Genomic DNA, 57,671 nt, shown 5'->3' with positions numbered 1-57,671 from the left:
CATGGATCCTTCGGTGCGGGTACTGCGTCAGGTCACCCTCGACGACGCCGCCGCGGCCGACGAGCTGTTCTCCATCCTGATGGGTGAGGACGTCGAGGCACGTCGCAGCTTCATCACCCGCAATGCCAAGGACGTTCGCTTCCTCGACGTGTAACCGGCGTGACGCGTAATTCCACGTCCGGTGCCAAAGGAGACTTTTAGATGACTGAAACCACCCTGCCACCCAACGGCGGAGCGGGTGACCGGATCGAGCCGGTCGACATCCAGAACGAGATGCAGAGCAGCTATATCGATTACGCGATGAGCGTGATCGTCGGCCGCGCGCTGCCCGACGTCCGCGACGGCCTCAAGCCGGTGCATCGCCGGGTGCTCTACGCGATGTACGACAACGGCTACCGTCCCGACCGCGGCTATGTGAAGTCCGCCCGCCCGGTCGCCGAGACCATGGGTAACTACCACCCACACGGTGACGCCTCGATCTACGACACCCTGGTCCGCATGGCCCAGCCGTGGTCGCTGCGCTATCCGCTGGTCGACGGCCAGGGCAACTTCGGCTCCCGCGGCAACGACGGCGCGGCCGCGATGCGGTACACCGAATGCCGCCTGACTCCGTTGGCGATGGAGCTGCTGCGTGAAATCGACCACGAGACGGTCGATTTCACGCCGAACTACGACGGCCGCTCACAGGAGCCGACGGTTCTCCCCAGCCGTGTGCCCAACCTGTTGATGAACGGCAGCAACGGCATCGCGGTCGGCATGGCGACCAATATCCCGCCGCACAACCTCAATGAGTTGGCCGAGGCGGTCTACTGGGCGCTGGAGAACTACGAGGCCGATGAGGAGGCGACTCTCGCCGCCTGCATGGAGCGGGTCAAGGGTCCGGACTTCCCGACCTACGGCCTCATCGTCGGTGGTCAGGGCATCCACGACGCCTACACCACCGGCCGTGGCTCGATCCGCATGCGCGGTGTCGTCGAGATCGAAGAGGACAACCGCGGCCGCACCACCATTGTCATTACCGAGCTGCCGTACCAGGTCAACACCGACAACTTCATCAACTCCATCGCGGAGCAGGTGAAGGACGGCAAGATCGCGGGCATCTCCGATATCCACGACGAGTCCTCCGACCGTGCCGGTATGCGGATCGTGGTCACCATCAAGCGTGATGCGGTGGCCAAGGTCGTGCTGAACAACCTCTACAAGCACACCCAGCTGCAGACCAGCTTCGGCGCCAATATGCTCTCGATCGTGGACGGCGTGCCGCGCACGCTGCGCCTGGATCAGATGATCCGGCTCTACGTCGAGCACCAGTTGGACGTCATCGTGCGGCGCACCCGCTACCTGCTGCGCAAGGCCGAGGAGCGGGCCCACATTCTGCGCGGCCTGGTCAAGGCACTCGACGCACTCGACGAGGTCATCGCGCTGATCCGGCGTTCGGCCAATACCGACACCGCGCGCACCGGCCTGATGCAGTTGCTGGATATCGACGAGATCCAGGCCACCGCCATCCTCGATATGCAGCTGCGCAGGCTGTCGGCCCTGGAACGGCAGAAGATCATCGACGATCTGGTCAAGATCGAGGCCGAGATCGCCGACCTCAAGGACATTCTCGAAAAGCCCGAGCGGCAGCGCGCGATCGTGCGCGATGAACTGGCCGAGATCGTCGAGAAGTACGGCGACGAGCGGCGCACCAAGATCGTGGCCAACGACGGCGATATGGCCGATGAGGATCTCATCGCCCGCGAGGATGTGGTCGTCACCGTCACCGAGACCGGCTACGCCAAGCGCACCAAGACCGACCTGTACCGCAGCCAGAAGCGCGGCGGTAAGGGTGTGCAGGGCGCGGGCCTCAAGCAGGACGACATCGTCAAGCACTTCTTCGTCAGCTCCACCCACGACTGGCTGCTGTTCTTCACCAATAAGGGCCGGGTGTACCGCGCAAAGGCCTACGAACTGCCCGAGGCCAGCCGGACCGCGCGTGGTCAGCATGTGGCCAACCTGCTGGCGTTCCAGCCGGATGAGAAGATCGCCCAGATCATTCAGATCAAGGGTTACGAGGACGCCCCGTATCTGGTGCTCGCCACCAGGAATGGCCTCGTGAAGAAGTCGAAGCTCTCCGATTTCGACTCCAACCGCAGCGGCGGCATCGTCGCGGTGAACCTGCGCGACGAGGACGAGCTGGTCGGCGCCGTGCTGTGCTCGGCCGACGACGATCTGCTGCTGGTGTCGGCGCAGGGGCAGTCGATCCGGTTCTCGGCCACCGACGAGGCGCTGCGTCCGATGGGCCGCGCCACCTCCGGTGTGCAGGGCATGCGGTTCAATGCCGACGATGAACTGTTGTCGCTCAATGTGGTTCGTGCCGATACCTACCTGCTCGTCGCGACCTCCGGCGGCTATGCCAAGCGGACCGCGATCGAGGAATACACCCCGCAGGGTCGGGGCGGTAAAGGCGTATTGACTATCCAATACGACACCAAGCGTGGCACCCTGGTCGGTGCGCTCATCGTCGACGACGAGGATGAGTTGTATGCGATCACGTCGGGCGGTGGCGTTATCCGGACGGCGGCGAAGCAGGTTCGTAAGGCTGGACGGCAGACCAAGGGCGTGCGATTGATGAACCTCGCCGATGGCGATACCTTGCTTGCTATCGCGCGCAATGCCGACGAACCCGATCCTGATGCGATCGTCGGCGGAGACGGCGACACCGGTTCCTCTGAGCAATAACCCCACAGCGGCGGCAACGAACGGATCTAAGGATTCCCATTGACCACTCCGAATCAGCCGAATGACGAGCGGCACCAGACGAACGGTGTAACCGAACGTATCGCACCGTCACCGATTCCGCCTCGGCCGATCCCACGGCCCGTCGCCTCGGCCGAGAACGGCCAGCCGGTTGGCACGCCGGGAGGTGCCCAGCCGCATGAAAACCGCAACCCGCCAGGCGAAGTCGCGTTCAAGGCGCCGGAACCGGGCGCTGCCGACGGGGCCGGATCGAAAAAGGATGCCGGCGATTCCGCGGGCAACGGCCAGTCTCACTTCCAAGAGGGTTGGTCGCAGTTGCCGCAGCGGGAGCCGCAGTCGAACCTGTATCGGCCCGGGCAGTCGCCAGTGACCGGTCGTCCGAATTCCACCGGCGGTGGGCTCAGCAGTGGCGGCGGCCTCGCTGGTGGCGGCGGCGGCCTCGGTGGCGGCAATGCCCGCACCACCGCGGATCTGGCGGCCAAGGCCGCGCGCAAGGAAGCGGCGATGGTGAAGTCCGTCGGCATCGACGGACCGACCCGCAGCATCGCCCGCCCGGAACTGATCAAGGACATGCCGGACCTCTCGGAGATCCGGCATCCGCTGCCGGTCGAAACTCCGGGTCCGCAGGCCACCCCGGTCTCGCCCGCGGTTCCGGTCGCCGTCGCGGCGGCCGTCGCCACGGGTGAACCATTGCGGGCGACGGTGCAGATCCGCCGGATCGACCCGTGGTCGACCCTGAAGATCTCGCTGGTGATCAGCGTGGCCATGTTCTTCGTGTGGATGCTCGCGGTCGGCCTGCTCTACATCGTGCTCGAGGGCATGGGTGTCTGGGAGCGGCTCAACAGCACCTTCACCGATATGGTCTCCTCGGACAGCGGATCGGTCGGATTGGTCGACGCCGGTTCCGTCTTCGGATACGCGGGCGTCATCGGGCTGATCAATGTGGTGCTTTTCACAGCCTTGGCGACCGTCGGCGTCTTCATCTACAACCAGTGCTGTGACCTCGTCGGTGGCATTCAGGTGACCCTGGCCGACCCCGATTAGAACGGTTGCCGAACGGTCGGTCGCTGCCCTCGCGCAGGGCGGTGACCGGCCGTTTTGGTCATCGGCGGGCAGGTAAGGTAATCTCGTGCCTCGGTTCGGTTAGCAGCTTCGGCAGGTATCCGAACGAGATGAGGGCCTATAGCTCAGGCGGTTAGAGCGCTTCGCTGATAACGAAGAGGTCGGAGGTTCAAGTCCTCCTAGGCCCACTCCCGAACATCACAGTAGGGTGGGAATCATGAAAATTCTTCTCACGGTCGGTGTCGTAGTCGCGGTTCTCATCGGAATCACCAAGCTGCGCAAGCGCGACGATGCGGACCTGTGGCACGAAGTCACCACCCGCTGATTCTGTCCTCGGACAGCAGGGATTCGGGGCCTTAGCTCAATTGGCAGAGCACTGCCTTTGCAAGGCAGGGGTTAGGGGTTCGATTCCCCTAGGCTCCACTCGATACCAGGCCCATGCTCACGGAGAGCGTGGGCCTTGTCTCGTTTCGCGTGTCTTTCGGGGGCGAAGCCCCGAACCCCACCCGGAGGGGCTTCGCCACCCGGCCCCCTTGTTCGTGGTTGCGTTGGGTTGTTGGCTCGGCGGTTGGGCTTGCCGAGCGGCGGGTGGCTCAGAGGTTGGTCGCTACACCTTCGAGAACTGTGGCTCGTCGAGGTTGTCGGGTTCCGCCCACGGGGTAGTCGCGCTTCCGTCCAGCCATCGGCGTTCCGCTCAGTTCACAGGGCGACCGAGGCGTGCTTCAACTGGGCGAGCATTGTTTCGTCGGGCCAGAACCGGGCTTCGAAGCGGATGGGGGACATGCCCGGAACTGGTGTGAGGCCGGTTATTTCGAGGGCTGCGGTGAATGGGACGGTGCAGACGGGGACGGCGTTGTTGTCGGCGTCGGTGCTCGCGAACATGATGTAGTCGGCGGCGGGGAGCAGGTAGTCGACGCCTTTGCCCCATACGGTGTAGGTGTAGGGCCAGGTGTCGGTGCCCGCGATCTTGATATCGCCGACGATGGCCATCTTCAAGCCGTAGCAGCGGAATTCGAAATCGCGCTCCAGTGCCTTGTTGAGCCAGTCGGCCTGGACGGCGTATTCCCAGAGCGCCAAGCGGTATCCGGCGCGGACGGCGGTCTGGTGCTGCTCGTGCGGGCCCGCCCGGTCGAAGGGCACCACGGTGCCGTCTTCGTCGAGGGTGTAGCCCTGGGGTGAGAGGCAGTGGCGTGCGTTGACGTACTGTTCCTCGACTTGGCGATAGATGCGCGCGAGCAGGTGTGGGATGTCGGGGACCACGATGAGGTTGTTGATATCGGGTATGAAGGCTACCGGGCGGCGGCCGCTGTATCGCTGGCTGAAACTTGCCAGCCAGCCGGGTGCGAGCAGCCACGAGGTGATGTAGCCGCTGCCCTCGTCGTCGTTCAGGCTGAGGATCGCATTGCCGCGTGGATTATGGGGCTGTGCAATGGTTTCCAGGTTTTTGCGGGCCGTCGCGAAGACCTCGTCGGCCGAGACCGGCCAGCTCGCAAGGATCGAGTTGTTGACGATGTTACGGGAGTTCGGCAGGTCGATCGCCACCAACTCGTCGACGAATGGGAAGGCCGGGCGGCTCACGAACCGCGCAGCTTCGCGGGTGGCCAACTCGGGCCTGCGGTGTAGCAGATCGTCGGTCGTCGCCTGTTTGTAGGTGGCCGAACGCAGAATCGGGCGCAATAGCGGACGAGCTTTCTCCCAGGTGGGCACATATACGTGCTCGTCGCCCCTCACCAATGCCACAAACCGGGCGATCTGCGCCGCGCGCCGCGCCCCGGAAAGGCGAATAACATCGTGGTACACATTGTCGAGTCCGATCTCGGATCCGTCGATGAACTCGATCCGGAACGCCTCGGCGTCGTACCCCGCGACCTCTTTGCCGACCTCGGCCAGATGCCGCAGCACAAGTGTCGCAAAATGATCGCGCGTCAGCTCATCGAAACTCCCCACCGGACAACCGTATCCGTCGACTCGACGGCGCGCACGGGGGTCAGCTGGTCGCTGGTGGGCCGTGGCGGTCCAGGTGCAGGTAGGTGTAGCAGGTGGTGAGTAGGCACACCACGGTGGCGGTGATGAGCATGGCCCAGCCCGCCACCAGCAGGCTCAGCAGACCGCCGAGCAGGGCACCGGAGCAGAAGGCGGCGTAGAGCAGGAAATAGCCGAGCCAGTCGGCGTAATCGCCGCCGCTGATATGGCGTTCGATGCCCTGGGCCAATTTGACGAGTGTTCCGGTGACGTAGCTGAGCGGCACCGAGACCTCGCCGTCCTTGACGAAGGAGGTGTTGAGGGCGCCGACGCCGAAGGCCACCAGCAGGATGGGAATGAGGTCGATATTGGTGGCGCTCGTCAGCCAGTAGATGATGCTGTCCAGTAGTGATGCCGCGGCCAGGCAGAGGGTGGTGAGCAGCGTCGGGCCGTGCGGATGTCCGGACCAGAAATGCCTGCGGCACAACGAGGCGACCACCACCCCGGCCAGGAACGACAGCAGCAGCAGGGCCGCGGCGACGGCCAGGTCCGGTTCGTCGTGGAAGTAGCCGAGGATGGCGCGGTCGGTATTGCCGGTCATAAAGGTGACGAAGTAGCCAGCGGTATGCATGAAGGCCGCGGCTCCGATCAGACCCGCCAATGCCGCGAGCGCCCAGGACAGCCGCGCGTTGGCGTCGAAGAGCTTCTTTCGGCGCTCTAGATCCGGTTTCGGCACTGGTCGGGCTCCTCTTGGCGGATTACGACTCAGTGATACCCGGTCCTTCTGAGAATCCGCTGACGCATCGCCGAGGTGTTCGATAAGGATTGCCGGATATTCGCGGAAAGGACGCCGAGGTTCCGGCGCGATCGAATGGCCGATTCTCGGTTAGCGTGCACGAGTGGACTCTGTGTTCGACTATCTGCTGACCGAAGTGCTCGATCCGACACCGCTCGAGACAGTTGCCGATGCCTGGATCCGGCATCGAGTGGCCGCCGGGCGATTCGATACGACGGTGGATATCGCGATTGCCGGTGGATTCGGTGCGGACCGACTGGGTTTCGCATTCCTGTCCGGATATCAGGAGGCGCTGCGCGCCCTACTGCCCGATCTCGCGGCCGATGAACTGGTCGCGGTCTCCGCGACCGAGGCGGGCGGCGCGCATCCATCCGCGATCCAGACCGCGCTGACCGAAACCGACAGCGGCTGGCGGGTGAACGGGACGAAGACCTTTACGACATTGGGGATCCTGGCGCGGCGGCTCTTGGTGATCGCCAGCGCGGGCGTGGCGACGGATGGGCGCAATCGGCTGCGCGCCGTACTCGTGGACGCCGGACAACCCGGCGTGCACGTGACGAATCTGCCCGCGATACCGTTTGCACCCGAAATCCCGCACGCCACGGTGACATTCGCCGACGCTGTGGCCCAGGTGCTGCCCGGGGACGGGTACTCGGATTACCTCAAACCATTCCGCACCATCGAGGATGTGCACGTGCTCGCGGCAACGCTCGGCTGGCTGGTGCGGGTCGGGCGCGAGTCCGGCTGGCCGCGGGCGGTGCTGCAGCGGTTGCTCGCGGCGGTGGCCTTCGTGCGGGGCCTGGATATGGCTCGTCCTACCGCGCCCGGCGGACATATCGCCCTGGGCGGGGCGTATGAATTCTTCGAGTCGGTGCTGACGGAACTGGAGCCGCTCTGGGCCCGCGCCGACCCGGTCACCCGCGAGCGGTGGGATCGCGACCGTCGGCTACTGGCAACGGCGGGAAAGGTACGGGCGCAACGGTTGACGGTGGCCTGGCAATCGGTGGGCATCGACGATATCCCAGCGGTGCCGACGGATAGCTGAGCCGGATTTCGACCTGCCCCAGAAATGGGGAGCGGGCCTCGGCGAAGGGGGGGAGTTAGCCGAGGCCCGCGTAAGGTCGGCCCGGGGGGGAGGGGCCGACGTGAATGATCCTACGCGATGATCCAGGATTGTGTGTGCGTGGGGATCGCCACTTTCCAAGATTTTTTGGGTCGGCTTACCTGCTAGGTGCGTTGCTGTCGGCCAGGTAGCCGGACCGGTCGATAGCCGGTTCGTTCGGCAAATCCGTGACTGTTGTCAAAAATGTTGTCGCGCACGGTTTTACGGAGCGATCGTGATCCAGCTACCTGCCGAACGAAATGTGAAAACCATGCCGACCGATTGCTGTCGGTCCGGAATCGCGCCGCGGTTTCGTATCCCCGGCTGTGGATTTGGCCGGATTTGCCGCGTGTCGTTCGGGAGCGGGCATGTCGTGTACGCGGACTCCGAGTACCGGCCGGGCCCGAATCGGGTAGTGCGCTACGCGCGCTGGTCGAGTACCAGGGCGCGATGATCGAAACCGGTCGCATCCCGATCCGGCACCCCCGAGCACCGCCCGGAACGGGATGCGACCGTTCTATGTCCGGCACTGCCGCTGTCGGCGGGTGATATGCCAGGTGGGCGAATAATCACAGGAAATTGTCGGTGCCCAGGGCAATACTGGCTCGAGTAACGGCCTCGAACCCCAGGAGAATCATGCCCGACGCAATAGTCGCCGAGGGTCTGGTCAAACGATACGGCCAGTTGGTCGCCCTCGATGGACTCGACCTATCGGTGCCGGAGGGTACCGTCACCGCATTGCTCGGACCCAACGGTGCGGGCAAAACAACTACCGTCCGGGTGCTCACCACCCTGCTGATTCCGGACGCGGGCCACGCGACGGTTGCGGGTATCGACGTGCTCCGCAATCCACAGGCACTGCGCTCGCGCATCGGCGCGTCGGGACAGTACGCCGCCGTCGACGAATATCTCACCGGATTCGAAAACCTGGAAATGGTGGGGCGGCTCTATCACATGGGTGTGCAGCGAAGTAAGGAGCGGGCCAGGGAATTGCTGGAGCGATTCCGGCTCAGCGACGCCGCCGACCGGCCGGTCAAGGGCTATTCCGGAGGTATGCGCCGCCGCCTCGACCTGGCCGGTGCGCTGGTGGCGAATCCGCCGGTGCTCTTCCTCGACGAGCCGACCACCGGACTCGATCCGCGTGCGCGGCTCGACCTCTGGGATGTCATCGAGGAACTCGTTGCGGGCGGCACCACCCTGCTGCTCACCACGCAGTACATGGAGGAGGCCGACCGACTGGCCGATTCCATCGCGGTGATCGACCACGGCAGGGTGATCGCCCGGGGCACCGCGGACGAGCTCAAGACCCTGGTCGGCGGCGACCGCATCGAACTCACCGTCGACCACGCCGACAATCTCGCGACCGCCCAGGAGGCGCTGCAGGGCCTGGCGGACGGGGAGATCCATCTGGAGCCGGGGCTGCGCCGGATCACCGTTCCGGTCAGCGACGGCTCGCAGGCGCTCGTCGACGCCATCGGCAGGCTGAGCGTGCACAACGTACAGATCCACGATGTCGGCCTGCGTCGTCCGTCGCTCGACGACGTCTTCCTCAGCCTCACCGGACACGAGGCCGAGGAGCTGATCAACGGTGACGGACGACGCAATGGCGGCATGGCCGCGGATCGGCTCGAAGCAACGGAAGGACGCAACCGATGACCGCGGCCACTCTGGACACCAGAACCACCATGTCACTCGGTGAACGCCTGTCCATCGTCGCCAGCGACAGCGTGACGATCGCGAAGCGGAATGTCATCAAGATCAGGCGCGTGCCCGATGTGCTGATCTTCTCGACACTGTCGCCGATCATGTTCGTGCTGCTGTTCGCCTATATCTTCGGCTCGGCGATCGAGGTGCCGGGCATGTCGGGCGGCTACCGGGAGTTCCTGATCGCGGGCATTTTCGCGCAGTCGGTGGTGTTCGGCGCGACGTTCACCGGATTGGGCCTGGCCGAGGATATGCAGAAGGGCATTATCGACCGGTTCCGCTCGCTGCCGATGGCGCCATCGGCGGTACTGGTCGGGCGCACCATTAGCGATGTGGTGATCAACGTGGTCAGCCTCGTGGTGATGTCACTGACCGGATATGTTGTCGGCTGGCGGATTCGCGGATCGTTGCTCGACGCCGTGCTCGCGTTTGTGCTGTTGCTGCTGTTCGCCTACGCGATCTCGTGGATCATGGCCGTCGTCGGACTGCTGGTCCGCGCGCCCGAGGTGTTCAACAATGCCAGCTTCATGGTGATCTTCCCGCTGACCTTTCTGGCGAATACCTTCGTTCCGCTGGAGAATCTGCCGGCGGCGCTGCGGATATTCGCCGAATGGAATCCGGTGTCCGCGGTCACCCAGGCCACCCGCGACCTGTTCGGCAATACCAGCCCGCTGGCGCCCAAATCGGATGCCTGGTCCATGCAGCATCCGGTGGTGACCACGCTGGCGTGGGTGGTGATCATCCTGCTGGTGTTCATCCCGCTTGCGCTGCGGCAGTACCAGCGCACCGTCAGCCGGTGACCGGGTCGTGCTCGGTCACCGTCCGTCAGCGACTGTTGTCCACGCCGGCGCCCGCCACGGGCGTCGGCGCGGAACCATTGCGGGAGTATCCGATTCGCGGCGGCGCCGGTGCGGGCTCCGGCGGCTGCGGGCGCTTGCTGCGTACCAGCCAGGCCACGCCACCGGCCAGCGCGACAACGACCGCGGCGATCAGTCGGTTACGAGAACGTGCGGATACAAACAGTCGCCCCAAGGTCATTCGACAACTGTTGCATATACCCGCGCGTCGCGCAGTAGTACCAGTTCACGGCCGCATCCGGCGCTCATCCGCCTCCCCGAATATTTAGGCCACACAAGTCCGGAGCCTCGAGGTCCCCGTCGAGGGCCGGCGGTCGAGTGCCTCCCTGGTTTGGGCGTGCCCGCCGAGTTACCCATGTACAAGGGAGATCAGTTGACCGGTTATGCACAGTCTCCGGGGCGCTGTCGACTCGTGACGCGCCAAGCCACCGGCGCTGCAAGACCGTGTCGGACGATGGCTAGCATGACGGGGTGACCTCACCGAATCAGACCGCCGTGGCGACGGTGCACACCAACTACGGCGATATCAAGATCTCGCTCTTCGGTAACCACGCCCCGAAGACGGTGCGGAACTTCGTCGGCCTGGCCGATGGCTCGGCGCCGTACACCACCGAGAATGCGAGTGGAGGAAACTCCGGGCCGTTCTACGACGGCGGGGTCTTCCACCGGGTGATGGACGGGTTCATGATTCAAGGCGGTGACCCGACCGGCACCGGACGTGGCGGACCGGGTTACGAATTCGGCGACGAATTCCATCCAGAGCTGCGCTTCGACCGCGGCTACCTGCTGGCGATGGCGAATGCGGGACCGGGAACCAATGGTTCGCAGTTCTTCATCACCGTCGGCCCGCAGCCACACCTGAACCGCAAGCACACCATCTTCGGGGAGGTCGTCGACCCCGATTCGCGCAAGGTCGTCGATGCCATCGCGACCACGGCCACCGATCGCAACGACCGTCCCAAGGAAGCTGTCACCATCTCCGCAATCACTATCGAATGATCCGATGAACGCTCAGCCGCCCGCACCGACGTGCGTCCGCCACCCCAATCGCCCGACGGGCCTTGCCTGCACGCGTTGCGGGCGGCCCGCTTGTCCGGACTGCCTGCGACCCGCCGCGGTGGGTCAGCACTGTGTCGACTGCATCCGTCAAGGTCAGCGTGCGGACCGCCCGGTCCGCACCGTGGCCGGTGCGCAGACCGCACGGACCCCGATTCCGTATGTCACCTATGCGCTGGTCGCGCTGAACACCATTGTTTTCGCGATCACCGCTGGCCAATCGCGCAGTCTGGTCGAGAACACCGCCCATTCCGCGCTGTACGTCGACTGGGTGCTGTACCCGCCCGCGGTGGCGCACGGCCAATATGTGCGGCTGATCGGGTCTGGGTTCCTGCACTACGGTCCGATCCACCTACTGCTCAATATGTTCGCGCTGTATGTGGTCGGCCGGAGTATCGAGCCGGTACTCGGCCGGGCGCGGTATCTGGTGGTCTATCTGGTGTCACTGCTCGGCGGTTCGGCCGCTGTCATGATTTTCGCCAGGGACAGTCTCACCGCAGGTGCGTCGTGCGCGGTGTACGGCCTGTTCGGCGCGATCACGGTGATCCTGATCCGGGTGCGGCAGAATCCGAATCAGATGTTGATCCTCATCGGCATCAATGTCTTCATCAGTTTCTCGCTACCCGGTATCTCCCTGGCCGGACACCTCGGTGGATTGGCCGCCGGTACGCTCGCCGCGCTCGGCATTCTGTTCCTGCCCGAGTGGTTACGCGCGAAATCCCAAGACAACGCACGAATGATCGGCTGGGCGGCGGTTGCCGCGGTCGCGGTCGCGGCACTTGCCGTCATCGTTGCCGCAGCGATGTCACTGCGGTAAATGCTTCACGTGAAACGTTGTCCCCGCGCGGATTCAGCGTCTGCTACTGCGCGAGGCCATGCGCGACAAGAGTTTCGAAGACTTCGTCGGGACTGGTGCCGAGATCCCAGCGGCCGAAGATGAGCAGGCGTTCGTCGCCGTGGTGCTCGACATCGATTTCGAGCATGGGATTCTTGCGGCCCAGGCGGCGGTAACCGACGACCCGCGCGCGCAGAATCTGATCGCGCCGGTATTCGGTCGGTCCGGTGAGGGTGCGAACCACCAGACGTGGCTCGGGTCCGGAGGCGATGCTCAGTCGAGGCCGCTGCCGAAATCCGAGTCCGGCCAATGCCAGCAGGCCGACCGCGGCCAACCCGATGAGCAGACGGCTCGGTCCATCCTTGGCGAGGATGGCGGCACCGGCCAGCACCACGCCGCCGATGGTGACCGCGATGAGTGCGGCCATCGGCGTCGTCCAGGTGGTGCGTGGTTCGGGCGGCAGCGGATCAGGAGAATCGGATTCGGGATCCACGCGTCACTTTCCCCAATCGTTCCTCGAGTTGTCCACATGGTTATCCACAGGTGTGCATGAATGACACGTCTGTAATCCCAGCCGGTGGGACGGTTTGCAGGTCGCTCGAACCAGCCGGGTATGGGCCGGTCAGCGCCACCGCATCGTCATGATCAGGCCGATGACCATCAACCCGAAGCCGATCAGGAAGTTCCACGCGCCCAGATCCGCCATCCAGGTGATGCGGTCATTGGCCAGGTAGTAGACGAGCAGCCAGACCAGCCCGGCCAGCATGAAGCCGAGCATGATCACGACGTACCAGACCGGGGACGGTCCTACCTTCACCTTCACCGGCGTGCGGCTGGCGGGATTGATCGTGTAGTCGGTCTTCTTACGGACCTTTGACTTGGGCATGTCGTCCTCGTGTTCGGCGTTCAGGTCGGGTACCGGCGGGCAGGATTCGGTTGAATTATGGTGCCCCGGCTCGCTCGCCGCAGTCCCCGATCCGGCGAGCGCCGAAGGGGCCGGGCGAGGGCTCAGGTCCCCTCCGGTCTGCCTCTAGGCTATCCCAACTGGTAATGGATGCGACGGCCCGCCGGGTCGCCACGTAATCTCGACAGCATGCGTGTTCTGGTCGTCGACAACTACGACAGTTTCGTGTTCAACCTGGTGCAGTACCTCGGCCAGTTGGGTGTCGAGGCCGTGGTCTGGCGCAATGACGACCCGAAGCTGGCCGACCTCGATGCCGTCGTCACCGAATACGACGGCATCCTGATCAGCCCCGGTCCCGGCACCCCGGATCGGGCTGGCGCGAGCATCGACCTCGTACACGCCTGCGCCCGACACAGCATTCCGCTGCTGGGGGTGTGCCTCGGTCATCAGGCCATCGGCGAGGCGTTCGGCGGTACGGTCACCCGCGCGCCGGAACTGCTGCACGGCAAGACCAGTTCGGTGTTCCACCTGGGCGTTGGCGTGCTCTCCGGGCTGCCCGATCCGTTCACCGCGACCCGATACCACTCGCTCACCGTCCTCGAGGACACATTGCCCGCAGATATCGAGGTGATCGGCCGCACCGAGTCCGGAATCGTCATGGCCATGCGGCACCGCACACTGCCGATCCACGGTGTGCAATTCCATCCCGAATCGGTGCTGACCCAGGGCGGGCACCGGATGCTGGCGAACTGGCTCGAGGTATGCGGCGAGCGGCCGTCGGAGGGGTTGGTGGAGCTGCTGGAGGCGGAGGTTGCGGCACTGGTGACCCAGTGACGCAAGAAATCCGGCCCTACGTCCTGTTGTCGGTTGCGGTCAGCGTCGACGGATATATCGACGATGCGACCCCGGAGCGGCTGAAGCTGTCGAATGCGGCGGATTTCGATCGGGTGGATCAGCTGCGCGCGGATTCCGACGCGATCTTGATCGGTGCCGAGACGCTCCGTCGCGACAACCCCCGACTGCTGGTCAACAGCGCGCAGCGGCGGGCGGCGCGCATTGCGGCGGGTAAGCCGGAATACCCGCTGAAGATCGCCGTCAGCGCGCGCGGTGATCTGGATCCGGAACTGCGGTTCTGGCACCACGGCGGCGGCAAGCTCGTCTACACCACCGCCGCCGGTGCGGCGAAGCTCGGCGCTCGGCTGGCCGGTCTCGCCGAGGTGGTCTCCCTTGGCGCCGAAATCCAGCTCGGTGCATTGCTCGACGATCTCGGTCGGCGCGGCATCGCCCGGCTGATGGTCGAAGGTGGCACGCGCGTCCACACGGAATTTCTCTCGCGGGACCTGGCCGACGAGTTGCAGATGGCGATCGCGCCGATCGTCATCGGACATGCCGCAGCACCCCGCTTCCTCGGTCCGGCCGCCTACCCGGCTCGCAGAATGCATTTGGCCGATGTCACGCAGATCGGTGATATCGCGCTGCTGCGCTATCTGCCGCGACAGTCCGGCAGTGCCGCGCATGACCGCTGAGTGTCCCCGACCGCGGAGGTCTTCCGATGTCTGTTGATATCCAATTCATGCGCCGGGCAATCGAACTGGCGCGGCTGTGCCCGACCAGTCCGACCGCGTTCTCGGTCGGTGCGGTCATCGTGGCCGATGGCGTCGAAATCTCGACGGGCTACTCGCGGGAGACCGATGCGAAGGTCCATGCCGAAGAGTCCGCGCTGAACAAACTCGACGCGAACGATCCTCGGCTGGCCGAAGCGACGATCTACTCCACCCTGGAACCGTGTTCACAGCGCGCCACCGCGACGCGGCTGCCGTGTACCGACCGGATCCTGCGGGCCGGTATTCCGCGAGTGGTCATCGCCTGGCGCGAACCGGCCACCTTCGTGACCAATTGCGTCGGCGTGGAGAAGCTGCGCCAGCACGGCGTCGAGGTGGTCGAACTGGCGGAGCTGGCCGAGGAGGCGATGTCGATGAATCGCCACCTGGATCTTTCGTGACGGGTGCCGAATCCGTCGGGACGCGAGCTACGGCCTGCCGTAGATCGCGGTGACGAACTCGCTGAGCTGGTTGTCGTCGAGGTGCCGTGCGAGGTCGGCCTCGCTGATCATCCCGACCAGCCGCTTGGCTTCGATCACCGGCATCCGCTTGATCCGATGACTTTCCATCTGATCGAGCACCTCGTTGACATCCGCATCGGCGTCGACCCACCGCGGGGTCGCCGCACAGAGTTCTTCGGCGCGGGTGGTCGACGGCGCCCGGCCCTGGGCGACGCATTTGACCACGATGTCGCGGTCGGTGATGATCCCGCACATCCGTTCGTTCTCATCGGCGATGACCAGTGCGCCGACGCCGCGTTCGGCCATTACCCGCGCGGCCTTGCCGACACTCTCGTCCTTGGAAATCCACTCGGCCCCTGGCTTCATGATGTCCCTGGCAGTGGTCATGGGGCTGCCTCCTGTTCCACAGTGGGGTTGGGGATGGGCAGCCCCATTCTCGCTCCGATCAGACCGTGCGGTCCGCCTCTCCGCGTATTCAGGTGCTTGACCTGGGTGCCGCTATGGCGGACCGAGGACGTAGATGGTGACCGATATCGTTCCGGTCTTCGCGATCGACGAACCCGCGGCGGGCTGCTGGCTGACCACCCGCCCGACGCTATTGGTATCGAAGGTGCCCTGGGCCGACTGGTTGATCTGTGCCGCCGAGCCGGTCCACCCGGCCTGACGCAGTTTGTCCACGGCCTGTGCCGAGGTCAGCCCGATCAGCGACGGCATGGTGACCTGGTCACCACTGGAGACCTGCACGGTCACCGCCGACCCCTTGTCGGCCGTGGTGCCGCCAGCCGGATTCGTCGCGATCACCTCGCCCTTGGGCTTCGAGGAGGGCACCTCCTGGACGGTGATCTTGAATCCGGCGCTGTCCACCAGATTCGGCTGCGCGACGCTGATGTCCTGTCCGACCACATTCGGCACCCGGATCTGTTCCGGTCCGGCGCCGAGGATCACGACCACGGCCCGGTCGACATCGACCCGGTTGCCCGCCGACGGCTCGGTGCCGATCACCTTGTCGGTTTCCTGCGCACTCGACGGTTTGCGCTGCACGGTCGGGTCCATCCGCAGGCCGTTGGCATTGAGCTGCTGCTCGGCCTGCTGCAGGGTCATGCCGTCCAATCGAGGCACCGGGACCTGAGCCGGTCCGGTGGAGACCTGCACGGTGATGGTGCTGCCCTTGTCGACCCGGGAACCGCCGAGCGGCTGGGTCGAGATGACATTGCCGGTGGCCACCTTGCCATTCGGGTTCTGCTGGATGGCCACTGTGAAGCCGCGCTTCTGCAGCGATTCCTGAGCCTGCTGCGCCGTCATGTTCGAAAGGTCGGGCACGTCAACCTGATCCGGGCGCGCACCTGGCCCGATCAATACCCAGAACAGGGCGAATGCCACGATGACCGCGGCCGCCGCGCCGAGTGCGATGTAGAGATTGCGGCGCGGATTCGCCGGTTCGGCGCGTTCCTGCTCGGCGGTGTCGTCATTGCGCTCGACGGTCCGGAAGTTGCGCGGCGGCGGTTCGTTGGAGCCGAGGATGGTGGTGCGGTCCTCGTCGGTCATCACCATCGGCGCGCTCGGCTTCTGCCCGCCGAGCACCCGGATCAGATCGGCGCGCATCTCGGCCGCGGACTGGTACCGATTGGCCGGATTCTTGCTCATCGCCTTGAGCACGACGGAGTCCAGCTCGCGCGGCACTCCGTTATGGACGTGCGAAGGCAGCCGCGGGTCCTCCCGGACGTGCTGGTAGGCAACGGCGATCGGGGAGTCACCGGTGAAAGGCGGCTCGCCGGTGAGGATTTCGAACAGCACACAGCCGACGGAATAGACATCCGAGCGGGCGTCGACGGTCTCACCGCGCGCCTGCTCGGGCGACAGATATTGCGCGGTCCCGATCACGGCCGCGGTCTGGGTCATCGGATTGGAGCTGTCGGCGATCGCCCGCGCGATGCCGAAGTCCATCACCTTCACCGCGCCGGCCCGGTTGATCATGATGTTGGCCGGCTTCATATCGCGGTGCACGATCCCGGCCTTATGGCTGAAGTCCAGTGCGGCGCAGACGTCGGCGACGACCTCCATGGCCCGGCGCGGCGGTATCGGCCCCTTACCGCGCACGATGTCGCGCAGCGTGTCACCGTCGACGTACTCCATCACGATGTACGGCAGCGGGCCGCCGTCCACCTCCGCCTCGCCGGTGTCGTAGACCGCGACGATGGCCGGATGGTTCAGTGCGGCGGCGTTCTGAGCCTCGCGCTTGAAGCGCAGATAGAACGTTGGGTCGCGGGCGAGGTCGGCGCGCAGCACCTTGATCGCCACGTCCCGGCTGAGCCGCAGATCACGCGCCTTGTGGACTTCGGACATGCCGCCGAACCCGATGATCTCACCCAGCTCGTAGCGGGAGGAGAGATTCTTCGGGGTCGTCATGGTTGTCCTTGCGGAGTAGCAGCGCCGGGGGTGGCCGAGGGTCCTCGGGCACCGGGACTATCCGGAAATGGTAAGTCGAGCGTAGGGAACCACGAGCCTCTGGTGGTGGTGGACGGAGTCGTTGTTTTCGAGGTCTTCGTCGTAGTCGGCGCCGTGGTGCTCGGAGTCGTCGTCGGCGGCTGCGTTGTCGTCGTCGGCGCTTCCGTTGTTGTCGGCGGTGGCGGTGCCGGTCTTGTCGTGGGAACGATGGTCGTCGGCGGCTCGGTTGTTGTTGTTATCGTCGTCGGCGCGATCACCGGCGGCGGCACGACCTTCGTGGTGGTGGTCGGGCGCACGGTATCCGGATTGGTATCGCCACCGAAGAGCAACCAGAGCACGAGACCGACGAGCAGTACCGCGCCGACGGCGACGGCCGCACCGACCTTCTGGCCGCTGGTGAACTTCGAAGTCTCCGGACCGGGCCCCGAGTTGGCTCGGGTGGCACCGGAACTCATCACGGTCCTCGGCGCGCCGGCGGGCGTTTGTCTGCTCGAACCGGCGCCCGCCCCACCCATCGGGGTGGCCGGGGTGTTGTACCGGACCGTCGGGCCCTCATGGTCCTGCGACGGCAGAATCACCGTCGGGCCGGGCGGCAGCACCCGGGTCGCACCGGTCGCCATCGGTGCGCCGGTGGCGACCGGCGGTGGTGGGCGACGGCCGGCACGCACGGCGGCGACCGCGTCGGCGAATTCGCCGCCGCTGGCATAGCGCAGCGTCGGATCCTTGCCCATGGTGATCTCGATGAGCTCACGCACATTGGGTGGCAGATCGGACGGCATCGGCGGCGGGGCCTCGCGCACATGTTTCATCGCGACGGTGATCGCGCCGTCACCGGTGAACGGCCGTTGTCCGGCCAGCGCCTCATACCCAACCACACCCAGTGCGTAAACATCACTGGCTGCGGTCGCATCCTCGCCGACCGCCTGCTCCGGTGCGATGTACTGGGCGGTGCCCATCACCATGCCGGTCTTGGTCACCGGGGAGGCGTCGACCGCCTTGGCGATGCCGAAGTCGGTGATCTTCACCTGACCGTGCGGGGTGACCAGGATATTGCCCGGCTTCACGTCACGGTGTACGACGCCGGCGGCATGTGCGACCTCGAGTGCGCGGCCGGTCTGCTCCAGCATGTCCAGCCCCTGGGCCACCGAGAGTCGGCCGAGCCGGTTCAGCACCGTATTGAGCGGCTCGCCCTGCACCAGTTCCATGACCAGGTAGGCGGTTTCGCCACCGCTCGGATCGAGGGTCTCACCGTAGTCGTAGATACCGGCGATGCCGGGGTGATTCAGCTGGGCCGTGGTCTTGGCCTCGCTACGGAACCGGTGCCGGAAGGTGGGGTCGGCCGAGAACTCCGACTTGAGCACCTTCACCGCGACCCGGCGGTCCAGCCGGGTGTCGAGCGCCTCCCAGACCTGGCCCATACCGCCCGTGGCGATCAGGCGTTGCAGGCGATATCGGTCGGCGATCATCGCGCCGTTGTTCAGCATCCCGGCCCCCGTATATCCACTCGCACGTTCATATCTCTCAGCGCCCTCGCAAACCGGCGTCAAGCACCGCGCGGGCGATCGGCGCGGCCACCGAGCCACCGGTAGCGGCCAGCGCCCGATCGCCACCGTTCTCCACGATCACCGCGATGGCGATCTTGGGGTTCTGTGCGGGGGCGAAGGCGATGTACCAGGCGTGTGGTGGCGTATTGCGCGGATTGCTGCCGTGCTCGGCGGTTCCGGTCTTCGAGGCAATTTGGTACCGGGTTTGGCCGTGTCCGACGGTGTTGTCCTCCGACGCGATCATCAGGTTGGTCAGCGTCGACGCTACCTGGGCGCTGACGGCTTGTCCGACTGAGACGGGTTTATTTTTCGAGAGCTCGCTCAGATCGGGTCCCTGCAGTTGGTCGACCAGGTACGGCTCCATGCGGACGCCGCCGTTCGCGATGGTCGCGGCAATGACCGCATTGTCCAGTGGGGTGAGTGCGACGTCGCGCTGGCCGATGCTGCTCTGGGCCAGTGCGGCGTTGTCCGGAATGGTGCCGACGGTGCTCTCGGCCACCGGAATCGGGATGCCGCGGTGCGCGCCGATGCCGAATGCGGCGGCCTCATCCTTCAGATTCGAGGCGCCGACCTTGAGGCCGAGTTCGACGAAGGCGGTATTGCAGGATCTGCGGAAGGCCTCGGTGAGCGTCGCGGTCGGGCCGTTGCCGCAGGTGGAGCCGTTGTAATTCTCCAGCGTCGTGGTGGTGCCGGGCAGGGTGATGTTGGGTGCGGCGGTGAATTGGTCATCCGGGGTGGCGGTGCCGTTGGCCAACGCGGCGGCGGTGACGACCACCTTGAAGGTGGAACCCGGCGGATAGGTCTGCGACACAGCACGATTCAACATGGGTTGGCGCTGGTCCGCACTCAGCTCTTCCCAAGACTTGGTGCCCTGGGCGCCATCGTGGCCGGACAGCAGGTTGGGATCGTAGCTGGGGGTGGAGACCATGGTGAGAATCTTGCCGGTACTCGGCTCGATCGCCACCACGGAGCCGGTGAAGCCCTTGGCGGTCAACTGCTCGTAGGCGACCTGCTGCATCATCGGATCCAGCGTGGTGAGCACATTGCCGCCGCGTGGATCACGACCGGAGATCATGTCGATCAGGCGGCGCCCGAACAGCGAGTTGTCCGAGCCGTTGAGCATCGTATCCTCGGCGCGCTCCAAACCCGTGCTGCCGTACTGCATCGAGTAGAAACCGGTGACCGGGGCGTACGCCTCCGGATCCGTCGGATAGGTGCGCAGGTACTTGTAGCGGTCCTCGGTCGCGACCGAACTGGCCAATACGGTGCCGCCCGCGGAGATCTGCCCGCGCTGGCGCGCGTACTCGTCGAGCAGTACGCGGGAGTTGCGTGGATCGGTGCGGTAGTCGTCGGCCTTGATCACTTGCACATAGGTGGCGTTGATCAGCAGCGCGACGATCATGAGCATCACCGCGACCGCGACCCGTCGTAGCGGTGTGTTCATTCCTGCGGCCTCGCTTCCGGTTTGCGCAGGAGTTCGGTCGACGCCTCTGCGATCGGGGCCACCGCATCCTTCTTGCGCACCGGCGCCGGGGCACGAGCCGCGTCGGACACCTTGATCAACAGGGCCAGCAGTGCGTAGTTGGCCAGCAGCGACGAACCACCGTAGGACATGAACGGGGTGGTGAGGCCGGTCAGCGGAATCAGTTTGGTGACACCGCCGACCACCACGAACAGCTGGATCGCGATGGTGAAGGCCAGCCCTGCCGCCAGCAGCTTGCCGAAACTGTCACGCACGGCCAGCGCGGTCCGCAGGCCGCGCACCACGAACACCAGGAACAGCAGCAGCACCGCGGCGAGTCCGAACAGGCCGAGTTCCTCGCCGATGGTGGTGATGATGAAGTCGGTCTTGGCGAAGGGCACCTGAGAGGGCCGCCCGCTGCCCAGGCCGGTGCCCGCAAGTCCGCCGGTGGCCAATCCGAACAGCGACTGTGAGATCTGGTAGCCGGTGTTGTTGTAATCGGCGAACGGGTGCAGCCAGGTCTGCGTGCGCACCCGCACATGGCTGAAGGCCTGGTAGGCGAAGAAGAATCCGATGGTCAGCAGCGCGCCGCCGATAACGAGCCAGCCGACCCGTTCGGTCGCGATGTAGAGCATCACCAGCACGGTGCTGAAGATCAACAGCGAAGTGCCGAGGTCCTTTTCGAAGACCAGCACCCCGATGCAGACGATCCAGACCACCAGGATCGGCCCGAGGTCGCGGGCGCGCGGGAACTCCATGCCGAGGAAATGCCGCCCGGCCGCGGTGAACAGATCGCGCTTGGCGACCAGCACCGAGGCGAAGAAGATGATCAGCAGGATCTTGGCGAATTCACCCGGCTGCACACTCAATCCGGGCAGCCGGATCCAGATCTTGGAGCCATTGGTCTCCGAATACGCGCCCGGCAGCAATGCCGGAATCGCCAGCGCGACAAGGCCGATGAGGCCTAGGGTGTAGCTGTAGCGCGCCAGCGTGCGGTAATCGCGCAGCACGACCAGGATCGTGATGAAGATGATCATCCCCAGGCCGGTCCACAGGATCTGTTGATTGGCATCGGGGGAGGGAATCGGCCAGGAGTTGTATACGGCCGTTTGCGCATCGGCGAGATCGAGCCGATGGATCAGTACCAGGCCGAGTCCGTTGAGCAGCGCCGCAATCGGAAGCAGGAGTGGATCGGCGAATGGAGCGAAGCGCCGCACTGCCAGATGTGCCACGGCGAACAGGGCGAGATAGGCGAGACCGTACTTGGCGATGTCCAAGGTGACCGATTGTTCCTGGCTCGCCTCCACCAGGAACAGTGAGATGGTGACGATCACTGTCGCACCGGCGAGCAATAAGAGTTCGGCGTTGCGTCTGGTCGACGGCGGCGGCGCGGGCGCGAATCCGCCAGGGGGACTGGGAAAGGCCCCAGCGGACGGCGGTGCCGGAGCGGACATCAGTCCGTCACCCGGCAAGGCTCCCCCGCCGTCTGGGGGTTCGACGACGCGGTCGCCGTCGGGGTCTTGACGTCGGGGATCTTGGTCTCGCTCGGCTGCTGCGGTGCGGGCGGCTGATGGTTCTCGCCGGTCGGAGCAACAGGCGTGGGCGCGGGCGCACCGGGCGCTGCGGGCGGTTCGGCGGGCGGAACGACGCCGGGCTGGGGCACCGCCTCCTTGGGCGGGCAGACGGGCAGCAGTTCCTTCTGCGCCAGGGTCTGCATCTGCTTGCGGGCGTCGTCCAGCGAACCCGGCGGCAGACCCTTGTCCACCTGATCGCGCCCGGTCTGCTTGAGATCGGACACCTCGAGCGACTTGCACTTCGCCGGCAGACCCTCACTGGGCTGCTTCAGCGTGAGCGCGCCGCTGGCGTCGACACAGCCGACCGATTCGACCTCGTGGATCGAATATCCGAGCACCGAACCCGGGAGTCCGCGCAGGATGACGACCTGGCCGCTATCCGCACCGACGTAGTAGTTGCTGCGAATCATCTTGTAGCCGACCAGCAATCCGACAGCCGCGGCCGCCACCAGGGCGACCGCCAGCAGAATCCAGCGCAGCCGGTGGGATTTACTCGGCGGCGGCGTCTCGGGCGTGGCGGCGGCGCGGCGCGGCTCCGCCCGCGGTGGACGCATCGCCGCGGCGCGACCGGCGGCGGTATTCGGCGGCGGGGTGTCCTCGTCCTGACCGGAGGCCGCACCCGCGACGATCGGGTGGCTCTGCCCGTAGTCCAGATCGATGACATCGGCGACGACCACGGTGACGTTGTCCGGGCCGCCGCTGCGCAGCGCGAGTTCGATGAGCCGGTCGGCGCATTCGTCGGTGCCGCCCTCGCGCATGGTGTTGGCGATGGTCTCATCGCTGACCACATCGGAGAGCCCATCGGAGCACAGCAGATAGCGATCGCCCGCACGGGCCTCGCGCATGATCAGCGTCGGCTCGATCTCGTTACCGGTGAGTGCGCGCATGATCAGCGAACGCTGCGGATGGGTATGCGCCTGCTCGGGGGTGATCCGGCCCTCGTCGACCAGCGACTGGACGAAGGTGTCGTCGCGGGTGATCTGGGCCAGCTCGCCGCCGCGCAGCAGATAGGCGCGGGAGTCACCGATGTGGACCAGGCCGAGTTTCTTGCCCGCGAACAGGATTGCGGTGAGCGTGGTGCCCATGCCGTCGAGTTCGGGCTCTTCCTCGACGTGATCGGCAATGGCGGCATTGCCCTCGTGGGTGGCGGTATTGAGCTTGCCGAGCAGATCGTCACCGGGCTCGTCGTCATCGAGATGGGCCAGGGCGGCGATCATCAGCTGCGATGCCACCTCGCCGGCGGCGTGGCCGCCCATACCGTCGGCTAGTGCGAGCAGCCGTGCGCCCGCATAGACGGAGTCCTCGTTGTTGCCTCGGACAAGACCGCGGTCGCTGCGCGCTGCGTAGCGGAGAACAAGTGTCACGATCGCAGCTCGATCACTGTTTTGCCGACACGGACGGGGGTACCGAGTGGAACTCGGACTGCGGTGGTGACTTTCGCACGGTCGAGGTAGGTACCGTTCGTCGAGCCGAGGTCTTCGACGTACCAGTCGTCACCGCGTGGTGAGAGCCGCGCATGTCTGGTAGATGCGTAATCATCGGTGAGTACCAGCGTTGAGTCGTCCGCACGTCCGATCAGCACCGGTTGGGTGCCGAGCGATATGCGAGTGCCGGCGAGTGAACCTTGAGTCACCACAAGAAATTTGGCGCCCTTCTGGCCTCGGCTGAAAGACGGCAGCACCGTGGAACCGCGAGCGGCCCTGGGCTGGATCCGGATGCCGGATGCCGCGTAGATGTCGCTGCGCAGGGTGCGCAACACCGCCCACACGAATAACCACAACAGCAGCAGGAACCCCGCACGGGTCAGTTGCAGGATCAGTCCCTGCACGGCGCTCCACCTCCTGTTCGACCGTGTACGTCGGTGCCCGTAGGTGCGAGTTCGCCCCCACCGGCTTGCTGGTTTCGCGAGCCCCGGTCCTGGCGACGCGCGTGTGTTGGCAGCATCATAGGGCCGTGGGTCGAGTTCGATCACGATACGGCCGCAGAATCCCTGTACGCCATGTCGTGACCTGCATCGCGAGCTTACGGGATCAGACGATACGGATCAGGATCTCGGAATGCCCGGCGCGGATAACGTCACCATCGGCAAGCTGCCAATCCTGGACGGGTGAGCCGTTGACGAGGGTGCCGTTGGTCGAACCGAGGTCCGAGAGCATCGCGGTCTGCCCGTCCCAGCGAACCTCGATGTGACGGCGCGAAACTCCGGTATCCGGCAGCCTGAAATGCGCGTCCTGACCGCGGCCGATGATGTTGCTGCCCTCGCGGAGCTGGTAGGTGCGGCCGCTGCCGTCGTCGAGCTGTAGCGTCGCGGAGTAGCCCGAACCGGCCTGTGCGCCACCGCCATACGCGGGGGCCGCATAGCCGCCGCCCTGCGCGCCGTAGCCGGGCTGTTGCGAGTAGGCCTGGCCGTAGCCGCCCTGCTCGTCCGGCGCGGCGTAGCCCGGCTCGCTGTAACCCGGTTCCGCGTAGCCCTGCTCGCCGTAGCCGGACTGCGCGTAGCCCTGCTGTCCGTAGCCCGGCTGCTGACCGTAACCGCCCTGGTCGGCGTAGCCCTGCTCGGCGTAGCCGGACTGGCCGTAGCCCTGCTGGCCGTAGCCTTGTTCGCCGTAGCCCTGCTGTCCGTAGCCCGGCTCCTGGTAGCCCTGCTGGCCGTAGTCCTGATCGGCGTAGCCACCCTGCTGCTGGCCGTAGCCGCCGTGCTCGCCATAGCCCTGCTGGCCGCCGCTGTAGCCCGGCTCCTGGTAGGCCTGCTGACCGTAGCCCTGGCCGCCCTGCTGGTAGTCGTAGCTGTTCTGGTAGTCGCCGTAACCCTGCTGCGAGTCCGGTGCCTGGTAGTCGGAGCCACCGCCATAGGGCGCGCCGCCCCGGCCGTAGTCATCGCGGTACGCACCGTTCGGCGGTCCAGGCCGCCCCGTGGGCGGCGGTGCGTACCCGCGGTTGCGTGGATCGGACTCCGCGTGCTCACGGCTTGGGTCGTAGCCTGAGTTCTGCGTCATGGGGCCAGCTCCTGGTTGCGGGTTTGCAGGTTGTTGTGGCGGGGGTTCGGGGCTGCGAGCCGGGGTGGCTCTGCGGCCGACGTCGGGATCGACCCGACCGCTCGCCCTGAACTGTCCGGTGTGCAGCGTAGGTGATGCCTCGAATGCCACGTGTACTTCGCCGTAGGTCTGCCAGCCTTGTTCGCGGATGTAGTCCTGTAGGTGTTTGGCGAATGCGCGGGTAGTGAGGTCGTGGTCGGCGTCGAGTTGTTGGTGATCAGAGGTGTTGATGGTGATCACATAGTTGTTGGGCGCCAACAGATGTCCGCCGCCCAGATCCTGGATGTTGTCGGTGGCTTCCTGCTTGAGCGCCGCCTCCACCTCCTGGGGTACGACACTGCCGCCGAACGCTCTGGCGAACACGTCACCGACGGCGCCTTGAAGGCGACGCTCGAATCGAGAAACGATGCCCATCTCGGCCTCCCTTCGGTGAGCGTCTCTACTGATTCATAACAACGACACGCGTATATGGCGTGTCGCGTATCGACCACGTTCATTGCATGATATCCACGATCGTCCACACCTGTAACTCCTGGAAAGCCTGGCGGGTTCCCGCCACCGCCCAGTCCGCGCCGCAGGGCCGCCAGCAGGTGATTTCGTGTCTCGCCGACCCCCGTGATACTGTCTCCCAGTCGCTCGGGCGAGTGGCGGAATGGCAGACGCGCTGGCTTCAGGTGCCAGTGTCCTTCGGGACGTGGGGGTTCAAGTCCCCCTTCGCCCACAGAGATGGTAGGGGCCGCAGGTCAGAGGGTTTTCCTCTGGCCTGCGGCTTTTTTCGTCGACAGGATTTGTTGACGTCTGTGGGCGTGCATAGGTGTTGATCGCGTGTCCCTAGGGATCGTTTTTCCTGTCGCCTTGAACAAGTGGTTTCCCTTCTGCGTCAGTGGTTTTGAATCCATGTCGACGAGCTGACTCAGCTCCGCTGACCTACCGGACAGACCGGCCGCTTCCCCGTCTACAGCTGCGACCGTTCGTCCCCGATCACCACCCGTTACCAGCCGCCCGATAAATACGGCGCGGACCACGGACGGCAGATTCGCTGCCCCGTGCTACGCCGGGCGGGCTGAAGTCGATAACCGTCTAGGGGAACGACGACGATCGGACTCGAGAACATGACGGATGTTGGAACCACCACCCCCATGACGTGTCACGCGACGCGGGGTGCGCTCATTGCTGGGGTGGTCGGGATGGCGCTCGTGTTGGCGGCTGTGGTGTGGGGTGTGTCGAGTGGGCGAGCACTCGAGGGCACCGCGCGTACCGACGGAACCGTGCTGCTCGCGAGCTCGGGCGATGGCCGGGGGGTCGAGTTTGTCGTCGACGGAACGCGGTATACGACAAGAACCTCGGCATACAGCGTGTTGCACAGCTACTCGACCGGTGAGCGGGTGCCCGTCGCCTATAACCCGAAGGATCCCGCCGAGGCGGAGGTGGCGGATCTGCACTCGACCTACGGCGGGCCGCTGTTCGCGGGCGGATTCGGCATCCTGGTCGCCGCCGCTTGCACCGTCGGGTACGTCAATGGGCGACGAAAGGCGAAACTGCGGGAATGGCTCGATCGGCTGAGCCCGGACAAAGAACCGGTATGACATGCGCGGGCCCGGCCCGGATCGAAGGATCCTGGCCGGGCCGGGATTGCCCGACGATCAGTTCGAGCTGTTGGCGAACATGCCGGGCTGGTAGGAGCCGCCTTGCTGGCGCACGATTACGCCGAGCCGGTTGGCCGCATTGATCTGGGCGACCAGCGCGACCATCGCGGCGATCTGATCGTCGTCGTAGTGCTTGCGCACTGCGGTCCAGGTCTCGTCGGACACACCGTGATGGGCGTCGGCGAGGCGGGTGCCCTCCTCGGCCAGCGCGAGCGCCGCCCGCTCGGCCTCGGTGAACACGGTGGACTCGCGCCAAGCCGCGACCAGGTTGATGCGCACCGTGGCTTCCCCGGCGTGTGCGAGGTCCTTGCTGTGCACGTCGGTGCACCAACCGCAGCCATTGATCTGGCTGACGCGCAGCATCATCAGATCCTGGGTGACCTTGGGCAGCGTCGACTCGAGGATTACCAGGCTGGCGATTCCGAACCGCTTGAAGAACTTGGCGCCGATCTCGTTTGCGGACAAATTGATACGGGGTTCCACGATGGTGGCCTCCTGCTTCGGGATCACTGAACGCACACAAGATGCCGACGACCCGATCCCTGTGACGCGGCGGAAATGTGACGTGCGGCACAACTTCTCGGTGTCACAGAACGACGGTGCCCGGTGTCTGGTGGGGACATAGTCGAGAGTGAAGAGGACCCCATGGCCGATGCGTCGCAGACCGCGTCCGAGTTTCGCGGCGAGAGCCGCGACGACCGCCCGGACCCCGCCACGGCGGCATTCCTCGGGCACCGCAACCTGCTCTTCACCGTCGCCTACGAGCTACTCGGCTCCGCGGCCGACGCCGAGGACGTCCTCCAGGAGACCTGGCTGCGCTGGGCGAACGTCGACCTCACCACGGTGCGAGCCCAACGCGCCTACCTGGTCCGGATCACCACCCGCCAAGCACTCATCCGGCTGCGCACGCTCGGCCGCCGCAGAGAGTCCTACATCGGCCCGTGGTTGCCCGAACCGCTGCTCACCACGCCCGACGTGGCTGAAGACATCGAACTGGCCGACAGCGTCTCCATGGCAATGCTGCTCGTACTCGAAACACTCACCCCGACCGAACGAGCGGTATTCGTACTCCGCGAAGTCTTCGACATCGCCTATGACGACATTGCCGAAGCCGTCGACAAAACCCCCGCCGCGGTCCGCCAGATCGCCCACCGCGCACGCACCCATGTTGCGGCCCGCCGACCACGCGGACCAATATCCCCGGCTCAAACCCGAAACGCCCTCGCGGCATTCCAACGGGCGATCGAAACCGGCGATCTGCAAACCCTGTTCGACATCCTCGCGCCGGATGTCGTTCTCTTGGGTGATGGTGGCGGCGTCAAACAGGCCGCACTGTCGCCGGTTATGGGGGCCGAGAGCGTGGTCGATGTGCTCGGCCGCATCGCCGCCGTCGCGTCGCTGCAGCGGGCACAGGTCAATGGCTACCCGGCGCTGATCGTCCGGATGGACGGCGAGATCGACACCGTAATCGCCGTCCGTATCGACGACGGCGTCATCACCGGGCTCTACGCCGTGCGCAACCCCCAGAAGCTGTCGCATATGTGGCACGAGACCACGCTGCGCCGCTGAGCCCGGACACCCCCGAGGCAGTCCGACACATTCGAGCAATCACCCCATCGGTCATGACCCAGGAATTACGGTGCTGTCATGGCGAACCCGGAAGAGGGCGATCACGCGACCGGTCGGCGTTCGCAGGCGCGGGTGTGGCTCGTGCCCGCCGTGATGGTTTCGCTGCTCATGGCCCTGCTGGCCACCATGTACCTGGCCTATGTGGTCGATCCGTCGAAGCATCTGCACGGCTTCCCGATCGCGCTGGTGGATCAGGACACCGGGGATGTGCTCGGCGGGCAGCCGACCAATGTGGGCAAGCAGATCAGCGATGCACTCGTCCAGCAGATTCCCAGCGACAAGATCGACCTGCGGGCACTCGGGATCAACGAGGCGCAGCACGAGTTGAATTCGGGGAATGTGTACGGGGCGATCGTCATTCCGAGCGATTTCACCAAGCGGCTGGGATCTTCGCGACCGCCAGCATGGTCCCCGGAGACATCAGCCAGCCGATCATCACCGTGTACACCAATCCACGGACCGGGTCGTTCTCACCGCAGGTCGTGCAGACCGTCGCGGGCAGCGCACTGGCTCGAGCCAATCAGACGGTCGGGGAACGGCTCACCGAGACCGTGCGGACCCAACTGCAATCCTCCGGGGGTGGGCAGGCACCCGAATTGGTCGGCCTGAGCCGGTTGATGCTGGCCAAGCCCATAGACGTGGTCGTCACGCCGTTCCATCCGCTGCCCGCGGGCACCGGCGGCGGGCTCACCGCCTTCTTCTACACCATGATGGTGCTGCTGGCCGGGTTCACCGGCGCCATGGTGATCAATGGCATGGTCGATTCCTCGCTCGGCTTCGCGCCCACCGAATTCGGCCCCTGGTACGTGCACTATCCACCGACACCGATCTCCCGGCTGCACACACTCCTGCTGAAGTGGGGCATCATCACCGGCACCGCGCCGGTGGTCGCGGCTATCTTCATGGGGGTCGCGCATTGGCTGGGGATGCCCATCGACCGGCCGCTGCTGCTGTTCCTGTACAGCACCTTCGCGATCATTGCCGTCGGCGTGACCGCACTATCGATCGTGTCCGCGCTCGGCACCGCTGGCATGCTGATCAACCTCATCCTGTTCATCGTGCTCGGCCTGCCGTCCTCCGGGGGCACCATCCCGATCGAAGCGCTGCCGAAATCCGTTGCCAGGCTTGCCGACTTCGAACCGATGCACCAGGTGTACCTCGGCATCCGCGCCATCCTGTACTTCAATGCCGACGGCGCCGCCGGACTCAGCCGCGCAAGCTGGATGACCCTGCTCGGACTGGCCATCGGACTGTCGCTGGGCGCGATCATCACCCGCTACTACGACCGCAAGGAACTACACCGCGCACCCACTGCCGCCCGATGATCCGCTTCCGCAGTTCCTGACCGGGAGGTCGCGGTTCACCGGTTGTTACGCACGACGCCGCCGGGAAAACCGGATGACACCGCATTCGGCGGTCCTTAATATCGGGCCTATGCACCGATACGTACCGATCACCCCGCCGCCCGCCGTTTGAGCGGGGTGTAGGACCGCGCACCACCTCGTAAGTGCGTGCGCCGCTCGGGCATTGGTTGTGCACCTCGCTTCCGCGACCCCAATTCTCTTCTGTCGCAGGAGCGCGAACTCTTCATGTCCACATCTGTCTCTACCGCCAGCCGGTCCGGGCTCGCCTGCCTTGTCGGCGCCGGACTCCTAGCGGGCACCGGCGGGCTGCTCGGCAGCCTCCTGCAACGCGCCACCGGCCTTTCGCCGGTCTCCATCGCCACCTGTCGGCTCACCGTCGGCGGGCTATTGCTGGTCGCGGTACTCATCGTGACCCGACGGCCTTGGCCGCGAGACGTCGTGGCCTGGCGCAGGATCGGTGTGATCGCGGTGCTTTCCGCGACTGTCCAGGCGAGCTTTTTCGGTGCCGTCGCGGCATCGTCGGTGAGTCTGGCGACCTTGATCACCATCGGGATGTCACCCGTGGTCGTCGCGCTGTTGGAACAGCTGACCGGTAGGCGCGTCCTGGATCGTCGCCGTGCCGCGACTATCGCGATCGCACTGTTCGGGTTGATCCTGTTGGTCGGCGCGCCGGCGGACCGCGCGGATGCGGGCGGGATATTCGCCGGTGCGGCAATGGCATTGGTATCCGCCTGTGCCTTCGCGACGATCACGGTGATCAGTGCCCGCCCGGTGCCCGGACTCGACGTAATGACCACAACGGGTTTCGGCCTTACCGGCGGTGCGGTGCTGCTGACACCGGCCGCGGCGATATCCGGGTTCGCATTCGTTCCGACTGCGCACAGCATCACCCTGATCGCTGCGCTCGGGTTACCCACCGCATTGGCGTACACCCTGTACTTCCGCGGGCTGTCCCGGGCCGGTGCGGGCACGGCCGCGGTATTGGCCCTGCTCGAGCCGCTTGCCGGCACGGTATTGGCCGTGGCGATACTCGGTGAACGATTGACGCCGACCGGGTTGGCAGGCGCGGCGTTCCTGACCGCGGCGCTGGTGCACGCCAGCGTTCAGCCGCAAACCGGCGCGACGGTGTAGAGCTTCGCGAAGGTCTCCGGCCCTGGCTGCTCGATCGACGAGGGCGGGGAGACCAAGCCGGCGCGCCGTCATGGGCGACAACGGAATTCACGGCATCAACGGCCCCGGATCTCGCCATGGGGACCCGGGGCATCGTGTTCGGCCCGTGACGGTACTGCCGGGCCGCCTGAGTCGGACGCCATTCGGCGCTGGGTTACCTCCGAATCCGGTAACGGATCAGGACGTCGAGCTCGTTGCGTAGTGCTGGGCGATCTCATCACTGGTGGTGAGCCATACGCCCGGATGGTTCGCCACATGATCCAGTGCCTGCTCCAGATATTTGATGCGGAAGGCCTGGCCGATGACGAAGGGATGCAGGGCCAAGGCCATGACCGCATGAGCGACCGCATCCGCGCGACGCCATCGCCGAGTACCTCGAGGCCGTCAGGGAAAACGCCACGTCCTGATCGCGGCCCGAGCGGCGTCACTGTTCCAAGGACCCGGCGAACCTGTTGACTCTCAATGAGAACCTGTTCTAACTTTTGGCATGCGCAGATATGAGGGTCGCCGGGTATTGGTCACCGGAGCGGGATCGGGCATCGGGCAGGGCATTGCCCTGCGGCTACTCGACGAGGGGGCGGCATTGGTCGCCGCCGACATCGATGCGGCCGGACTGGAGACCACCGCGGCGAAGGCAGGTGACGCGGCAGATCGGCTGCGGACCGTCGAGGTGAATGTCGCCGATATCGAATCGGTGCGCGCCGCGACGGGCGCGGCGGCCGAATTCCTCGGTGGCCTGGATGTGCTGGTCAATGCGGCGGGCATCCTGCGTCCGGCGCGCACCGAGGATATGCCGCTCGAGGTGTGGAACCAGGTGATCACGGTCAACCTCACCGGCACCTTCCTGATGACCCAGAGTGCGCTGCCCGCGCTATTGGAGTCCGGACACGGTGTCGTGGTGAACCTGTCCTCGACCGCGGCCTTCAGCGCAGCGCCCTACCTCGCGGCCTATGCGGCATCGAAGGGCGGGGTCAACTCCTTCACCCACGCCATCGCGCTGGAATACGCCAAACAGGGCCTGCGCGCGGTGAATATCGTGCCCGCGGGCATCACCAGTGGGATCACCACCAAATCGATTCGCGATCAGCCGGAGGGCTTCGATCCGCAGCTGTTCTCCCGGATGACCGGCTGGCTCAATGGCGGCGCGCTGGGCAGTCCGGAAGATATCGCGGGTGTGGTCGCGATGGTCGCCTCCGATGACGGCCGGTACATGACCGGTACCGAGATCCGCATCGATGGCGGGGCCCTGATGTAGTCGGGCCGGGCGGTGGTCAGGCGGGTCGAGCGACGAGCAGGTGATGCGGAATCGGCGGATCGGCCAGCTGCTGATGGTCGACGGTGCAGCCAGCGCGTTCCAGTGCGGCGATCACCTCGGCCACCGGCCGCAGCGTGAAACCGTATGCGGTGAACGGCATTTTCGCCATCGCGTCCGGATCGCCGATGCCGACGACCAGGCTGCCGCCGGGACCGATGACGCGCACGAGTTCCCGACAGGCGGCATCCAGGTCCGGCACGAAGTAGATGGTGTTCACGGTGATAGCGGCATCGAGTGCATTGTCGGGCAGCGGCAGTGCGGTCATCGGACCATCCGCGAGTCGCATTCGGCCCGAATCTATTTCGCTGGCGAACTCGGCCCGCGCCCGGGCCAGCATGTCCGGGGAGATCTCGAAACCGTGCACCGTGCCATTGGCGCCGACGCGCTCGAGCAGCATGGAAAGCCCTGCGCCGCCGCCGAATCCGATATCGGCGACCGTCGCACCGGAGGCGATTCCGGCCACCGCCACCGCACCCGCGATGGCGCGATGGTTACCCCGATTGAGGATGAAGGCGAAGCCCTTGCCGAGCGTCCCGTGTGGGTTGCCGAGCTGACCCGCGATCGTGGACAGGACACGGTCCCGAATACTCATGGCGGTCATCGTATCGACCGGCATCGGCGAATCGGATATGACAAGACAGACCGAATGGACCGCTGATTTCGTATGAACATGGGTAACTCGTCGGGTACGTCCAGAACTCGACTTACACACAACCGCCGGTCCGCGACGGCAGGGGCGCGGTTCTCGAGGATCAGCAAGAGGCGCGGGGAGGCGGGGGAGCAGACTGGCCCGATGCGCGCGCCGTTGGCACTGCTCGCCGCCGCGGTTCTGGCACTCGCCCCGACCGGCACCGCCGATGCGGCGGGATCCTGGGGTCCGCTGGCGCCGCCCAATCCGTATCTCGGCCCGCTCGGGACCGCGACCATGCACGGTGACGCCGGATCCTCGGATGCGACGCCCCTGGCCGGGCCCGGTACGGGCGGGATTTCGGTGGCCGCATACCCGTTGGCGTCGGCATGTCCGACCCTGCTGCAGGGTTCGGACAACCTGGTTGTCGCGCTGTGTACACCCGTCATCGGCCAGACCCCGACCATCCATCTGCTCGATCCGTCCTTCGGCGGTCCGGTCGGCGCGCCGCTTGCCTCGCTGGAGATCGCCAAGGGCAGTCTGCTCGGCGGCGTCTACGCCTACCTCGACAATGCCGACCGCCTGGTCATCGTGGACGGCAACCGCACCCTGCTCCGGGTCGGCCACGAGCGCGACGCGGCGGGCAAGTGGCGGTTGTCGATCGCCTCGTCCACCGATCTCGGCTCGGTGATTCCGGAGGGCGACAACGTGACCGGATTGGTGCCGGACTGGTCCGGCAATGTCTGGTTCGCCACCGGCAAGAGTGTCGTCGGGCTGGTGACGCCCGCGGGTGCGGCGGCCGCGACCGCACTGCCTGCGGGTGAGTTGGTGGCCAACAGCATTTCATCGGCACCGAGTGGCCGGGTCGCGGTCGCCACCACGCACGCGCTCTACGAACTGCACGCGGATGCGGCCGGACGGCCGGAGATACTGTGGCGGGCCGCCTACGATCGCGGGTCGGCACGCAAACCGGGACAGCTCAGCTGGGGCACCGGCTCCACGCCGACCTATTTTCGGGCCGAACTCCGGCGCCGAATATCTGACCATCGTCGACAATGCCGACGGACAGGTCCACGCCTTGGTCTTCCGTTCCGGCAGTGGGCAATTGGTGTGCTCGCAACCGGTGCTCACCCGTGGCGGCGCGGGTAGCGAGAATTCGCCCGTCGGTATCGGGCGGTCCATCTTCGTCGCCAGCACCTACGGCTATCCGTACCCGACCGTCCCCGAGGGCGCGGGTCCGGCCGTTCCGGCCTCCGCACCATTCGTCGGGGGTATGACCAGGGTCGATGTCGACGACACCGGCTGCGCCACGGTGTGGGACAACACCGTTCGCAGCGCGGCCGTCCCGCATCTGTCCACCGCCGACGGCTTGCTCTACACCGTGACGCGCGTCGGTCTCGACATCACCACCCCGCTCGACGGCTACGTGTTCACCGTCGTGAATCCGGATACCGGCGCGGTGCTGTCGAATCGGCCGTTGGCCGGAACCATTGTCGACGACCCGCTGCAGACCTCACCGTTGATCACCCACGACCGCAAGATTCTGCAGGGCACGGTCACCGGAATCCTGCGCATCAGCTGACGCGCGGGTCACCGGCCTTCGGCCCGGTGGCCAGACCCCGCTCGATGACCGCGAGGGTGCGCCGTATCGCCTGGTCCTTGCCCGCGTCGTCGAGGTCGTCGAGTACGCCATCGATAATGAGCGAGGCCATGCCGTGCACCGATGACCAGGCGGCGTATTCGGCGTCCGGCCGGTCGGCGGGATCGAGGAATCCGACGGCGACGAGTTCGTCGAGGACTCCGGCGAGCAGTTCGAAGGCCGGAGACGGCGTCTGCTGGTCGCCGCAGAAGGCGGTGCGGAACAGGCCCGGCTCGCGCAGTGCGAAGGTTATGTAGCCCCGGCCGACCGCGCCCAGTCGGGTGATCGGATGCGCTTGCGGCCCGAGATCGGCCATCGTCTCGGCCATTGCGCCGAACAGCGTCCGCTGGGCCTGTTCCTGCGCCGCATCGAGCAATTCCTCGTGATTGGTGAAGTGCCGATAGGCCGCGGTCGGCGTGACGCCGACGTGGCGGGCGGCGGCGCGCACGGTCACCGCCTCGGGACCGCCGGTTTCGGCGAGCTCGGCGGCGGCGTGCACCAGGGCATTGCGCAGGTCGCCGTGGTGGTACGGGCCGGTGCGGGCGGCACGCTTCGTGGCTGCTTCCGAATCTGTCATCGCATCGATGTTGACACCCGCACACATCTCATGGCAAGTTAACACCCATAAAGTTTACGCATGACAACATGCACGATCGGAGACACGATATGTTCGAAAAACTCGGCAGATTAGTCGTCGACCACGCGCGCTGGATTCTGGTCGTGGGCGCGCTCGCCCTCGTCGCGGGCGGTGTGGTCGGCGCGACCGCCTTCAGCAAGATGCAGCCCGGTGGCCAGGAGGATCCCAGTTCCCAATCCAGTGCCGCGGTAGCGCAACTGGCCGATAAGTTCGGCGCCGACACCGACTACGTCTTCCTGGTCGAGGCGAAGCAGGGGACGGTCGACGGCGATGCGGTCGCCGCCGTAGGCCGCGAACTGGCCGGGCGGCTCGCGGCCGATCAGCGGCTCATCAATGTCGTCTCGTACTGGGATACCGGATCCCCGGCCATGCGCTCATCGGATGGCACCGCCGCCGTGGTCCTGGCGGGCAATGTCGATAAGAAGACCACCGATAAGGAGAAGTCCGCCGCCGCGATCGTCGACGCCTACCGCGCCGATGGTCCGATCGCGCAGATCAAGGTCGGCGGCGGCACCGCGATCTTCCACTCGATCACCCATCAGATCGGCAAGGATCTCGGCCTCGCGGAAGCCGTTGCGGTGCCATTGATTCTGGGGCTGCTGGTGCTGGCCTTCGGCAATGTGGTCGCGGCATTGCTCACCCAGGTCGTGGGCGGAATCGCCATTCTCGGCACCTTCACCGAACTCTCGATTCTCGGTTCGGTCACCGATGTGTCGATCTATGCGGTGAATCTGACCACCGGGCTCGGGCTCGGTCTCGCGGTGGACTACGGGCTGCTGATGGTGAGCCGCTTCCGCGAGCGCCGTGCGGCCGGTGCCGAACCGGCCGATGCGGTGATCTCTGCGGTATCCACGGCCGGACGGACCATCGCCTTCAGCGCGGCCACGGTCGTCGCTGCGCTGTCGGCGTTGGTGATCTTCCCGCAGTACTTCCTGCGCTCGTTCGCCTACGGCGGCATCGGCGTTGTCGCCATCGCGGCCTCGGCGGCGGTAGTGGTCTTGCCCGCACTGCTCACCGTGCTCGGTACGCGAACCGATGCGTGGCGGGTGCCCGGCGTCCGCGGGATCCGCGGTGACGCCACCCCGTTCTGGGCCGGAGTTGCCGGATTCGCGATGCGCAGGCCGCTGCTGGCCGGTGTGCCGGTGGTGGCGGTGCTGCTGCTCGCGGCCGCGCCGCTGCTGCATGTGCAGTTCGGCACGCCCGACGATCGGGTGCTGCCGACGAGCACCGAGGTGCGTCAGGTCGGCGACGCGATGCGTACGGACTTCGGCGGCGGCGATATCAACGCGCTGTCGGTCATCACCGAGACCGGTGTCGCCGCGGGGCCGCTCGCGGACTACGCGCGCACACTGTCGCGGGTCGAGCACGTCACCCAGGTCGATTCGAGCGCAGGCACTTTCGCACACGGCGAGCTGGCGGCCAGCACACCCGCTGATGCCCGATTCGCCCGTCCGGACGCGCAGCGGCTGACGGTGCTCACCGATCTGGACCGCAACTCCTCGGCCGCCCGCGATCTGGTCGATCGGGTGCGCGCGGTGCCCGGTCCGGGTGGTGCGAGTGCCTTGGTCGGTGGTCAGGTTGCCGAACTGCGCGACAGCCTGGCATCTATTGGCGCGAAGCTGCCGATCGCGATCGGGTGGATCGTGCTCACCACCTTCGCGCTGCTGTTCCTGTTCACCGGCAGCGTCGTGCAGCCGCTGCGCGCACTGCTGTCGAATGTGCTGAGCCTGGCCGCCACACTCGGGCTGATGGTGTTCATCTTCCAGCAGGGACACCTGTCCGGAGTGATCGGTTTCACCCCGGCGCCGCTGGATGTCTCGATGTTGCTGCTGCTGTTCTGCATCACCTTCGGTCTGTCGATGGACTACGAGGTCTTCGTGATCAGCCGGATCAAGGAATTGCACGATCGCGGGGTGTCCACGAAGGAGGCTGTCATCGAGGGGCTGGCTCGGACCGGACGCTTGGTGACCACCGCCGCGGCGCTGATTTCGATCAGCTTCCTCGCCTTCACCAGCAGTGATGTTCGGTTCATCCAATTCTTCGGGCTCGGTGCGGGTTTGGCGATTCTGATCGACGCGACGCTGGTGCGCGGCGTGCTGGTCCCGGTGGCGATGCGACTGCTCGGCCGGGCGGCCTGGTACGCGCCCAAGCCATTGCAGTTGGTACACCGTCGGATCGGTCTGGCCGAAGCCTGAGTTCGGCTCGCGAGGCGGCCCCGCATGGGAAATGCGGGGCCGCCTCAATGCGTGGTGATCGCCTGCCGCAACGTCGTTTTCGCCCGATTCGGCGAGGTCGGACAGCAAGGGTGGCGGATATCACAGAACCCATTGTGGTTGCGGTCGAGGTGCTGACCGTGGCCCGATCCAGTCGTTGGGCAACCACATCTCCCCAGCTGGTTAATCATGATCTTGACCGGATGTAAGTCCATCTTGAACCGTTGCGACTGGGTATGGATCACGTTAATTACCCGATAAACAAACCTGAGGTCGCTTTTAGTTCATCCAACGGTCAGTTAACCCAATTATCGACCAAAGAATCCGCAGGTCGTGGCCGTGTTCACTGAACATTGGGTGATCTATGTTTGCTATCCAGCTAATCGTTCGAAGAATGTTTGTCGCTAACCGTAGGTTTCCTTATCGTGATCTGGTATCGCGCCCCGGAGGCCCCGCGCGAGCCCCGGTTTGGGTGATCCAGATCACTGCCAAAAGTTTGCTGGATGTATGAAAAACCATGTGCCCACATGGGTTTGCTGGGGTGCTGCTTTATACGCTTGACCTCGGCGGGGAGGGTTGCATCGGGATAACGATTGTGTAGAGTTGACGGTAACGCTGGCCGCAGCTGAGCTGGACTCGCTGCGGCCAGCGGAACTCAATTGGGGGAGTTCGAATCTCGTCCGGAACGTAGCGTTGCTACCGATTGCCCGGACCCATTTCACTCATCGTGTGCTCGGCGTTGTCTGCCAGGCTTCCGCGACATCGGCACCGGGCAAACCCAATTCGGCCGCGGCCCGGGCGTCCTGTTCTAGCGCGGCCCGGCGACCGACCACGAAGACGTAGCCGAGAAACAGTGCCTCCGCGACGAATCCGATGCCGACCTTCACCGGTACGGGTAGCGCACTCGGCGTCACGAAACCTTCGAGCAGACCGCAGACCAGCAGCACCGCGACCAGGCCCAGCGCCACCGTCGCGGTCGCCCGGCCCTGACGCGCCACCGCCGCCAACCGACTCGACCGACCCGGATCGATCAGCGTCCAGCCCAGTTTCAGTCCGACACCGCCCGCGACGAAGACCGCGGTCAGTTCCAGCGTGCCGTGCGGCAGGATGAACCCGAAGAACGCGTCGAGCCGACCGGCATCGGCCATCAGGCCGCCGGTCAAGGCCATATTCAGCGCGTTGCCGAACAGCAGATACACCGCTGGCAGGATCAGCACGCCGGTGAACAGCACCATCGCCGTCACCCACGCATTGTTGGTCCACACCTGCGCGGCGAACGCGTCGTGCGGATGTTCGGAGTAGTAGGTCTCGAATTCCCCGCCGGGTGCGGTGAGCCAGTCGTTGTCACCGGTGACGCCGAACACATTGCGGGCCGTACCGGATCCGGATATCCAGACGGCCAAGCCGGTGGACACCATGATGAAGACCGCGGCCACCGCCACCCACCACGGCCACGACCGGTACAGCGTTGCGGGAAACCGGTGCGTGAAGAACCGGCCGACCTCGTGCCACGCATCGGTGTTGGTACCGAGCACCCGGCCGCGCGCCTTGGTCAGCAGGGCACTGAGTCCGGCCATGAGTTCCGGGTCCGGACTGTGCGATTGCAGGCGGGCCAACTGCTGTGAGGTGCGCCGGTACAGCGCGACCAGTTCGTCGGCCTCGGCACCGGTCAGCTTGCGGCGCCCGGCCAGATAGTCCAGGCGATCCCACGCGCCCCGCTGTGCGTAGCTGTATGCGTCCACGTCCATCGGTTGCCTCCCATACCGCCGGTCGGAAGAATGCTATCGACATGGCTGAATTCACCACCGGCGAAGCGGTTGCACTCGAGCTGCCGATCGCGCGGATCCCGACCAGGGCCACCGCGTTCCTCCTGGACGTGCTGGTGCAGGTCGTGCTGGGCAGCATGCTGCTGTTCGGCCTCAGCCTGATACTCGCCTTCACCGCCGCCGACTCCGCGTGGTTCAGTACGGCGATGATCACCACGATCGTCGCGACGCTGGTCGGCTATCCGGTGATCTGCGAAACCCTCATGCGCGGACGAACCATCGGGAAGTTGGCGCTCGGACTGCGGGTGGTGCGCGGCGACGGCGGGCCGATCGATTTCCGCCATGCCCTGACCCGCGGTCTGGCCGGTGTGATCGTCGACTTCTGGATGTTGGGTGCGTTCGGTGCGGTCGGGGTGGTCACCTCGATGTGCTCGCCGAATGCGCGCCGGGTCGGCGATGTGCTCGCGGGCACGGTTGTCGTGCACAGCCAGCGCCGCGTGCCCTTCCCGCTGCTGGCCGTCGCGCCGCCCTGGCTCGTCGCCTGGTCCGGTCAGTTGGACCTGTCCGGTATCCAGGAAGATCTAGCACTCGCGGTGCGCCAGTATCTGTCTCGCGTCAACACCCTCAGCCCCGCCGCACAGGCGAGCCTCGGCCACACTCTGCTCGTCGCGGTCTGCGACCGGCTGCAGATTCCGGTACCGACCGGCTACCCACCGGTCCAGATCCTCGGCGCGGTCATCGCCGAACGCCAGCGCCGCACCCTCGCCCCGATCATCACCCCGATGGTGATGGCGGGCCCGCGCCCGATGCCGATCGCCCGCACGATCTAGCCGCGTCCAGACAGCTCCTGCCGTATCCAGCCCTGGGGCCGGGGTCTATCGAACGTAGCCAAATGGTGGTCGCGCCGGCGCTTGGGTTCAGGGGGTCGATGCAATAGCCCTTTGAGGGTCGAGGTGTTGCATGGTTCAGCAGGGTCCGGTGCGGTCGTTGCGGGTGGCGCGTAAAGGCGTTTTGGGATCTGGTCGGTGAGGGGGTGCCGCAGGGTGTTGCGGGTGTGCGGGCTGGCGTGTCGGAAGGGGCGGGTCTGCGGTGGTTCGCTGAGACTGGCGTCGGGCAGTCGGAGCGGGTAGTGCAGCAATCTGTCTGGACGGGTGCTGGGCGACGTCGAGTTCGTTGCTCCGACACGGTCATTCGACCAGGAGTTGAGTTAGGCTGGTGTCGGCGCAGGACCGTCGCGCTGGGGGTGACGTTGACTCGCTGGCGGTCGAGGAGCGTACTTCGTGGCTTCCTTATTCGGCGCCGCACCGTGGCTTGTGGTGATGCTGATCGTGATGGCCTTCGCATGGGCCGGGTTCGTGGCCATTGTGCTGCTGGCGACGGTGTTATCCGCACCAGAACGCGAGATAGCGATCCGGATTCGGATGATGCCCTGGCCCAGAATCGACATCGAGGCCAGGGCAGCGCGCCAACCATCGAACGATGGCGGGGTCACATAGTGCCGGACTGCTTGAGTTCGAGGTATTCATCGGCCAGGGCCTCGGGCAGGCGTTCCGGGGATGCCGCAACGACGGCTATGCCCATGCGGCGCAAAGATTCCTGGACCAGGGCGCGTTCGGCGAGTAAGGATTCGGCGGCGGCCGCGGAGTAGAGGTCGGCGAGGGTGGCGCGGTTGGTGGCGGCCGCGGCGACATCGGGGTCGGTGACCGCGACGATCAGGACGCGGTGGCGCTGGGCCAGGGTCGGCAGGACCGGGAGCAGATTCTCTTCCACCGCGGCGCCGTCGAGACTGGTGAACCAGACCACCAGGCTGCGGCGGCGGGTGCGCTGGATGGCCGCGCGGACCAGGCCGGCGCTGTCGGTGTCGACGAGTGCAGGGGTCACGCCCGCCACGGCATGCATGAGTTTCAGCTGCAGGCGGCGACCGCCGACACCACGCACTTCGGTGCGGACCTGGCGGTCGAAGGCGAGCAGGTCCACCGAATCGCCAGCGGCGGCCGCGAGTCCGCCCAGCAGCAGCGCCGCCTCGATGCTCGCGTCCAGGCGGGTGCCCGCCCCGACGCGGCCCGCACTGATACGACCGGTGTCGAGCACCATCAACATGTGCCGGTTGCGCTCCGGACGCCAGGTGCGCACCAACACGTCGGCGGCGCGGGCGGTGGCGCGCCAGTCGATGGCCCGGACGTCATCGCCAGCGACATATTCACGGAACGAATCGAATTCGGTGCCCTGGCCCCGTAGATTCGCGACATTGCGGCCCTCGAGATGTTGCAGCCGCTTCACTTTCGAGCGCAGCAGCCGTTCGCTGCGGAATTCGGGCAGTGCGCGCACCCGAGCGGGTACGGTGTGGCGGCTCTGCCATCCGGCCATGCCCAGCAGGCCGAACAGCCGCACCGTCACCGGACCGGCGACCCGGTCACCGCGGTAGGTCGGCGTCAGCGTGGTGTATACGCGGAGGCGGGTATTCGGCGGCAGATCCAACCGGTGCGCGCGGGTTTCGGCGCGGGCGCTGCCCGGCCAGTCGTCCCACAGCCGCCCGCGTACGGTGCGGGTGCCGTTGTTCACCACGGCGAGTTCCACCTCGGCGGTGCGGCCGAGCCGGATCACCGTCAGCGGCTCCCTGGTCAGCGTGAGGTCACGCGCTCGGGCCACCGTGCCCAGATCGAAAAGGACCAGGGCGGCAAGCAGACTCGTCATGAGGACGACGCCGAGCCAGGATGGCATGACGAAGCCGACGAACAGTGCGAGCACCGCCGCCGTCGCGGCGAGCCGACCGGTGACGACCACGGGCTACACCGGAACCGGAACCGACAGCAGCAGCGACGACATGACACCCTCGGTCGTCACACCGTCCAACTCCGCCTCGGGCCGCAGGTGCAGGCGGTGCCGAAGAGCCGCCACCGCAACCGATTTCACGTCGTCCGGGGTGACGTAGCCGCGACCGTTCAGCCAGGCGAAGGCGCGTGCGGCGGCCATCAACGCCGTCGCGCCTCGGGTGGACGCGCCGTGCTGTACCGCGGGGGAGTTACGGGTGGCCCGGCAGATGTCCACCGTGTAGGCGAGCACCTCGGGGCTGATGGTGACCCGGGTGATCGCCGCCCGCGCCGCGGCGATATGCGCTGGACCCGCGACCGGGCGCAGACCGGCGGCGGCCAGATCACGCGGATCGAAGCCACCCGCATGCCGCTGCAGAATGCGGAATTCGTCATCGCGACCGGGCAATTGGATATCGACCTTGAACAGGAACCGGTCCAGCTGCGCCTCCGGCAGCGGATAGGTGCCCTCCTGTTCGATCGGGTTCTGGGTGGCCACCACCACGAATGGGTCCGGCAGCGGCCGCGGCTTGCCGTCCACCGAAACCTGGCGCTCCTCCATGGATTCCAGCAGCGCCGATTGGGTCTTCGGCGGCGTGCGGTTGATCTCGTCGGCGAGCAGCAGATTGGTGAAGACCGGCCCCTGTCGGAAGGTGAATTCGGTGGTATGCGGGTCGTAGATCTGCGAACCGGTCACATCACCCGGCATCAGGTCGGGGGTGAACTGGACCCTGGCGTGTTCCAGATCGAGAGCCGTCGCGAGTGCCCGCACCAGCAGCGTCTTCGCCACGCCCGGTACACCTTCCAGCAGTACATGGCCGCGGCAGAGCAGTGCGAGCACCAGGTACATGATCGCGTTGTCGTTGCCGATCACCGCCTTGCCGATTTCGGCACGCAGCGCGGAGAATGCGGCGCCCGCCTCCTCGGCGGTGGGGATGTGGTTGGTGTCCGTGCTGGTCATCCGACCTCCGCCTCTATCCATTCGAGTTGTGTGGCAACGAGTTGCAGGGTGCTCGCATCGGGCACCGGTCCGTACAGTGCGGCGCCGATCATGGCCGGATCGGATCTGGTGCGCTCGGCGATGGTCGCGACCAGTCGATCCGCTGTGATATCGGCGCCGATGCCGAGCATCGGGCGGATGCGGCGCAGCGTCGCGGCGCGCAGCCGGGCGGCGACGTGTTCGTGGTCCTTCGACCGGCGATACAGCGCGGCCTGGCCGCCGAGCAGTTCATTCGCCGCCACCTCGACCGGCCTCGGTTCACCGACCAGCGCACCACGGCGCCGGGCCCGCCACCACACCACAAGTGCGGCGGCGATGAGGAATTGGAGTCCGCCGAAGGCCAGCGGTGCGGGCAGTCTGCCGAATATGGAGTCCTTTCCAGTGCCGAAGCCCGAATCGTCGCGGTTGTCATCCGGGTAGTGGTCGGGATGTTTCGGCGGCGGCAGATCCGGCGGCGTCGGCTTGTGCGGTGCGGGCGCGGCGCACGAATTCAACACGGCGTACAGCAGTACGACCAGCGCGACGGCGGCGAGCAGCGCCGCCCAGAATTTCGGATTGCGCAGCAGATCGGGCAGCGGCGGAAGTTGTCGACGGGTCTTGGTCTTTTCGGTGACCGTCGCCTCGGCCGGTTCCGGTGCTGGCGGTGGTGCGCTGCGGGAGTAGCGGTCGGCGGATTCGAGTCGGCGGTATTCGTCCTCGGTTGCGCGGCGGCCGCCATAGACGACCTCGTCGAAACTGTGTGCGGCCGGATGTAATTCGCTCGCGGCCTCGAGCGACAGCGCGGTTGTCGCATCGTCCGCGGTTTCCCGCGCGGTCCGCGAGCGGCGCACCTCGAGCATGCCGCGCTGTTCGAGGCCGCGCAGCAACGCGCGGAATCGCTCGCGCAGCGCGGTGTCGAAATCGCGGTGCAGCGCGGCGTTCTCGGCGGCGTCGCGGTGATCGTCCGCGGGACCCAGACGCGGCGGCGGCGGTGCTGCGGGCTCGCCCGATATGCGTTCGGTGCGGTCCGACGCCCGGCCACCACCGCTCCCCGATGCTTCGCTCATCGCTTTTCCGTCCCGGGAACCCGGATATCCAGCCCCTCGCGACGGCACCGGCGATCCACATACGAGACCACCCGCGTCGCCGACTCGACGACCTCACCAAAGGCGATGATCAATAGCGCCGCCGAGGTGAGCAGCACGATGACCTGCCAGCGATGGGTGCCGGTGAAATCCGCGAGATACCACGGAATGCCGAGCAGCGGCACGGCAATCAGGACCAGCAGCGCGCGGCAGGCGAGCCACAGCCCGGTTATCGACGACTGCGCACCCTCGACCAGCAGTTTCGAGCGCGCGACTGCCCCGGCGTGGGTAGTCCGCTCGACAAAGATGACCGGCACCGCGACGAACCGTCCGGCCCGCAGATAGCCGAGCCAGATCAACGCGAGCGGATAGGTAATGATCAGAATGCTGCCGCCGACCAGTACACCGACGCCGACCAGGGTGTACATCACCTGGAACACCAGCAGCGGACCCGCGACCGCAGCCACCCGGCCGAGCGCGGTGCGCCACTTGATCGGAGACCGGGCGACCGTCGCCAGCCCGACGGCGACCGTCATGCCGCGCAGCAGGAACCGCAGCAGCCAGGCACATGCCGCCGTGGCCAGGATCGCCGCCCATGCGGTGCCCGCATCGGAGCCGTCGGTCAGCGAGGAAATCCCGCCGGTGATCCCGACGACCACCAGCTCGGCGAGGACCAGCCCGATCGCGGTGGTACCGGCCAGCACCACGATATTCGCCTGGATCAGCGCGAACGGCTCGTCCAGGAGTTCGCGGAAGCTCAATGGGCGGATCGGCACCGTCGTTCCAGGGGACCCTGGCACCGGATCGTTCCCCGCCCCGACGGCACCGGCCGACTCGGCGGCGGGTAGCACGCGGCCGAGTCTAGCCGTCGGCGACCTGCCAGGCAGGGCGCAACCTACCGATCCTGCGTCGGGTCAACGCTCGAGCAATCGGTCCACGACCTTCCGATAGCGCGCCGGGGCGACCTGCGGCAGGCCGAGCAGAGCCCGCAAATAGACACCGTCGCCGACCAACCGGATGATGTCGGCCCGCACCGGATCGTCGATGTCCTTGTCCAGCCCGTCCGACCAGCTGTCCATCATGTCGGACAGCGCCTGCTGCACCTCATCGGTCTCCGGTCCGGAATGGGCATCGATGGTGCGCATGGCCGCGACCATCGACCGGAAGAGCGCCAGTTCCAGTGCGTCCGCGGCATTGCCCGGATTCGGGGTCTGCAGGTACCACTCGGCGACCGGCGTGCCCTTGGCGACGGCGGCGTCGAGTTGTTGTTCCGCGCGTTCGCCGAGTCGGCGCACCAGACCAGCGAGCAGGGCGTCCTTGCTCTTGAAGTGATACAGCAGCCCGCCCTTGGAGACCCCGGCGGTCGCGGCGACGTTGTCCAGGGTCACCTGGGACATCCCCTTTTCCAGCAGCAGGGTTTCGAGCGCGTCCAGGATCCGGTCGCGAGTGTTTGCCGTCACGTCCGTGACTATACCGGCTGGACGGTAAGGTTGATTCACTGTACCGTCTGGACGGTAAGAAGACCCACGACGGAAATCGAGAAGGCGATGACCACACTGAAGGACACCGGGGCCGGGCTCGCCCCGCCGCGCGCCACCATGCGTGATTGGGCGGGCCTAGCCGTACTTGCGCTCGCCCTGCTGCTGCTCGCCGTCGATGCGACCGTGCTCGACCTCGCGGTGCCCGCGATCAGCGCGGAATTGGCGCCGAGCACACCGCAGCTGCTGTGGATCATCGACGTGTACTCGTTCGTTCTGGCCGGACTGCTGGTCGTCATGGGCAATCTCGGCGACCGGATCGGACGGCGCCGACTGCTGCTGTTCGGCGCCGTCGGCTTCGGACTCGCCTCGACGCTGGCCGCTTGGTCGGTGAGTCCGGAAATGCTCATTGCCGCGCGCGTGCTGCAAGGTGTCGCGGGTGCGACCCTGATGCCCGCGACGCTGGGTCTGATCCGGTCGATGTTCCTGGATCCGCGGCAGCGCACCGTCGCCATTTCGGTCTGGGCCGCGATGGCCGGTGGTGGCGCGGCGGCGGGTCCGCTACTCGGCGGCTGGCTGCTCGAGCACTACTGGTGGGGTTCGGTATTCCTGGTGAACCTGCCGGTCATGCTGGTGCTGCTCGCGGTCGGTCCGGTGCTCATTCCGGAATCCCGCGACCCACGGCCGGGGCCCTTCGATCTGCCGAGCGCGGCGCTGTCCATGCTGGCGCTGGTGCCGGTGGTGTACGCGGTCAAGGAATCCGCGGCGCACGGAATCAATGTGCGACTGTCGGTAATCGGTGCGATCGGTGTGCTCGCCGGTGTGCTGTTCGTGCGCAGGCAGCGCGGTCTCGCACATCCGATGATCGATCTGAAGCTGTTCGCACTGCCCAGGTTCCGCACCGCGGTCCTCACCAACCTGCTCGCGGTGTTCGCGCTGGCCGGTGTGCTGTTCTCCGGCTCGCAGTACCTCCAACTGGTACTGGGCCATTCACCGATGCGGGCCGGACTGCTCCTGCTGCCCGGACTCGCGGCCAGTGTGTTCGCCGCACTGGCGGCGGCGTGGTTGGTTCGGGTGCTGCGTCCCGGTGCGGTGCTCGGCGGTGCGCTGATGCTCGCCGCGGTCGGTTCGGTGCTGTTGCTGTGGCTGAGTCCGGAGTCGGCGACCAGTACGGTGCCGTTCGTCCTCGGGTTCCTGTGCATCGGTGCGGGTGTCGGTGTGGCGCTGACGGTTTCGTCGGATCTGGTGGTCAGCTCGGCTCCGGCGGAGCGGGCCGGTGCGGCCGCCGCGGTATCGGAGACCGCCTATGAGGCCGGTATCGCACTCGGTGTCGCGGTGCTCGGCAGCGTGACCATGGCGGTTTTCCGCGGCGGACTCGATCTGTCCCAGGTGCCGGGCGACCAGATCGGCACGGCTTCGGAATCCCTCGGCGGCGCCACGGAATTCGCCCGTCAGCTACCGGAATCGGTGACGAATGGATTCCTGGACTCAGCGCACGAGGCCTTCGTCTCCGGCGTCCACGTCGCCGCGATCGGCATGGCCGTGGTGCTGCTGATCGCTGCGGTGGTCGCGTTCCGGCTGCGTACGGTTCGTGTGTAGTTCGGGCCAAATGAATCGATGCACGGGCCGTCGTCTGCGGATGTCGATATCGCCGCCATTGGTATGGCCGGTACCTGATCGCTGCGGTGATCGCATTCCGGCTATGGACGTCTCGTCGGCCTGGCGCGGTGGAGATTTCGCCCCTGTTCCGTCTTCCGGAGCGGGGGCGATGTCATATAGCAAGCCGACCGGTCTGAATCGTTTTCTCGATCTAAGGGCGCCGAGATGCCGTCTCGCGTCCTGAACCATGATGCTGACCAGCTGCTATACCATTCTCCGGTAGTGCTGTCCGGTTCAGAACAGCTGTCCGGTTCCGTGGATATGTCCAATATCGGATAACGGGTGCGGATCCGGTTATGCAGTACCGACGGGCTGATCCGGCTCCGGCAGTCTCAATCGAGTCGACGTGACGCGCTCGCACAGCGTGACGGACTCGCCAATGTCGCGTCTCGGCCAATTCGCCAGCGACGGTGGCTTCCGACGTGACCAGGCGTTGCGGATCCTTCTTGGTGAGTTCGCAGAGGCGCGCAGCCTCATCGACCGCGTTGCCGATGACGGTGAATTCGTTGCGCTGGTGCGCGCCGACATTACCGGCGCCGACGCAACCCGCGGCCACGCCGATGGCGGCGATGAAGTCGTGCGCCCGCGCGGTCAGGCGGTTTCGGAGCAGCACTCGCATCGGAACTGTTCGCGGCCTGGCCGATCCGAAGTTGTCTCGCGCCTTGGAGCGCACGGTGCGTCAACGGCCGTCCGTACAAAGTCCGGCGGGGCACATGAGCAGCAGGCGACGCAGTTCGGCCCTAAATCTGCCGTCCACCGCCGCTGCCGTGCACAGGCATCGAACCAACCGCTCAGCCCGTTCATCGGTCTGCTGGAACGGATCGGCGACCGGCCGATCAGATGAGTCCGCGTCGGACCCGTCTCGGTGGCAGGTCAGTTGGCGGGCGGGAGTTCTCGCGGGCCCCGGCGGCCGGAAAGTTCGTTGTGTTCGCGGGCCGGGAGTTCGCCGTGGCGCTCGGTTGGGGGAAGGCCGTAGCCCTGGGGTGCGGCGGTTGGGGGTAGGGCCGAGTAGCGCGGATCCGGTGCGTACTGCGGGTAGTCCGCGTCGACGACGGTGGCGGCCACGCGCTGGGCGTGCCAGGAATCGGGTGTGCCGGGCGGCAGTTGGTAGCCGGGCGCAGCGGGGTGACCCACGGCCGGTGCATGCGAATCCTGGCTGTCCACGGTCACCTTGCGGGTGCGGCGCAGGGTGAAGGTGATCTCCTCGACCTCTTCGAAGGCCTGCCGCGCGGTGCGCAGCGGGTGGGTGGCGGTGTCGATCGCATTCGCGACGAACGAGGGGACCAGCGGCCGGATCAAGCGGGCCGCGGTATCGGTGAACGGCACGGTGCCGATCAGCGGAAGTTCCAGTCCGCCGCCCTTGGGCGCGGTAGGTGCGCTCGACGCGACATGCGGCACCACCGCACCGGCTCCGCTGGTCGGCGCCAGCGCCCCCGCGCTGACGGTGGCCGGTAGGTTCGGTGTCACGATGCCCTCCTGAGACACGGGGCCTTCCTCTCGGTTGCCAGCCGTTGCGGCTGATAGTTCGCCACGACGCTGGTTTTCATCCAGGCGTTGCGGCTCGGTAATGCCGATCTCCAGTCCGCCGATGGCGGCGATGATCCGGGTGCGCTGGTGCTCCCGATCGATGGCGGCATCGGCCTCGACGGCAAGTCGGGCGGCGGTCAGCTGTTGTTCGGCACGCAGATTTTCGGCCTCGACCCGCACCTCGGCGCGCTTGACCGCGATGGCGGCATCGGCGCTGCGTTCGGCTTGGTCCTGCACGGTGCGGTAGGCCAGACGCCGATCGAACGAGGTCTCGCCGCGCCACCACCGCAGGATCAGCGGCAGCAGTGCGAGCAGGACGAAGGTGACGATGGTCAGCACCCGCAGCAGGAACGCACCCGCCGCGTCGGTCGTGTAGTCGTTCATTACCAGCCAGCGCGCGCCGAGGCCGCGATCGGCATCGGCGAAGGCGGCCGAACCGGCCGCGGCGACGGCCTTCTGGTCATCGGCGACCCGCTGATCCAACCCGGCGACCCGGCCCTGCGCCGCGGCCAGTTGCTTGCGTGCATCGTCGAGCATGTCATTGGCGGTCTGCGATTCGGGTCCGCGGCCCGGCACACCGGTGATCCTGGTCTGCGGGCATTCCGGTGTCGGGTTGTATTCGCAGCGGGCGATCACCAGTGCGTGGTCGATATCGGCCTGCGCCTTGGCAATCGTCTGGTCCAGCGCGGCTCGATCGGCCGTACTGCGCCCGAGTTCGGTGTGCGCTGCGACCACCGCGGGGGCGGAATCGACCGCACGCTGGGCCTTTTCATCCAGCAACCGGTCGATGGTGCCGCCGAAGAGCACCGTCGAGGCAAGTTCGGCGATCAACACACCGGCCAGGACCGCGACCACGATCCGTCCGGCCAGACCGCGGCGGTCCGGCCCGCTGGCGGGGCGCGCGGTCGCCAGCGAGCGGGCCAGCGCACCGGTCAGCAGTGCGACGACCAGCGCGACGAGGACGATCGCGAATAGCGGCATGGCATCGGCCGCGGCCAGTGCGAGCGTGGTGACCAGCCCGGCCACCGCCGCGAACAACAGCACGACCGCCCCGGTTACCGCGTATCCGGCCCGCTCATGCGGGTAGTCGAGTTCTGTCCCATCCTGTTCGCGCCCGAGACCTCCGCCGAGCCAGATGAACAAGCCGGTGACTGTCATGGGACCCCACATCCTCTACATCCCAGTCATGGTGGCTGCACAGCTAGCGACTGTTTGCAGGTCGCTCGAAACGATCCGCGAAACTGTCACAGATTCGTTGTCACAGCGTGACAGGCACGGCGGCGACACACCGAATGAGGCACCGGGGATGTGGTCAGGCTCACAGAAATTGGTCTGCCACCCGGACTTGGGCGCGCGCTCACCCTTAATCTGACGTAGGTGACCGGATCGGAACCGGCAGGCGGACGGGGTGTTGCGAATGTTTTTCCGAGGCTCGGCAAGGGTTTTGGTGTGTGTGGCGGCAGCGCTGCTGATGGCTGCGCCCGACAGCCGCGCGCAGACACTCGACGACGGCCCGCCCCTGGATCGCATCGTCGCGCTGGTGACCGAACGCCTCGATACCGCCGATGCCGTGGCCGCGGCCAAATGGGCGGCGGCCGCGCAGAACGGCGGCCAGCCCTCGATCGACGATCCGGTACGTGAAGCGCAGGTATATGACGCGATGGCGCGCCTCGGGGCCGAGCGCGGACTACCGGAAGCCTGGATCCGTCAGGTGTTCTTCGGGCAGATCGAGGCCAACAAGATCGTCCAGCGCGGCCTGGTCACCCGCTGGCGCTTCGATCCGGCCGCGGTGCCGAGCGCGCCGCCGGATCTGGCCGCCGTGCGCCCGGTGATCGACCGGGTCAATGTGGAGATCGTCGACCAACTCGCCCTGCGCCGCGCCGAGCTCACCGGACCGAACTGTGCCGAGCGGCTGGCACCGTCGGTTTTCGGGGTGCTGACCTCGGGACGTGCCGACGCATTGCATCAGGCCGCGCTGGTCCGGGCGGCCGCCGCACTGTGCGGCCCTTAGTTCGATGTGACGAAGGACACATGCATTTCGGCACGGATATATCCCTGATCGGAAATGTGTTGTATCCCACTCGAATTCGATTGCTGGAAATGTGCTGAATTCCACAGAAAGCAAAAGAGTCCGGACGGTCGGATCGGATCGTGCGCCTGTCACGCCCCTGTCTGAAATGTCTCATCCGGCCCGCTGACCGGTTAGCCACCGCGGATCGGGTTTGCGCCGTTGGAAGCAGGGGAAATCCACTTCGGTGCAGGTGAGCGCAGGTTCTCGGGTGCGCTGTGCGCCGCGCCGCGGTTTCCCGTCCGCCCGTTGTCGCTGGATGGCACCGGGTGTCAAGGGGATCGATACCGGCGTATTCGCTGCTTTACACTGGACAACGCGCACACGTGGAGGACCGATTGAAGAAGCCCAGCTGAAGCTGGTTATTAGCACAACCTAAGTTGGTTGGGTCCCGGACCTGACTTATCGTTTGCTCTTACGCCGAACACATAACGTTCGGCACTATCGCCTGCTCGGGCTCGGTGAATCCGGTGCCCAAGCGTAGCGGGCGAGCACCCGCGCGGAGGTAAGGAACACGTAAGCGTTCCGTTACCGACGAGCACCCATACGTCACAGCAGCGGGTGGACAACTGGAGACGTGACTGCACGAAGAAGACCATCAGCGCGGCTGGTTTCGCAACGTACAGGCGCAGTCTTGACGGAGGCAATCGACGAAAGGCCCCCTTTCCCATAGGCCGATTTCATCGATGCCGACTTTCTTGAAGGCAGAGGCATGACGCAACTTCCTGGCCACAGGTCCCCCGGACCCATCGGGCTCTATGACCCGGCGAACGAGCACGACGCCTGCGGTGTCGCATTCGTCGTCGACATGTACGGCCGCCGCAGCCGCGACATCGTCGACAAGGCTATTACGGCTCTGTTGAATCTGGAGCACCGCGGTGCCGCAGGTGCCGAACCCAATAGTGGTGACGGCGCGGGCATCCTGATCCAGGTCCCGGACCGGTTCTTCCGCGCCGTGGTCGATTTCGAGTTGCCGCCGGAGGGCTCGTACGCCACCGGTATCGCCTTCCTGCCGCAGGCCCGCCGCGAGGCGACCAAGGCCGCCTACGGCCTGGAGCGCATTGTCGAATCCGAGGGCCTCGCCGTGCTCGGCTGGCGCGACGTGCCCACCGACGAGTCCACCCTCGGTGCCCTGGCCCGTGATGCCATGCCGACCTTCCGGCAGATCTTCATCGGCTCGCCGAAGGGTTCGGCCGAACAGCTGTCGGGTATGGACCTGGAGCGCCGCGCCTACGTCGTGCGCAAGCGCGTCGAACACGAGCTCGGCAAGGCGGGTGCGGGTGAGGGCGCGGTCGGCAAGGAGTCGGTGTACTTCCCGAGCCTGTCCGGTCAGACCTTCGTCTACAAGGGCATGTTCACCACGCCGCAGCTGCGCGCGTTCTACCTGGACCTGCAGGACGACCGGGTGGAGTCCGCACTCGGCATCGTGCACTCGCGCTTCTCCACCAACACCTTCCCGTCGTGGCCGCTGGCCCATCCGTTCCGCCGGGTCGCGCACAACGGTGAGATCAATACCGTCACCGGTAACGAGAACTGGATGCGGGCCCGCGAGGCGCTGCTGCGCTCGGATGTCTTCGGCATCGACGAGGCGGGCAACAACCGCCTGCAGAAGGTCTTCCCCGTCTGTACCCCGGGGGCGAGCGATACCGCGCGCTTCGACGAGGTGCTGGAACTGCTGCATCTCGGCGGCCGCAGCTTGCCCCACGCGGTGCTGATGATGATTCCCGAGGCCTGGGAACGCAACGAGAACATGGACCCGCAGCGGCGGGCCTTCTACCGCTATCACTCGATGCTGATGGAGCCGTGGGACGGCCCCGCATCGGTGTGCTTCACCGACGGCACCGTGGTCGGCGCCGTACTCGACCGCAACGGCCTGCGGCCCAGCCGCATCTGGGTCACCGATGACGGCCTGGTCGTCATGGCCTCCGAGGTCGGTGTGCTCGATATCGATCCGGCCAAGGTGGTCAAGAAGGTCCGGCTGCAGCCGGGCCGCATGTTCCTGGTCGATACCTCACAGGGCCGCATCGTCGGCGACGAGGAGCTCAAGAGCCAGCTCGCCGCCGAGCACCCTTACCAGGAGTGGCTCGACGCCGGTGTCACCAAGCTGGCCGATCTGCCCGACCGCCCGCACGTGCACATGTCGCACGATCGCGTGCTCATCCGTCAGCAGATCTTCGGATACACCAATGAAGAGCTGAACCTGCTGATCTCGCCAATGGCCAAGACCGGCGGCGAGGCGCTCGGCTCGATGGGTACCGATACCCCGATCGCGGTCCTTTCCGCGCGCCCGCGCCTGCTCTTCGACTACTTCTCCCAGCTGTTCGCACAGGTGACCAACCCGCCGCTGGACGCGATCCGCGAGGAAGTGGTCACCAGCCTGCGCCGGGCCCTCGGCCCGGAGGCCGATCTGCTGCATCCGGGACCGGAGTCCTGCCACCAGATCACCATCCCGCAGCCGATCCTGGACAACGATGAGCTGGCCAAGCTCATCCACATCAACGACGACGGTTCGCATCCCGAGCTGCGCTCGGTGGTCGTGCACGGTCTGTACCCGGTGAAGAAGGGTGGCAAGGGCCTGCGCAAGGCGCTCGAGGCCATCAACACCCAGATCTCCGCGGCGATCGAGGGCGGCGCGCGGATCATCGTGCTGTCCGACCGCGAGTCCAATGAGAAGCTGGCGCCGATCCCGTCGCTGCTGCTGACCTCGTCGGTGCACCACCACCTGGTGCGCGAGCGCACCCGCACCATGGTCGGCCTTGTCGTCGAGGCCGGTGACGCCCGCGAGGTGCACCACATGGCCATGCTGGTCGGCTTCGGCGCGGCCGCGATCAACCCGTATATGGCCTTCGAGACCATCGAGGATCTGCTCGAACGCGGTGGGCTCCAGATGCCGGGCAGCACCGGCGATCTGGCCGCCGACTACGGCAAGGCCGTCGCGAACTACAACAAGGCCGCGAGCAAGGGCGTGCTGAAGGTGATGTCCAAGATGGGCATCTCCACCATCGCCTCCTACACCGGTGCGCAGCTGTTCCAGGTCATCGGCCTGTCACAGGAACTGGTGAACGAGTACTTCACCGGCCTGCGTTCGCATCTGGACGGCATCGGCCTCGACGAGATCGCCGCCGATGTGGCGGCCCGGCACACCGTGGCATTCCTGGAGAACCGCAACGAGCGCGCACACCGCGAGCTCGAGGTGGGCGGCGAATACCAGTGGCGGCGCGAGGGCGAATACCACCTGTTCAACCCGGACACCGTCTTCAAGCTGCAGCACGCCACCCGCAGCGGTCAGTACTCCATCTTCAAGGAGTACACCAAGATGGTCGACGACCAGTCCGAGCAGCTGGCCTCGCTGCGCGGCCTGTTCAAGTTCAAGACCGGTGAGCGCAAGCCGATTTCGATCGATGAGGTCGAGCCCGCCAGTGCCATCGTCAGGCGGTTCTCCACCGGTGCGATGAGCTACGGCTCCATCTCCGCCGAGGCGCACGAGACCCTGGCGATCGCAATGAACCGACTCGGTGGTCGCTCGAACTCCGGTGAGGGCGGCGAACATCCGGCGCGCTTCGAGGTCGAGGAGAACGGCGACTGGCGGCGTTCGGCGATCAAGCAGGTCGCCTCGGGTCGCTTCGGTGTCACCGCGCACTACCTGACCAACTGCACCGATATCCAGATCAAGATGGCGCAGGGCGCCAAGCCCGGTGAGGGCGGCCAGCTCCCGGCGCACAAGGTGTACCCGTGGGTCGCCGAGGTGCGGCACTCGACGCCGGGCGTCGGCCTGATCTCGCCGCCGCCGCACCACGACATCTATTCGATCGAGGATCTGGCGCAGCTGATCCACGATCTGAAGAATGCGAACCCGCAGGCGCGGATTCACGTGAAACTTGTTGCCGAGCCCGGTGTCGGCACCGTTGCGGCCGGTGTGTCGAAGGCACATGCGGACGTGGTGCTGATCTCCGGTCACGACGGTGGCACCGGCGCCTCGCCGCTGACCTCGCTGAAGCATGCGGGTGGTCCGTGGGAACTCGGTCTGGCCGAGACCCAGCAGACGTTGCTGCTCAACGGACTTCGCGACCGCATCGTCGTGCAGGTCGACGGCCAGATGAAGACCGGCCGCGACGTGATGATCGCCGCGCTTCTCGGTGCCGAGGAATTCGGTTTCGCCACCGCGCCGCTGGTGGTCTCGGGCTGCATCATGATGCGGGTCTGCCACCTCGACACCTGCCCCGTCGGTGTCGCGACGCAGAATCCGGTGCTGCGCGAACGCTTCACCGGCAAGCCGGAATTCGTCGAGAACTTCATGCTGTTCGTCGCCGAAGAGGTTCGGGAACTGCTGGCGGAACTGGGCTTCCGCACCCTGGACGAGGCCATCGGCCGGGTCGATATGCTCGATACCTCCAAGGCCAAGGAACATTGGAAGGCCAGCAAGCTGGACCTGTCGCCGGTCCTCGACGATGTCGAGACGGCCTTCATGCGTCAGGACCGGTACTGCACCAAGACCCAGGACCACGGCCTGGACAAGGCGCTGGACGTGCAGTTGATCGCGCAGAGCGCCGATGCGCTCGAGCGTGGCCAGGCGGTGAAGTTCGAAACCAAGATCACGAACGTGAACCGCACCGTCGGCACCATGCTCGGCCACGAGGTGACCAAGCTCTATGGTGGCGCGGGCCTGCCCGATGACACCATCGACATCACCTTCACCGGTTCCGCGGGCAACAGCTTCGGCGCCTTCGTGCCCGCCGGCATCACGCTGCGGGTGCAGGGCGACGCGAACGACTATGTGGGCAAGGGCCTCTCCGGCGGCCACCTGATCGTGCGTCCGTCGCTGAACGCACCGGCCGACTTCGTCGCGGAGCAGAACATCATCGCGGGCAACGTGATCCTGTTCGGCGCCACCAGTGGTCAGGCGTTCATCAACGGTGTGGTCGGCGAGCGGTTCGCCGTGCGCAACTCGGGCGCCACCGCGGTGGTCGAGGGCGTCGGTGACCACGGCTGCGAGTACATGACCGGTGGCCGGGTGGTCATCCTCGGTGAGACCGGCCGCAACTTCGGCGCCGGTATGTCCGGTGGTGTCGCGTTCGTCTACGACCCGAACAGCACCTTCGAGGCCAGGCTCAACCCGGAGCAGGCCGATGCCGTCGAGCAGCTCGCCGGTGACGACTTCACCTGGCTGCACGACATCGTCACCCAGCACCGCGACCAGACGGGTTCGGCTGTCGCCGAACGCATTCTGAGCGACTGGTCACAGCAGGTGAACCACTTCGTGAAGGTTATGCCGCGCGAATACAAGAAAGTTTTGCTCGCGATCTCCGAGGCCGAGAAGAACGGCACGGACGTTGACGAGGCGATCATGGAGGCGGCACGTGGCTGACCCGCAAGGATTTCTGAAGCACACCAAACGGGAACTGCCGACGCGTCGTCCGGTTCCGCTGCGCCTGATGGACTGGAAAGAGGTCTACGAGCAGCATTTCTCGCACCAGACCCTGCAGACGCAGGCCAGCCGGTGCATGGACTGCGGTATTCCGTTCTGTCATAACGGCTGTCCGCTGGGCAACCTCATCCCCGAGTGGAACGACCTGGTCTTCAAGGGCCAGTGGCGGGAGGGCATCGACCGGCTGCACGCGACCAACAACTTCCCGGAGTTCACCGGGCGGCTGTGTCCGGCGCCGTGCGAGGCGTCCTGTGTCCTCGGCATCAACCAGGATCCGGTGACGATCAAGCAGGTCGAGGTCGAGCTCATCGAGAACGCCTTCGACGAGGGCTGGGTGACCCCGGTCTACCCGACCCGCCTCACCGGTAAGAAGGTCGCCGTTGTCGGTTCCGGTCCGGCCGGTCTTGCTGCCGCACAGCAGCTGACCCGCGCCGGCCACACCGTGACCGTCTTCGAGCGCGCCGACCGCATCGGCGGTCTGCTGCGCTACGGCATCCCGGAATTCAAGATGGAGAAGCGCTTCATCGACCGCCGGCTGGCGCAGATGGAGGCCGAGGGCACCATCTTCAAGACCGGTGTGAACGTCGGTGTCGACATCACCGCCGTTGAACTGCGCGCGCGGTTCGATGCGATCGTGCTCGCCGGTGGCGCCACCCTGGCCCGCGACCTGCCGATTCCGGGCCGTGATCTGGACGGCATCCACCAGGCGATGGACTTCCTGCCCTGGGCCAACCGAGTGCAGCTCGGCGACGATGTCACCGATGAGAACGGTCTGCCGCCGATCCACGCGAAGGACAAGAAGGTCGTCATCATCGGTGGCGGTGACACCGGCGCCGACTGCCTGGGCACCTCGCACCGGCAGGGTGCGGCCAGCATCCACCAGTTCGAGATCATGCCGCGGCCGCCGGAGGAGCGTGCCTCCTCCACTCCGTGGCCGACCTACCCGCTCATGTACCGGGTCTCCTCGGCGCACGAGGAGGGCGGCGAGCGCGTGTTCTCCGTGAACACCGAGCGTTTCGTCGGCGCGGACGGCAAGGTCACCGCGCTGGAGGCGCACGAGGTCAAGATGGTCAACGGCCGTTTCGAGAAGGTCGAGGGCACCGACTTCACCCTCGAGGCCGATCTGGTGCTGCTCGCCATGGGCTTCACCGGACCCGAAAAGCCGGGCCTGCTCGAAGGTTTGGGTGTCGGCTACGACCAGCGCGGCAATGTCCAGCGCGATAAGAACTGGGCGACCAATATTCCCGGCGTCTTCGTCGCCGGTGATATGGGCCGCGGCCAGTCCCTGATCGTCTGGGCCATTGCCGAGGGTCGCGCCGCGGCCTCCGCGGTCGACAAGTTCCTCGAAGGCGAGACCGCGCTGCCCGCGCCGATCGTCCCGACGGCGGTCGCCCAGCGCTAGTACCTCTCTTACCGGAGCACGACCGATGCGGGCGACCTGCTCGCCGAACTCGGCGCCAACGAGGTGATCGGCCGACTGCCGCAGGATCC

At 66.1% G+C, this 57,671-nt stretch carries 48 protein-coding genes, 3 tRNA genes and 3 pseudogenes (1 of these 54 running past the window's edge); 30 read left to right on the top strand and 24 right to left on the bottom strand.

Annotation, left to right across the window (positions count from 1 at the left end; translation table 11 throughout):
• From gyrB to ABZW16_RS17095, 6 genes are all read left to right on the top strand, one after another.
• Nucleotides 1-154, top strand: the 3' end of a protein-coding gene (gyrB, locus tag ABZW16_RS17120) for a DNA topoisomerase (ATP-hydrolyzing) subunit B (protein WP_354956819.1). Its footprint begins 1,886 nt before the window's first position; only the last 154 of its 2,040 coding nucleotides appear in the window; the start codon falls outside the window, past its left edge; the stop codon is at nucleotides 152-154.
• Between the two features lie 47 nt (nucleotides 155-201).
• Complete coding sequence (gyrA, locus tag ABZW16_RS17115) at nucleotides 202-2,724, top strand: DNA gyrase subunit A (RefSeq protein ID WP_354956817.1); 2,523 nt, start codon at nucleotides 202-204, stop codon at nucleotides 2,722-2,724.
• A 39-nt stretch (nucleotides 2,725-2,763) separates the two neighbouring features.
• Nucleotides 2,764-3,786, top strand: a complete 1,023-nt coding sequence (locus ABZW16_RS17110) for a DUF3566 domain-containing protein (protein ID WP_354956815.1) — start codon at nucleotides 2,764-2,766, stop codon at nucleotides 3,784-3,786.
• Between the two features lie 132 nt (nucleotides 3,787-3,918).
• Nucleotides 3,919-3,992 (top strand) — tRNA-Ile (locus ABZW16_RS17105).
• Between the two features lie 29 nt (nucleotides 3,993-4,021).
• Nucleotides 4,022-4,129: a DLW-39 family protein gene (locus ABZW16_RS17100; protein ID WP_218007666.1), complete on the top strand. Its 108-nt coding sequence runs from the start codon at nucleotides 4,022-4,024 to the stop codon at nucleotides 4,127-4,129.
• Nucleotides 4,130-4,154: 25 nt separating this feature from the next.
• Nucleotides 4,155-4,227: transfer RNA gene (locus ABZW16_RS17095), tRNA-Ala, on the top strand.
• 276 nt (nucleotides 4,228-4,503) lie between these two features.
• Here ABZW16_RS17095 and ABZW16_RS17090 read toward each other — a convergent pair.
• Complete coding sequence (locus ABZW16_RS17090; protein WP_354956813.1) at nucleotides 4,504-5,751, bottom strand: hypothetical protein; 1,248 nt, start codon at nucleotides 5,749-5,751, stop codon at nucleotides 4,504-4,506.
• 40 nt (nucleotides 5,752-5,791) lie between these two features.
• Nucleotides 5,792-6,502, bottom strand: coding sequence for a YoaK family protein (locus ABZW16_RS17085; protein ID WP_354956811.1), 711 nt, complete (start codon nucleotides 6,500-6,502; stop codon nucleotides 5,792-5,794).
• A gap of 163 nt (nucleotides 6,503-6,665) precedes the next feature.
• On the opposite strand from ABZW16_RS17085, the gene ABZW16_RS17080 reads away from it, so the two are divergent.
• From ABZW16_RS17080 to ABZW16_RS17070, 3 genes are all read left to right on the top strand, one after another.
• Nucleotides 6,666-7,607 (top strand): acyl-CoA dehydrogenase family protein, encoded by a 942-nt coding sequence (locus tag ABZW16_RS17080; protein WP_354956809.1) that lies wholly within the window; start codon nucleotides 6,666-6,668, stop codon nucleotides 7,605-7,607.
• Between the two features lie 693 nt (nucleotides 7,608-8,300).
• Entirely contained in the window at nucleotides 8,301-9,320 is a 1,020-nt protein-coding gene (locus ABZW16_RS17075) for an ATP-binding cassette domain-containing protein (protein WP_354956807.1), read from the top strand.
• 29 nt (nucleotides 9,321-9,349) lie between these two features.
• Nucleotides 9,350-10,168, top strand: a complete 819-nt coding sequence (locus ABZW16_RS17070; protein ID WP_354956827.1) for an ABC transporter permease — start codon at nucleotides 9,350-9,352, stop codon at nucleotides 10,166-10,168.
• A gap of 25 nt (nucleotides 10,169-10,193) precedes the next feature.
• Here the strand turns inward: ABZW16_RS17070 and ABZW16_RS17065 are convergent, their stop codons facing one another.
• On the bottom strand, nucleotides 10,194-10,406 hold the full coding sequence (locus ABZW16_RS17065; RefSeq protein WP_354956805.1) for a hypothetical protein: 213 nt from the start codon (nucleotides 10,404-10,406) through the stop codon (nucleotides 10,194-10,196).
• A gap of 290 nt (nucleotides 10,407-10,696) precedes the next feature.
• Here ABZW16_RS17065 and ABZW16_RS17060 point away from each other — a divergent pair, with 290 nt between their 5' ends.
• On the top strand, nucleotides 10,697-11,224 hold the full coding sequence (locus ABZW16_RS17060) for a peptidylprolyl isomerase (RefSeq protein ID WP_354956803.1): 528 nt from the start codon (nucleotides 10,697-10,699) through the stop codon (nucleotides 11,222-11,224).
• Between the two features lie 4 nt (nucleotides 11,225-11,228).
• On the top strand, nucleotides 11,229-12,098 hold the full coding sequence (locus tag ABZW16_RS17055; protein ID WP_354956801.1) for a rhomboid family intramembrane serine protease: 870 nt from the start codon (nucleotides 11,229-11,231) through the stop codon (nucleotides 12,096-12,098).
• A gap of 43 nt (nucleotides 12,099-12,141) precedes the next feature.
• On the opposite strand, the gene ABZW16_RS17050 is transcribed toward ABZW16_RS17055, so the two are convergent.
• A complete protein-coding gene (locus ABZW16_RS17050) occupies nucleotides 12,142-12,543 on the bottom strand; it encodes a PH domain-containing protein (protein WP_354956825.1) in 402 nt (133 codons plus the stop codon).
• 195 nt (nucleotides 12,544-12,738) lie between these two features.
• Nucleotides 12,739-13,002 carry a cell division protein CrgA gene (gene crgA / locus ABZW16_RS17045; RefSeq protein ID WP_354956799.1) on the bottom strand — a complete coding sequence of 88 codons (264 nt, stop codon included), beginning with the start codon at nucleotides 13,000-13,002 and terminating at the stop codon, nucleotides 12,739-12,741.
• Between the two features lie 207 nt (nucleotides 13,003-13,209).
• Here crgA and ABZW16_RS17040 point away from each other — a divergent pair, with 207 nt between their 5' ends.
• The 3 genes from ABZW16_RS17040 to ABZW16_RS17030 are packed head-to-tail and all read left to right on the top strand — an operon-like array spanning nucleotide 13,210 to nucleotide 15,022.
• Nucleotides 13,210-13,854 carry an aminodeoxychorismate/anthranilate synthase component II gene (locus ABZW16_RS17040; protein ID WP_354956797.1) on the top strand — a complete coding sequence of 215 codons (645 nt, stop codon included), beginning with the start codon at nucleotides 13,210-13,212 and terminating at the stop codon, nucleotides 13,852-13,854.
• Entirely contained in the window at nucleotides 13,851-14,546 is a 696-nt protein-coding gene (locus ABZW16_RS17035) for a dihydrofolate reductase family protein (protein ID WP_354956795.1), read from the top strand. The genes ABZW16_RS17040 and ABZW16_RS17035 overlap by 4 nt, the downstream gene beginning before the upstream one ends.
• A gap of 26 nt (nucleotides 14,547-14,572) precedes the next feature.
• Nucleotides 14,573-15,022, top strand: a complete 450-nt coding sequence (locus tag ABZW16_RS17030) for a deaminase (RefSeq protein WP_354956793.1) — start codon at nucleotides 14,573-14,575, stop codon at nucleotides 15,020-15,022.
• A gap of 27 nt (nucleotides 15,023-15,049) precedes the next feature.
• On the opposite strand, the gene ABZW16_RS17025 is transcribed toward ABZW16_RS17030, so the two are convergent.
• From ABZW16_RS17025 to ABZW16_RS16990, 8 genes are all read right to left on the bottom strand, one after another.
• Nucleotides 15,050-15,469 (bottom strand): CBS domain-containing protein, encoded by a 420-nt coding sequence (locus ABZW16_RS17025; protein WP_354956791.1) that lies wholly within the window; start codon nucleotides 15,467-15,469, stop codon nucleotides 15,050-15,052.
• A 111-nt stretch (nucleotides 15,470-15,580) separates the two neighbouring features.
• Nucleotides 15,581-17,488 carry a Stk1 family PASTA domain-containing Ser/Thr kinase gene (gene pknB / locus ABZW16_RS17020; RefSeq protein WP_354956789.1) on the bottom strand — a complete coding sequence of 636 codons (1,908 nt, stop codon included), beginning with the start codon at nucleotides 17,486-17,488 and terminating at the stop codon, nucleotides 15,581-15,583.
• Nucleotides 17,485-19,011, bottom strand: a complete 1,527-nt coding sequence (locus ABZW16_RS17015; RefSeq protein WP_354956787.1) for a protein kinase — start codon at nucleotides 19,009-19,011, stop codon at nucleotides 17,485-17,487. Before ABZW16_RS17015 ends, pknB begins: the two co-directional genes overlap by 4 nt.
• A gap of 37 nt (nucleotides 19,012-19,048) precedes the next feature.
• Nucleotides 19,049-20,515, bottom strand: coding sequence for a penicillin-binding protein 2 (locus tag ABZW16_RS17010; protein WP_354956786.1), 1,467 nt, complete (start codon nucleotides 20,513-20,515; stop codon nucleotides 19,049-19,051).
• Nucleotides 20,512-21,987, bottom strand: coding sequence for an FtsW/RodA/SpoVE family cell cycle protein (locus ABZW16_RS17005; RefSeq protein WP_354956785.1), 1,476 nt, complete (start codon nucleotides 21,985-21,987; stop codon nucleotides 20,512-20,514). Before ABZW16_RS17005 ends, ABZW16_RS17010 begins: the two co-directional genes overlap by 4 nt.
• Nucleotides 21,987-23,471 carry a PP2C family serine/threonine-protein phosphatase gene (locus ABZW16_RS17000; protein ID WP_354956783.1) on the bottom strand — a complete coding sequence of 495 codons (1,485 nt, stop codon included), beginning with the start codon at nucleotides 23,469-23,471 and terminating at the stop codon, nucleotides 21,987-21,989. The genes ABZW16_RS17005 and ABZW16_RS17000 overlap by 1 nt, the downstream gene beginning before the upstream one ends.
• Complete coding sequence (locus ABZW16_RS16995; protein WP_040685661.1) at nucleotides 23,468-23,935, bottom strand: FHA domain-containing protein; 468 nt, start codon at nucleotides 23,933-23,935, stop codon at nucleotides 23,468-23,470. Before ABZW16_RS16995 ends, ABZW16_RS17000 begins: the two co-directional genes overlap by 4 nt.
• 202 nt (nucleotides 23,936-24,137) lie before the next feature.
• Nucleotides 24,138-25,556 carry a DUF3662 and FHA domain-containing protein gene (locus ABZW16_RS16990; RefSeq protein WP_354956780.1) on the bottom strand — a complete coding sequence of 473 codons (1,419 nt, stop codon included), beginning with the start codon at nucleotides 25,554-25,556 and terminating at the stop codon, nucleotides 24,138-24,140.
• Between the two features lie 224 nt (nucleotides 25,557-25,780).
• On the opposite strand from ABZW16_RS16990, the gene ABZW16_RS16985 reads away from it, so the two are divergent.
• A tRNA-Leu gene (locus ABZW16_RS16985) sits at nucleotides 25,781-25,863 on the top strand.
• A 391-nt stretch (nucleotides 25,864-26,254) separates the two neighbouring features.
• On the top strand, nucleotides 26,255-26,728 hold the full coding sequence (locus tag ABZW16_RS16980; RefSeq protein WP_354956778.1) for a DUF3592 domain-containing protein: 474 nt from the start codon (nucleotides 26,255-26,257) through the stop codon (nucleotides 26,726-26,728).
• 57 nt (nucleotides 26,729-26,785) lie between these two features.
• Here ABZW16_RS16980 and ABZW16_RS16975 read toward each other — a convergent pair whose 3' ends face one another.
• A complete protein-coding gene (locus tag ABZW16_RS16975; RefSeq protein WP_354956776.1) occupies nucleotides 26,786-27,271 on the bottom strand; it encodes a carboxymuconolactone decarboxylase family protein in 486 nt (161 codons plus the stop codon).
• A 162-nt stretch (nucleotides 27,272-27,433) separates the two neighbouring features.
• On the opposite strand from ABZW16_RS16975, the gene ABZW16_RS16970 reads away from it, so the two are divergent.
• The 4 genes and pseudogenes from ABZW16_RS16970 to ABZW16_RS16955 all read left to right on the top strand — a co-directional run bounded on the left by ABZW16_RS16970 (nucleotide 27,434) and on the right by ABZW16_RS16955 (nucleotide 30,912).
• The gene (locus ABZW16_RS16970) at nucleotides 27,434-28,357 is read left to right on the top strand and encodes an RNA polymerase sigma-70 factor (RefSeq protein ID WP_354956774.1); all 924 of its coding nucleotides are present in this window, start codon (nucleotides 27,434-27,436) and stop codon (nucleotides 28,355-28,357) included.
• 78 nt (nucleotides 28,358-28,435) lie between these two features.
• Nucleotides 28,436-28,753: pseudogene (locus ABZW16_RS16965) on the top strand (hypothetical protein); the annotation flags it as partial.
• A gap of 68 nt (nucleotides 28,754-28,821) precedes the next feature.
• A complete protein-coding gene (locus tag ABZW16_RS16960) occupies nucleotides 28,822-29,742 on the top strand; it encodes a hypothetical protein (protein ID WP_354956831.1) in 921 nt (306 codons plus the stop codon).
• 264 nt (nucleotides 29,743-30,006) lie between these two features.
• Nucleotides 30,007-30,912 carry an EamA family transporter gene (locus ABZW16_RS16955; RefSeq protein WP_354956772.1) on the top strand — a complete coding sequence of 302 codons (906 nt, stop codon included), beginning with the start codon at nucleotides 30,007-30,009 and terminating at the stop codon, nucleotides 30,910-30,912.
• Between the two features lie 216 nt (nucleotides 30,913-31,128).
• Here ABZW16_RS16955 and ABZW16_RS16950 read toward each other — a convergent pair.
• A pseudogene (locus ABZW16_RS16950) lies at nucleotides 31,129-31,284 on the bottom strand (polysaccharide deacetylase); the annotation flags it as partial.
• 154 nt (nucleotides 31,285-31,438) lie between these two features.
• On the opposite strand from ABZW16_RS16950, the gene ABZW16_RS16945 reads away from it, so the two are divergent.
• Nucleotides 31,439-32,206 (top strand): SDR family NAD(P)-dependent oxidoreductase, encoded by a 768-nt coding sequence (locus ABZW16_RS16945; RefSeq protein WP_354956770.1) that lies wholly within the window; start codon nucleotides 31,439-31,441, stop codon nucleotides 32,204-32,206.
• Between the two features lie 16 nt (nucleotides 32,207-32,222).
• Here the strand turns inward: ABZW16_RS16945 and ABZW16_RS16940 are convergent, their stop codons facing one another.
• On the bottom strand, nucleotides 32,223-32,858 hold the full coding sequence (locus ABZW16_RS16940; protein ID WP_354956768.1) for a methyltransferase domain-containing protein: 636 nt from the start codon (nucleotides 32,856-32,858) through the stop codon (nucleotides 32,223-32,225).
• 201 nt (nucleotides 32,859-33,059) lie between these two features.
• Between ABZW16_RS16940 and ABZW16_RS16935 the strand changes: the two are divergent.
• Nucleotides 33,060-34,476, top strand: a pseudogene (locus tag ABZW16_RS16935) (hypothetical protein).
• On the opposite strand, the gene ABZW16_RS16930 reads toward ABZW16_RS16935, so the two are convergent.
• A complete protein-coding gene (locus ABZW16_RS16930; RefSeq protein ID WP_354956766.1) occupies nucleotides 34,469-35,110 on the bottom strand; it encodes a TetR/AcrR family transcriptional regulator in 642 nt (213 codons plus the stop codon). The pseudogene ABZW16_RS16935 and the gene ABZW16_RS16930 sit on opposite strands and share 8 nt — an antisense overlap.
• Nucleotides 35,111-35,199: 89 nt before the next feature.
• Between ABZW16_RS16930 and ABZW16_RS16925 the strand changes: the two genes are divergently transcribed.
• Nucleotides 35,200-37,365 (top strand): MMPL family transporter, encoded by a 2,166-nt coding sequence (locus ABZW16_RS16925; protein ID WP_354956764.1) that lies wholly within the window; start codon nucleotides 35,200-35,202, stop codon nucleotides 37,363-37,365.
• A 740-nt stretch (nucleotides 37,366-38,105) separates the two neighbouring features.
• On the opposite strand, the gene ABZW16_RS16920 is transcribed toward ABZW16_RS16925, so the two are convergent.
• Nucleotides 38,106-39,131, bottom strand: a complete 1,026-nt coding sequence (locus ABZW16_RS16920) for a stage II sporulation protein M (RefSeq protein ID WP_354956762.1) — start codon at nucleotides 39,129-39,131, stop codon at nucleotides 38,106-38,108.
• 41 nt (nucleotides 39,132-39,172) lie between these two features.
• Here ABZW16_RS16920 and ABZW16_RS16915 point away from each other — a divergent pair, with 41 nt between their 5' ends.
• A complete protein-coding gene (locus tag ABZW16_RS16915; protein WP_354956760.1) occupies nucleotides 39,173-39,979 on the top strand; it encodes an RDD family protein in 807 nt (268 codons plus the stop codon).
• 450 nt (nucleotides 39,980-40,429) lie between these two features.
• Nucleotides 40,430-40,645 (top strand): hypothetical protein, encoded by a 216-nt coding sequence (locus ABZW16_RS16910; RefSeq protein WP_354956758.1) that lies wholly within the window; start codon nucleotides 40,430-40,432, stop codon nucleotides 40,643-40,645.
• On the opposite strand, the gene ABZW16_RS16905 is transcribed toward ABZW16_RS16910, so the two are convergent.
• From ABZW16_RS16905 to ABZW16_RS16885, 5 genes are all read right to left on the bottom strand, one after another.
• Complete coding sequence (locus tag ABZW16_RS16905; RefSeq protein WP_354956756.1) at nucleotides 40,638-41,933, bottom strand: DUF58 domain-containing protein; 1,296 nt, start codon at nucleotides 41,931-41,933, stop codon at nucleotides 40,638-40,640. The two genes, ABZW16_RS16910 and ABZW16_RS16905, sit on opposite strands and share 8 nt — an antisense overlap.
• Before the next feature lie 3 nt (nucleotides 41,934-41,936).
• Nucleotides 41,937-42,920: a MoxR family ATPase gene (locus tag ABZW16_RS16900; protein ID WP_354956754.1), complete on the bottom strand. Its 984-nt coding sequence runs from the start codon at nucleotides 42,918-42,920 to the stop codon at nucleotides 41,937-41,939.
• Nucleotides 42,917-44,005 carry a DUF4129 domain-containing protein gene (locus ABZW16_RS16895; RefSeq protein ID WP_354956752.1) on the bottom strand — a complete coding sequence of 363 codons (1,089 nt, stop codon included), beginning with the start codon at nucleotides 44,003-44,005 and terminating at the stop codon, nucleotides 42,917-42,919. Before ABZW16_RS16895 ends, ABZW16_RS16900 begins: the two co-directional genes overlap by 4 nt.
• Nucleotides 44,002-44,874, bottom strand: a complete 873-nt coding sequence (locus ABZW16_RS16890; RefSeq protein ID WP_354956750.1) for a hypothetical protein — start codon at nucleotides 44,872-44,874, stop codon at nucleotides 44,002-44,004. Before ABZW16_RS16890 ends, ABZW16_RS16895 begins: the two co-directional genes overlap by 4 nt.
• Before the next feature lie 63 nt (nucleotides 44,875-44,937).
• Nucleotides 44,938-45,483: a TetR/AcrR family transcriptional regulator gene (locus ABZW16_RS16885; RefSeq protein WP_354956748.1), complete on the bottom strand. Its 546-nt coding sequence runs from the start codon at nucleotides 45,481-45,483 to the stop codon at nucleotides 44,938-44,940.
• Between the two features lie 87 nt (nucleotides 45,484-45,570).
• Between ABZW16_RS16885 and ABZW16_RS16880 the strand changes: the two genes are divergently transcribed.
• Nucleotides 45,571-47,100: an MFS transporter gene (locus tag ABZW16_RS16880; protein ID WP_354956747.1), complete on the top strand. Its 1,530-nt coding sequence runs from the start codon at nucleotides 45,571-45,573 to the stop codon at nucleotides 47,098-47,100.
• A 439-nt stretch (nucleotides 47,101-47,539) separates the two neighbouring features.
• On the top strand, nucleotides 47,540-48,004 hold the full coding sequence (locus ABZW16_RS16875; RefSeq protein ID WP_354956829.1) for a hypothetical protein: 465 nt from the start codon (nucleotides 47,540-47,542) through the stop codon (nucleotides 48,002-48,004).
• 29 nt (nucleotides 48,005-48,033) lie between these two features.
• Here ABZW16_RS16875 and ABZW16_RS16870 read toward each other — a convergent pair whose 3' ends face one another.
• Nucleotides 48,034-49,845, bottom strand: a complete 1,812-nt coding sequence (locus tag ABZW16_RS16870) for a DUF4407 domain-containing protein (protein ID WP_354956745.1) — start codon at nucleotides 49,843-49,845, stop codon at nucleotides 48,034-48,036.
• A gap of 295 nt (nucleotides 49,846-50,140) precedes the next feature.
• Here ABZW16_RS16870 and aroQ point away from each other — a divergent pair, with 295 nt between their 5' ends.
• The 3 genes from aroQ (at nucleotide 50,141) to ABZW16_RS16855 (ending at nucleotide 57,582) form a co-directional block, all read left to right on the top strand.
• Nucleotides 50,141-50,698, top strand: a complete 558-nt coding sequence (aroQ, locus tag ABZW16_RS16865; protein ID WP_354956743.1) for a gamma subclass chorismate mutase AroQ — start codon at nucleotides 50,141-50,143, stop codon at nucleotides 50,696-50,698.
• A 769-nt stretch (nucleotides 50,699-51,467) separates the two neighbouring features.
• Nucleotides 51,468-56,120, top strand: a complete 4,653-nt coding sequence (gene gltB / locus ABZW16_RS16860; protein WP_354956741.1) for a glutamate synthase large subunit — start codon at nucleotides 51,468-51,470, stop codon at nucleotides 56,118-56,120.
• Complete coding sequence (locus tag ABZW16_RS16855; RefSeq protein WP_354956739.1) at nucleotides 56,113-57,582, top strand: glutamate synthase subunit beta; 1,470 nt, start codon at nucleotides 56,113-56,115, stop codon at nucleotides 57,580-57,582. Before gltB ends, ABZW16_RS16855 begins: the two co-directional genes overlap by 8 nt.
• The last annotated feature ends 89 nt before the right edge of the window (nucleotides 57,583-57,671 follow it).

Origin of the sequence: Nocardia sp. NPDC004604 (genome assembly GCF_040609795.1) — a bacterium.
Classification (GTDB): domain Bacteria; phylum Actinomycetota; class Actinomycetes; order Mycobacteriales; family Mycobacteriaceae; genus Nocardia.
The sequence above is the reverse complement of the archived record's forward strand: the minus strand, read 5'-3'. Positions and strand labels throughout refer to the sequence as shown.

Coding starts and splice junctions, on each gene's coding strand:
- gyrA (WP_354956817.1), top strand. CDS start 202: ATGACTGAAACCACCCTGCCACCCAACGGCGGAGCGGGTGACCGGATC.
- ABZW16_RS17100 (WP_218007666.1), top strand. CDS start 4,022: ATGAAAATTCTTCTCACGGTCGGTGTCGTAGTCGCGGTTCTCATCGGA.
- ABZW16_RS17075 (WP_354956807.1), top strand. CDS start 8,301: ATGCCCGACGCAATAGTCGCCGAGGGTCTGGTCAAACGATACGGCCAG.
- ABZW16_RS17070 (WP_354956827.1), top strand. CDS start 9,350: ATGTCACTCGGTGAACGCCTGTCCATCGTCGCCAGCGACAGCGTGACG.
- ABZW16_RS17065 (WP_354956805.1), bottom strand. CDS start 10,406: ATGACCTTGGGGCGACTGTTTGTATCCGCACGTTCTCGTAACCGACTG.
- ABZW16_RS17055 (WP_354956801.1), top strand. CDS start 11,229: ATGAACGCTCAGCCGCCCGCACCGACGTGCGTCCGCCACCCCAATCGC.
- ABZW16_RS17050 (WP_354956825.1), bottom strand. CDS start 12,543: ATGGCCGCACTCATCGCGGTCACCATCGGCGGCGTGGTGCTGGCCGGT.
- crgA (WP_354956799.1), bottom strand. CDS start 13,002: ATGCCCAAGTCAAAGGTCCGTAAGAAGACCGACTACACGATCAATCCC.
- ABZW16_RS17040 (WP_354956797.1), top strand. CDS start 13,210: ATGCGTGTTCTGGTCGTCGACAACTACGACAGTTTCGTGTTCAACCTG.
- ABZW16_RS17030 (WP_354956793.1), top strand. CDS start 14,573: ATGTCTGTTGATATCCAATTCATGCGCCGGGCAATCGAACTGGCGCGG.
- ABZW16_RS17025 (WP_354956791.1), bottom strand. CDS start 15,469: ATGACCACTGCCAGGGACATCATGAAGCCAGGGGCCGAGTGGATTTCC.
- pknB (WP_354956789.1), bottom strand. CDS start 17,488: ATGACGACCCCGAAGAATCTCTCCTCCCGCTACGAGCTGGGTGAGATC.
- ABZW16_RS17015 (WP_354956787.1), bottom strand. CDS start 19,011: ATGCTGAACAACGGCGCGATGATCGCCGACCGATATCGCCTGCAACGC.
- ABZW16_RS17010 (WP_354956786.1), bottom strand. CDS start 20,515: ATGAACACACCGCTACGACGGGTCGCGGTCGCGGTGATGCTCATGATC.
- ABZW16_RS17005 (WP_354956785.1), bottom strand. CDS start 21,987: ATGTCCGCTCCGGCACCGCCGTCCGCTGGGGCCTTTCCCAGTCCCCCT.
- ABZW16_RS16990 (WP_354956780.1), bottom strand. CDS start 25,556: ATGGGCATCGTTTCTCGATTCGAGCGTCGCCTTCAAGGCGCCGTCGGT.
- ABZW16_RS16980 (WP_354956778.1), top strand. CDS start 26,255: ATGACGGATGTTGGAACCACCACCCCCATGACGTGTCACGCGACGCGG.
- ABZW16_RS16970 (WP_354956774.1), top strand. CDS start 27,434: ATGGCCGATGCGTCGCAGACCGCGTCCGAGTTTCGCGGCGAGAGCCGC.
- ABZW16_RS16960 (WP_354956831.1), top strand. CDS start 28,822: ATGGTCCCCGGAGACATCAGCCAGCCGATCATCACCGTGTACACCAAT.
- ABZW16_RS16955 (WP_354956772.1), top strand. CDS start 30,007: ATGTCCACATCTGTCTCTACCGCCAGCCGGTCCGGGCTCGCCTGCCTT.
- ABZW16_RS16945 (WP_354956770.1), top strand. CDS start 31,439: ATGCGCAGATATGAGGGTCGCCGGGTATTGGTCACCGGAGCGGGATCG.
- ABZW16_RS16940 (WP_354956768.1), bottom strand. CDS start 32,858: ATGAGTATTCGGGACCGTGTCCTGTCCACGATCGCGGGTCAGCTCGGC.
- ABZW16_RS16930 (WP_354956766.1), bottom strand. CDS start 35,110: ATGACAGATTCGGAAGCAGCCACGAAGCGTGCCGCCCGCACCGGCCCG.
- ABZW16_RS16925 (WP_354956764.1), top strand. CDS start 35,200: ATGTTCGAAAAACTCGGCAGATTAGTCGTCGACCACGCGCGCTGGATT.
- ABZW16_RS16920 (WP_354956762.1), bottom strand. CDS start 39,131: ATGGACGTGGACGCATACAGCTACGCACAGCGGGGCGCGTGGGATCGC.
- ABZW16_RS16915 (WP_354956760.1), top strand. CDS start 39,173: ATGGCTGAATTCACCACCGGCGAAGCGGTTGCACTCGAGCTGCCGATC.
- ABZW16_RS16900 (WP_354956754.1), bottom strand. CDS start 42,920: ATGACCAGCACGGACACCAACCACATCCCCACCGCCGAGGAGGCGGGC.
- ABZW16_RS16895 (WP_354956752.1), bottom strand. CDS start 44,005: ATGAGCGAAGCATCGGGGAGCGGTGGTGGCCGGGCGTCGGACCGCACC.
- ABZW16_RS16880 (WP_354956747.1), top strand. CDS start 45,571: ATGACCACACTGAAGGACACCGGGGCCGGGCTCGCCCCGCCGCGCGCC.
- ABZW16_RS16875 (WP_354956829.1), top strand. CDS start 47,540: ATGTCGCGTCTCGGCCAATTCGCCAGCGACGGTGGCTTCCGACGTGAC.
- ABZW16_RS16870 (WP_354956745.1), bottom strand. CDS start 49,845: ATGACAGTCACCGGCTTGTTCATCTGGCTCGGCGGAGGTCTCGGGCGC.
- gltB (WP_354956741.1), top strand. CDS start 51,468: ATGACGCAACTTCCTGGCCACAGGTCCCCCGGACCCATCGGGCTCTAT.